Annotated in this window: 45 protein-coding genes and 1 tRNA gene (1 of these 46 cut by a window edge); 26 read left to right on the top strand and 20 right to left on the bottom strand. The window is 50.2% G+C overall.

The annotated features are described in order from the left end of the window. A protein-coding gene (locus IQ268_RS02325) for an ATP-binding protein (protein ID WP_193875155.1) crosses the window boundary here: on the bottom strand, window positions 1-579 show its 5' portion. 1146 nt of this gene lie to the left of the window's left edge; only the first 579 of its 1725 coding nucleotides appear in the window; it begins with the start codon at window positions 577-579; its stop codon lies beyond the left edge, outside the window. A 241-nt stretch (window positions 580-820) separates the two neighbouring features. On the opposite strand from IQ268_RS02325, the gene cobN reads away from it, so the two are divergent. From cobN to IQ268_RS02285, 8 genes are all read left to right on the top strand, one after another. Beyond that, window positions 821-4597: a cobaltochelatase subunit CobN gene (gene cobN, locus IQ268_RS02320; protein ID WP_193875153.1), complete on the top strand. Its 3777-nt coding sequence runs from the start codon at window positions 821-823 to the stop codon at window positions 4595-4597. Between the two features lie 1149 nt (window positions 4598-5746). Next, complete coding sequence (locus IQ268_RS02315) at window positions 5747-6028, top strand: Npun_R1517 family heterocyst differentiation transcriptional regulator (RefSeq protein ID WP_193875151.1); 282 nt, start codon at window positions 5747-5749, stop codon at window positions 6026-6028. Window positions 6029-6262: 234 nt separating this feature from the next. After that, window positions 6263-6335 (top strand) — tRNA-Glu (locus IQ268_RS02310). Window positions 6336-6494: 159 nt separating this feature from the next. Then, the gene (locus IQ268_RS02305; protein ID WP_193875149.1) at window positions 6495-7007 is read left to right on the top strand and encodes a hypothetical protein; all 513 of its coding nucleotides are present in this window, start codon (window positions 6495-6497) and stop codon (window positions 7005-7007) included. Between the two features lie 88 nt (window positions 7008-7095). Continuing rightward, window positions 7096-8166, top strand: coding sequence for a folate-binding protein YgfZ (locus IQ268_RS02300; RefSeq protein ID WP_193875147.1), 1071 nt, complete (start codon window positions 7096-7098; stop codon window positions 8164-8166). Window positions 8167-8630: 464 nt separating this feature from the next. Next, window positions 8631-9365, top strand: coding sequence for a pre-peptidase C-terminal domain-containing protein (locus IQ268_RS02295; protein ID WP_193875145.1), 735 nt, complete (start codon window positions 8631-8633; stop codon window positions 9363-9365). Between the two features lie 223 nt (window positions 9366-9588). Further along, window positions 9589-11166, top strand: a complete 1578-nt coding sequence (locus IQ268_RS02290; protein WP_193875143.1) for an NAD(P)/FAD-dependent oxidoreductase — start codon at window positions 9589-9591, stop codon at window positions 11164-11166. Window positions 11167-11282: 116 nt separating this feature from the next. Then, window positions 11283-11714: a VOC family protein gene (locus IQ268_RS02285; RefSeq protein ID WP_193875141.1), complete on the top strand. Its 432-nt coding sequence runs from the start codon at window positions 11283-11285 to the stop codon at window positions 11712-11714. Here IQ268_RS02285 and IQ268_RS02280 read toward each other — a convergent pair. The 6 genes from IQ268_RS02280 to IQ268_RS02255 form a co-directional block, all read right to left on the bottom strand. Beyond that, window positions 11656-12306 (bottom strand): triacylglycerol lipase, encoded by a 651-nt coding sequence (locus IQ268_RS02280; protein WP_193875139.1) that lies wholly within the window; start codon window positions 12304-12306, stop codon window positions 11656-11658. The genes IQ268_RS02285 and IQ268_RS02280 overlap by 59 nt on opposite strands. A gap of 147 nt (window positions 12307-12453) precedes the next feature. Continuing rightward, window positions 12454-19359 (bottom strand): response regulator, encoded by a 6906-nt coding sequence (locus tag IQ268_RS02275; protein ID WP_193875137.1) that lies wholly within the window; start codon window positions 19357-19359, stop codon window positions 12454-12456. Between the two features lie 240 nt (window positions 19360-19599). Further along, entirely contained in the window at window positions 19600-22371 is a 2772-nt protein-coding gene (locus IQ268_RS02270; protein WP_193875134.1) for a methyl-accepting chemotaxis protein, read from the bottom strand. A gap of 48 nt (window positions 22372-22419) precedes the next feature. Continuing rightward, window positions 22420-22950 carry a chemotaxis protein CheW gene (locus IQ268_RS02265; RefSeq protein ID WP_193875132.1) on the bottom strand — a complete coding sequence of 177 codons (531 nt, stop codon included), beginning with the start codon at window positions 22948-22950 and terminating at the stop codon, window positions 22420-22422. Between the two features lie 10 nt (window positions 22951-22960). Continuing rightward, window positions 22961-23326, bottom strand: a complete 366-nt coding sequence (locus IQ268_RS02260; protein ID WP_193875130.1) for a response regulator transcription factor — start codon at window positions 23324-23326, stop codon at window positions 22961-22963. Window positions 23327-23425: 99 nt separating this feature from the next. Continuing rightward, window positions 23426-24706, bottom strand: a complete 1281-nt coding sequence (locus IQ268_RS02255; protein ID WP_193875128.1) for a response regulator — start codon at window positions 24704-24706, stop codon at window positions 23426-23428. 1131 nt (window positions 24707-25837) lie between these two features. On the opposite strand from IQ268_RS02255, the gene hmpF reads away from it, so the two are divergent. Next, window positions 25838-27601, top strand: a complete 1764-nt coding sequence (gene hmpF, locus IQ268_RS02250) for a pilus motility taxis protein HmpF (protein ID WP_193875126.1) — start codon at window positions 25838-25840, stop codon at window positions 27599-27601. Between the two features lie 135 nt (window positions 27602-27736). Here hmpF and tilS read toward each other — a convergent pair whose 3' ends face one another. The 4 genes from tilS to IQ268_RS02230 form a co-directional block, all read right to left on the bottom strand. Continuing rightward, window positions 27737-28732 (bottom strand): tRNA lysidine(34) synthetase TilS, encoded by a 996-nt coding sequence (gene tilS, locus IQ268_RS02245; RefSeq protein WP_193875124.1) that lies wholly within the window; start codon window positions 28730-28732, stop codon window positions 27737-27739. A gap of 35 nt (window positions 28733-28767) precedes the next feature. After that, window positions 28768-29223 (bottom strand): KGK domain-containing protein, encoded by a 456-nt coding sequence (locus tag IQ268_RS02240; protein ID WP_193875122.1) that lies wholly within the window; start codon window positions 29221-29223, stop codon window positions 28768-28770. A gap of 146 nt (window positions 29224-29369) precedes the next feature. Beyond that, a complete protein-coding gene (gene ccsB, locus IQ268_RS02235) occupies window positions 29370-30419 on the bottom strand; it encodes a c-type cytochrome biogenesis protein CcsB (RefSeq protein WP_193875120.1) in 1050 nt (349 codons plus the stop codon). Window positions 30420-30712: 293 nt separating this feature from the next. Further along, complete coding sequence (locus IQ268_RS02230) at window positions 30713-32530, bottom strand: DUF3352 domain-containing protein (protein ID WP_193875118.1); 1818 nt, start codon at window positions 32528-32530, stop codon at window positions 30713-30715. Window positions 32531-32794: 264 nt separating this feature from the next. On the opposite strand from IQ268_RS02230, the gene IQ268_RS02225 reads away from it, so the two are divergent. Next, window positions 32795-34168 (top strand): cytochrome P450, encoded by a 1374-nt coding sequence (locus IQ268_RS02225; RefSeq protein ID WP_193875117.1) that lies wholly within the window; start codon window positions 32795-32797, stop codon window positions 34166-34168. Between the two features lie 24 nt (window positions 34169-34192). On the opposite strand, the gene IQ268_RS02220 is transcribed toward IQ268_RS02225, so the two are convergent. Both IQ268_RS02220 and yvcK read right to left on the bottom strand, forming a co-directional pair. Next, on the bottom strand, window positions 34193-34786 hold the full coding sequence (locus IQ268_RS02220) for a DUF3177 family protein (RefSeq protein ID WP_193875116.1): 594 nt from the start codon (window positions 34784-34786) through the stop codon (window positions 34193-34195). Window positions 34787-34924: 138 nt separating this feature from the next. Next, window positions 34925-36292, bottom strand: a complete 1368-nt coding sequence (gene yvcK, locus IQ268_RS02215) for a gluconeogenesis factor YvcK family protein (protein WP_193875114.1) — start codon at window positions 36290-36292, stop codon at window positions 34925-34927. Between the two features lie 301 nt (window positions 36293-36593). Between yvcK and IQ268_RS02210 the strand changes: the two genes are divergently transcribed. From IQ268_RS02210 to IQ268_RS02200, 3 genes are read left to right on the top strand one after another with little or no spacing between them, the layout of a single operon-like run. After that, window positions 36594-36746: a hypothetical protein gene (locus IQ268_RS02210; protein ID WP_193875112.1), complete on the top strand. Its 153-nt coding sequence runs from the start codon at window positions 36594-36596 to the stop codon at window positions 36744-36746. A gap of 56 nt (window positions 36747-36802) precedes the next feature. Continuing rightward, window positions 36803-37594, top strand: coding sequence for an ABC transporter ATP-binding protein (locus IQ268_RS02205; protein ID WP_193875110.1), 792 nt, complete (start codon window positions 36803-36805; stop codon window positions 37592-37594). Window positions 37595-37653: 59 nt separating this feature from the next. Further along, window positions 37654-38934: an MlaD family protein gene (locus IQ268_RS02200; RefSeq protein ID WP_193875107.1), complete on the top strand. Its 1281-nt coding sequence runs from the start codon at window positions 37654-37656 to the stop codon at window positions 38932-38934. Window positions 38935-38946: 12 nt separating this feature from the next. On the opposite strand, the gene purQ is transcribed toward IQ268_RS02200, so the two are convergent. After that, entirely contained in the window at window positions 38947-39648 is a 702-nt protein-coding gene (gene purQ / locus IQ268_RS02195; RefSeq protein ID WP_193875105.1) for a phosphoribosylformylglycinamidine synthase subunit PurQ, read from the bottom strand. Window positions 39649-39701: 53 nt separating this feature from the next. Then, entirely contained in the window at window positions 39702-39974 is a 273-nt protein-coding gene (gene purS / locus IQ268_RS02190) for a phosphoribosylformylglycinamidine synthase subunit PurS (protein WP_370584635.1), read from the bottom strand. A gap of 135 nt (window positions 39975-40109) precedes the next feature. Here purS and IQ268_RS02185 point away from each other — a divergent pair, with 135 nt between their 5' ends. Beyond that, window positions 40110-40523: a Fur family transcriptional regulator gene (locus IQ268_RS02185; protein ID WP_193875101.1), complete on the top strand. Its 414-nt coding sequence runs from the start codon at window positions 40110-40112 to the stop codon at window positions 40521-40523. A gap of 90 nt (window positions 40524-40613) precedes the next feature. Here the strand turns inward: IQ268_RS02185 and IQ268_RS02180 are convergent, their stop codons facing one another. Both IQ268_RS02180 and IQ268_RS02175 read right to left on the bottom strand, forming a co-directional pair. Further along, complete coding sequence (locus IQ268_RS02180; RefSeq protein WP_193875099.1) at window positions 40614-41588, bottom strand: SPFH domain-containing protein; 975 nt, start codon at window positions 41586-41588, stop codon at window positions 40614-40616. 44 nt (window positions 41589-41632) lie between these two features. Beyond that, window positions 41633-42073 (bottom strand): NfeD family protein, encoded by a 441-nt coding sequence (locus tag IQ268_RS02175; protein ID WP_193875097.1) that lies wholly within the window; start codon window positions 42071-42073, stop codon window positions 41633-41635. A gap of 222 nt (window positions 42074-42295) precedes the next feature. Between IQ268_RS02175 and IQ268_RS02170 the strand changes: the two genes are divergently transcribed. Both IQ268_RS02170 and IQ268_RS02165 read left to right on the top strand, forming a co-directional pair. After that, window positions 42296-44254 (top strand): PP2C family serine/threonine-protein phosphatase, encoded by a 1959-nt coding sequence (locus tag IQ268_RS02170; RefSeq protein ID WP_193875095.1) that lies wholly within the window; start codon window positions 42296-42298, stop codon window positions 44252-44254. A gap of 199 nt (window positions 44255-44453) precedes the next feature. Next, window positions 44454-44690, top strand: a complete 237-nt coding sequence (locus IQ268_RS02165) for a ferredoxin-thioredoxin reductase variable chain (protein WP_193875093.1) — start codon at window positions 44454-44456, stop codon at window positions 44688-44690. Window positions 44691-44747: 57 nt separating this feature from the next. On the opposite strand, the gene IQ268_RS02160 is transcribed toward IQ268_RS02165, so the two are convergent. Then, window positions 44748-44972, bottom strand: coding sequence for a hypothetical protein (locus IQ268_RS02160; protein ID WP_193875091.1), 225 nt, complete (start codon window positions 44970-44972; stop codon window positions 44748-44750). Between the two features lie 147 nt (window positions 44973-45119). Then, window positions 45120-45908: a YdcF family protein gene (locus tag IQ268_RS02155; protein ID WP_193875089.1), complete on the bottom strand. Its 789-nt coding sequence runs from the start codon at window positions 45906-45908 to the stop codon at window positions 45120-45122. A gap of 105 nt (window positions 45909-46013) precedes the next feature. Here IQ268_RS02155 and IQ268_RS02150 point away from each other — a divergent pair, with 105 nt between their 5' ends. The 10 genes from IQ268_RS02150 (at window position 46014) to IQ268_RS02105 (ending at window position 55455) form a co-directional block, all read left to right on the top strand. Further along, window positions 46014-47132 carry a PLP-dependent aspartate aminotransferase family protein gene (locus tag IQ268_RS02150; protein ID WP_193875087.1) on the top strand — a complete coding sequence of 373 codons (1119 nt, stop codon included), beginning with the start codon at window positions 46014-46016 and terminating at the stop codon, window positions 47130-47132. A gap of 506 nt (window positions 47133-47638) precedes the next feature. After that, the gene (locus IQ268_RS02145; protein WP_193875085.1) at window positions 47639-48055 is read left to right on the top strand and encodes a phosphomannose isomerase type II C-terminal cupin domain; all 417 of its coding nucleotides are present in this window, start codon (window positions 47639-47641) and stop codon (window positions 48053-48055) included. Window positions 48056-48276: 221 nt separating this feature from the next. Continuing rightward, on the top strand, window positions 48277-48618 hold the full coding sequence (locus IQ268_RS02140) for an iron-sulfur cluster assembly accessory protein (protein ID WP_193875084.1): 342 nt from the start codon (window positions 48277-48279) through the stop codon (window positions 48616-48618). A 215-nt stretch (window positions 48619-48833) separates the two neighbouring features. After that, complete coding sequence (rpsL, locus tag IQ268_RS02135) at window positions 48834-49208, top strand: 30S ribosomal protein S12 (RefSeq protein ID WP_193875082.1); 375 nt, start codon at window positions 48834-48836, stop codon at window positions 49206-49208. Between the two features lie 242 nt (window positions 49209-49450). Continuing rightward, window positions 49451-49921, top strand: a complete 471-nt coding sequence (gene rpsG / locus IQ268_RS02130) for a 30S ribosomal protein S7 (RefSeq protein ID WP_193875079.1) — start codon at window positions 49451-49453, stop codon at window positions 49919-49921. A gap of 89 nt (window positions 49922-50010) precedes the next feature. Beyond that, window positions 50011-52086, top strand: coding sequence for an elongation factor G (gene fusA, locus IQ268_RS02125; RefSeq protein ID WP_193875077.1), 2076 nt, complete (start codon window positions 50011-50013; stop codon window positions 52084-52086). Window positions 52087-52110: 24 nt separating this feature from the next. After that, window positions 52111-53340 carry an elongation factor Tu gene (gene tuf, locus IQ268_RS02120; RefSeq protein WP_193875075.1) on the top strand — a complete coding sequence of 410 codons (1230 nt, stop codon included), beginning with the start codon at window positions 52111-52113 and terminating at the stop codon, window positions 53338-53340. A gap of 103 nt (window positions 53341-53443) precedes the next feature. Next, window positions 53444-53761, top strand: a complete 318-nt coding sequence (rpsJ, locus tag IQ268_RS02115; RefSeq protein ID WP_018399487.1) for a 30S ribosomal protein S10 — start codon at window positions 53444-53446, stop codon at window positions 53759-53761. A gap of 152 nt (window positions 53762-53913) precedes the next feature. Continuing rightward, window positions 53914-54552 carry an LON peptidase substrate-binding domain-containing protein gene (locus IQ268_RS02110; RefSeq protein ID WP_193875072.1) on the top strand — a complete coding sequence of 213 codons (639 nt, stop codon included), beginning with the start codon at window positions 53914-53916 and terminating at the stop codon, window positions 54550-54552. 165 nt (window positions 54553-54717) lie between these two features. Then, window positions 54718-55455, top strand: coding sequence for a M15 family metallopeptidase (locus IQ268_RS02105; RefSeq protein WP_193875070.1), 738 nt, complete (start codon window positions 54718-54720; stop codon window positions 55453-55455). Between the two features lie 102 nt (window positions 55456-55557). On the opposite strand, the gene IQ268_RS02100 is transcribed toward IQ268_RS02105, so the two are convergent. Next, entirely contained in the window at window positions 55558-57324 is a 1767-nt protein-coding gene (locus tag IQ268_RS02100; protein ID WP_193875068.1) for a right-handed parallel beta-helix repeat-containing protein, read from the bottom strand. Between the last annotated feature and the right edge of the window lie 347 nt (window positions 57325-57671).

Here is a 57671-nt window from a genome sequence, read left to right as displayed (position 1 = left end):
GAGCATAGCGTCGTGCAGTTCCTCGGTGCGTTCAACCACCTGATGCTCTAAGGTTTGATTCTGTTGCTTGACCTGTGTATAGCGTTGAGATTCGGTAGGCTCGGCAGATACAGGTTCAGACGGCGTGACAGACAGAGCGGCAATTAAGTGAAGGGTGAATTCACTTTGCAGTTTGGCATCGTTAGGACGAAGAATGGCCTGCGATTGCTTCAGCGTTTTTTGCAAGGCTGATTTGGGGCTACACAAGCCAGACAGGTGGCTTAAAAAGGTAGCGATCGCCCCCGGTTCAAAGGTCAACCCCACACGGCAAACGGAATTTGCCCATTCAGTTGAGGATGAAGGCTCAGAGTGAAGCAGCGTACTTCCCACTAGAAGAGCGCTAAACGATTCAGAAATCAGCAGCGTAAATCGTTCTAAATTAAGAGGACGTGGGACGTTTGTGGCGGCTAATGTCTCTTCAGTCACGAGCAGAAGAGTATGCTCTCCCTGTTGAGCCATCTGCACCAATAACTCTCGTAGTCGTTCGAACGTAGATAGCGGCAGCGGCTGATCGAGAGTAAAAGCTGCAAAAGTAGGCATCTCAAGTAGCAGATATGCTGCGAAGTAGCTGGCAAAGAAGAAAGATGGGGTAGCATTATGTCCATTTTTCCACAGGGCAAGGGAAACGTTTCTAAACCCATTTGGAAGAATTGCTGGAGTTAAGGCTCAACCCTGCGGCAGAAAACGGGCTGATGCAAACCTGTCTGGGTCGTTCGTCAATTATGCTATCCTGCCAATCTGCTGAGCTTGGCAGACCCGACAAACGTTTGAGGAACCGCCCATGCATCGTTTAGCTGCCACTCCCGGAGGCTGGAACCCTGACGCAGAGGGGGTTGTCTTTGTTGAACAACGCCCCGCCCCTATTGTTTTGTTGACGGCTGCTGATACGGATATTCAAGTACTGGCAAAGGCGGTTTCCAGTTTACCAGAAGGCTTTCCAGCGTTACGAGTGACCAACCTGCTCCATCTTCAGCAACAGTTAACAATTGATACTTACGCTGAAGAGGTACTGGAACAGGCACAAGTGATTATTGTGCGGCTGTTGGGCGGGCGGGCGTACTGGTCGTATGGGCTAGAAGTAGTCAAGCAGGTGGCTCACGATCGCAACATTGCCCTGTTTGTGCTGCCGGGCGACGATCGCCCCGATCCAGATTTGAGCAGTCATTCCACTGTATCGCTGGCGATGGGCGATCGCCTTTGGCGTTACTTCACCGAAGGCGGCATCGACAACACGGTTAATGCCCTCAAATTTGTTGCAGATTGTTTCCTGGGGCAGGCTTACCAGCCGCAACCTCCCCAATCGGTTCCTCGAATGGGATACTATCCCTGGGTCAACCCCTGGGTCAGCCAAGATGAAGCAGCGACAGTTTCAGCCAACGCCTCTTCTGCCAAAATCGGTCTTTTGTTCTATCGAGCGCACTACCTGGCGGGTAATACGGCTCCTATTGATGCGTTGTGTCGGGCGATCGCCACACGACAATTCCAGCCTGTGCCAGTGTTTGTATCATCCTTGCGGGATGCGGAGGTTCAAGCCGATCTATTGGCGTATTTCTGCCCCAAAGACGATCAACCAATTCGGGCGTTGCTAAACACGACCAGCTTTTCCCTGGCTCGACTAGAAGCAGAAGCACCTCATTTAGACCTGTGGAAAGCATTGGATATTCCCGTACTTCAAGTCATTTTGAGTGGCGGCACGCTCGAGCAGTGGACGACGCAAACGCGAGGGCTATCCCCGCGAGACATTGCCATGAATGTGGCCTTACCGGAGGTAGACGGACGCATTATTAGCCGTGCGGTGTCGTTCAAAACAGTACAAGCGAGCCATCCTGCCCTCGAAACAGATGTGGTGGGCTACGAAGCCGTAGACGATCGCATTCAGTTTGTGGCAGATCTGGCTGCAAATTGGGTTCGGCTGGGACAAACGCCTGCATCCGAGCGGCGCATTGCCTTAATTCTGGCAAACTATCCCACTCGCGACGGTCGCCTTGCCAACGGAGTTGGGTTAGATACACCTGCAAGCTGTGTCGAAATTCTGAAAGCGCTGCGGCAGGCGGGATACACGGTCGAGAACATTCCAGAGTCAGGTGAAGAGTTAATTCGATGGCTGACCCAGGGCATCACCAACGACCCTGAAGGCCAATCTTTGCGTCGGGTGCATCAATCGCTGTCCTTAGAGGAGTATCAGCACTACTTTGCCACGGTGCCACCTGCCGTCCAGCAGGCCATGGGCGATCGCTGGGGTCTACCCGATGCAAATGGGCGATTGGCTACTGATTCCATGCCAATTGCGGGCATTCAGCTTGGCAACGTTTTTGTGGGCATTCAACCCGCCCGAGGCTATGACCTTGATCCAACCCTTAACTATCACGCTCCCGACCTGGAGCCAACCCATCACTACCTCGCTTACTATTACTGGTTGCGGCAGCACTTTGCCGTACAGGCGATCGTCCATGTGGGCAAACATGGCAACCTGGAATGGCTTCCGGGCAAAGGGGTTGCTCTGTCAGATGCGTGCTACCCCGAAGTGGCATTTGGCGCGTTGCCCCATCTCTATCCGTTTATTGTTAACGATCCGGGTGAAGGCGCTCAGGCAAAGCGACGAGCGCAAGCGGTCATTGTGGATCATTTAACGCCGCCCATGACCCGCGCCGAACTCTACGGCTCTCTCCAACAGCTAGAAAACCTGATTGATGAATACTATGAAGCGGTCAGCCTTGATCCAACCCGGCTGGTTATGATTCGCGAGCGGATTCAAACCTTGCTCAATCAAACCCAGTTGCATCAGGATTTAGGGCTTCAGCCGGATCAGTTAATGCGGCAAGATGATACCGTTCTAAATTCAATTGATGGCTATCTTTGTGAACTCAAAGAAGCGCAGATTCGCGACGGATTGCACATTTTCGGGTGCTGTCCGGCAGGGCGGCAGTTGCGTGACCTGGCTGTGGCGATCGCCCGTCACCCCGGACTGGGACGGCTGGGACTGACTCGGGCGATCGCTCAAGCCTGGGGCTGGGAATTTGACCCACTGACGGCCAATCCAACTGAACCGTTTAATGATCCTTCCTGTCGCACCGTTGGAGACGCGATCGAACAGATAGAAGAAGAAGCGGCTCGTTTGGTTGATGCCATCATTCACGCATCGCCTGTTGAGGTAGATGATGCACCTCTGCGGGCTGAACTGGCCTGGGTGCGCGATCGTCTCCTGCCTGCCCTGGCACAAACGCACCAGGAAACAACGCACCTGTTACAGGGCCTGGATGGGCGGTATGTGCCTAGCGCCCCGGCGGGTGCGCCTACGCGGGGTCGTCCGGACGTGCTGCCCACAGGACGCAATTTTTACTCGGTCGATATTCGCGCAATTCCAACTGAAAGCGCCTGGGATGTGGGGCGCAAAGCAGCGGAGGCGTTAGTGGAACGTTATACCCAGGAAAATGGCGATTATCCTAAAACGCTGGGAGTCTCCATCTGGGGCACCTCTACCATGCGAACCGGGGGAGATGATTTAGCGGAGGCGTTGGCGTTGCTTGGCGTTCGACCCGTGTGGGATGGAGCCTCTCGGCGGGTGGTCGATTTTGAAATCATGTCGCTCTCTGTTCTCGGTCGTCCTCGTGTCGATGTAACGCTACGAATTTCAGGATTCTTTCGGGATGCCTTTCCAAATTTGATTGACTTGTTCCATCAAGCGGTTACGGGGGTTGCCGCTCTGGATGAACCGGAAGATCAAAATCCCCTGGCAGCTCAAGTCCAACGCGATGTCCAAACCTGGCAAACGGCTGGATTATCCCCGGAACAGGCTCAGGCGCGATCGCACTACCGCATCTTTGGCTCTAAGCCAGGAGCCTACGGTGCTGGATTGCAGGGCATAATAGATGCCCAAAACTGGACAGATGATCATGATCTGGCACAGGCTTACATCAACTGGAGCAGCTATGCCTACACCGGGCAGGGAGATGGGCAAACGGCTCCAGAGGCGTTCGAAAAACGGTTGAGCCAGATGCAAATCGTGTTGCATAACCAGGACAATCGCGAACATGATTTGTTGGATTCAGACGACTATTACCAGTTTCAGGGGGGGTTAACCGCTGCGGTGCGATCGCTCACCGGACAAAATCCCCAAACCTACTTTGGCGACCACTCCCTGCCCGAACACCCCAAAATTCGGCACCTGCAAGACGAAATTGCCCGCGTCTATCGCTCTCGCGTCGTTAACCCAAAGTGGATTGCGGGTGCCATGCGGCACGGGTACAAAGGCGCGTTTGAGATGGCAGCTACTGTCGATTATCTCTTCGCCTACGACGCTACCGCTCGCTGTGTTGAAGACCACATGTATCAGGGGATTACAGAAGCCTATGTCTTTGATCCAGCGGTGCAGGCATTCGTGCAGCAAAACAACCCCTGGGCACTGCGTGACATGGCAGAACGCCTCCTGGAAGCGCACCAACGCGGACTATGGCAGCAGGTTAAACCCACGACTCTAGATCAATTACAGGCGATCGCCCTTGAAGCGGAAGCCACCATCGAATCAAACGTTCACCCTGGTATCCTGCCATCTCAGTAATACGGGTTTGACCCCGTTGCAATCTCTCCTGTATTTCAGCAAGGAACTCAACCGTCACAAAACGTTTGCCAGATGTTCCTGAACAGGGTATTACTCCCAACTAATTGTCGAAGTTGCAATCAATTGAAGAACCTCGCGGTTTTTACGGTTGACTATAAAGAGATACTGCAACAACCTGGCAAATATAGCGTAGAAAAATCAACAATCGATTGGACAACAGTGAAAATAAGGATAATTTGTATTCAATCTGATATGGCAAGCTACACCAAGAAATAGTAAAGAACAAAACCAGGCAAGGAACCGCTTTTTTAGATCAACCCATCTTGTAACAAACTTTAAACGGCTTTATTAGAAACTTTGTAATTGCACTCTGCTTTTTTCCGGAACGTTTATATCTTCCATTGCGGTTTTGCGCTATGAAAACACTTAGCAGTTCAGTGCCTTAGTTAAATTAGTCACATTGCAGACAAAGACGACTCGGGTTAGCGATCGCTCGGCTCTTCCCGGAGCAGCGAATGGGTCAAAAGGTGGCGTTACCAACCCTTAGAGCGTCTGACTGTACCGCCGTTTAGATCACTTTTCGATCAGAAAGCGATCGTATAGGTCTCCAGCGAGTCGTTCAACCCCAACTCATTTATTCACCCTGGTATCAAAGCAAGTATTCTTTGAAACATTGTCCCATTTATTACTAACAATTAGCCTGTACTTAGATTGTCTTAAAATCACATTGGTTAGTCAGTAAGACTGCGGGTATTTTGTGAACAAATGCTGATTTAAAGCCACCGTAAAGGCATATTCAAACTCCTCATAGAGACTTTACGGAGGGCAATTCCGAAAACCTCGAAAATAATGTTATGGTCGATTTGTTGGCTACCCAGAAGTACTAGATTTGCAGCAAGCGATTGATTTTTAAGGCTTGTGCAGTTTACTAAAGGCTTAAATCTCAGCTCACTTCAGTTCAGCTAATTAGCGGATTTAATTCAAGTTGCGGGAATGCTAACTTAGGCATCAAGTGATTAAGAATAGAAGTAACTCTTTGAGACATCTTCTATTCGACCTTGCATAAGTTTAAGGATGCTTAGTAAGGGTTTCCTGATCTGAGCTTAAAATCAACCTCTTATTGCAGCACAGTAGGTGTTGTCTTACCAGATGAAATCCAGCTCTTTAAAGTATCAATCTGTTAATTCTGAAGTCGGTGTTTACGATTGCGAAATCCACCTCAAATTTAGACTAATCGAAGAAAAGCAAGCCTTTCGCGATCGCGATCAGCTTTTAGAACTATTGCTTGATGCCTTCGCCTGTGGTGCGGATGAATACCTTGAACATATTCAAGTGGAAGTGGAAGCTCAGGAAGTTTCCGAGATGCAAGCATCTCCTCAAATGCGCCGCCAGCTCATTCGCTTGCGGAACTCCAGCAGCGATCTCACCTGAGTGTGGCTTCATAGCAACCCTTTACGTGTCGTTCTGCAACCCAATATCAGGCGATCGTGCCATCGCCAGATAATCTGCTTTCTGTTTTTTCCGTTCCGGTACGCCTAGAAAAACCTGCTGTACATTGCATCAGACATCCATCAGGCAGAAAATTTAGTCACAGGTGTTGACATACTTTGCAGCATTCGCTACCTTAGATAAGGTCAACGGAACAGACAAGGTCGAATGAAACACGCCCCCATCGTCTAGAGGCCTAGGACACCTCCCTTTCACGGAGGCGACGGGGATTCGAATTCCCCTGGGGGTATATCACAGTAGAGCGCTTGCATTGCAGGCGCTCTACTGCTTTAAACGGCTCTTTCTGGACAGGGTGTCGCATCAGGCAACCCTAAAAGATGCCTAAATCATCTGTTGGCAGGTGTGGCGTTTTATCATTGCCTATAAGAGCAGCACGTCTATGCCCATCATGATGCCCAAGTTTGCTGATTCTATTGCCTGGAAACAAGCCGAACTGCTAATGCAGCCTGCTTTCATTCGAGTGATCGATAACATTCGCAAGCAGCTAGAGCGATCGCCCTGGAAGGGTGAGTATCGCACGATTCAAACCTGGCCGGAGGGAACACCAGACGAGGTGCAGGGGAACGTGGCTAACCTCCAGCAACAGCTTACGAGCGCTACACCCGAAGAAGCGGCAAAGCTTGAACAAGAGCTGGCTCAACTACCTCAGCCGTATCAAAGATATGAGCTGTGTCTGGAACAACAGGGGCTTCAAGCCACCATCGACTTGTGGGAACTGTGCTATCAAATCTGTTTTCGCAATTATGATGCATCCACCAGCGCTACACTTAACCACCTCGTTGAAATTGATACCGCTTTGATCGATGAGACAGGGGATGTCGATTGGCAACGCCTCGACCACAAAACGAAGCAGTTGGTAGAAGGGGTGTTTGCTCATTTACCAACCATAACCGCAGAGTAACGCGGCATTCTGTAGAGTGCTGATGGATACTTCAACGAACGACTATTTCAACCAAAGTTATCAAACCAGAAATTGAGTTTTAGCCCAAATGACTCAAACATTACGAGACACGCAACAAGCCTGCGGAGCGCATTTCTCCGCTGCCTCACTGGATGAGCCAACGGCGTCTGCCCCAATTAGTTTTGGCAACGATGAAGCGGCTCTCCGTGCTGCCAAAGAAACAGTGGCGTTGTGCGATCGCACACACTGGGGGCGGATTCAGGTAAAAGGAGCCGACCGTATTCGCTTTTTACACAACCAGACAACCAATAACTTTACCCGTCTACAGCCCGGGCAGGGGTGCGACACCGTTTTTGTCACATCAACTGGACGAACCATCGATTTAGTGAGCGCTTATATTCTGGAAGATTCAGTACTGCTGTTTACATCGCCGGGGTACAGCAAACGCCTCCTGGAATGGATGGATCGGTTTATTTTCTTTGCTGACCAGGTTGAGCTGTCTGATCTGACCGATCAAACTGCCGCATTCAGCTTGGTTGGCCCTTCCAGTCGGGCTTTACTTGAGCAACTGGGAGCAGGGGATGGTTTGGCGAACTCGTCTAGCCATGTCTTGACCCACCTGGATGGTATTGAGGTTCGCATTGCGGTAGGCAGTGGACTGGCGATCGCTGGCTACACTCTGATGACCGACATGCACCATGCGGCAGATCTATGGCAGCGTCTTTTTACAGCCGGAGCAACTCCATTGGGAGAAACAGCGTGGGAGCAGCTTCGGATTCGGCAGGGTCGCCCTCGTCCAGAACATGAACTGACCGAGGACTTTAATCCGCTAGAAGCAGGACTGTGGCAAACCATTGCCTTAGATAAAGGATGCTACATCGGGCAAGAAACGATCGCTCGGCTGCATACGTATCGTGGCGTAAAACAACAGCTTTTTGGCGTTGAGTTAAGCAAGCCCGCTGAAGTCGGCAGCCTCGTCACAGCCGGAGACGAGAAAATTGGGAAGTTGACCAGTTGCATCCAGACAGAGCAAGGCAGTATTGGGCTTGCTTATATTCGCTCAAAAGCCGCTCAACCCGGTCTTGCTGTGCAAGTTGCTGGAGAACCAGGAGAACTGGTTGAACTGCCATTTGTAACGCACACGTATCCGTCGGCTTAAGCCAACGACAACGCTTCAAACGTTTAAGTTCTATTGACGCAAACTACAACGGAATTGAACCATCTGCTGCTGAGGTAATACCTAAGCCCCCCAACCAAGACAGACAGCGAGTAGTCTTGTTACTAACTGTCTTTGTCTCAAGTGCAGGATTGGTTTGACCAGTCCTGCATTTTGCCTTCTTTCTGCTTCACAAAGGCAAGGCAATGGTCAAGAAGCGACAAGGCAGGTGGGTAAGGCCATTAGAAATAAACGCTGTTGCTTGTAGTCTACAACCCTGGCACTCCGAGCGATCGCCTTGTCTGGCTATAACTAACGTTGCAAACTTTCCGTCTGGAAAGAGAGCACATACCATTGAAGTTAATTTAACTGGGCTAAATTCTGATAGAAAACGCTTAGTTTATCCCACTCTACATGTATTGCAATCGTAATTGATTGCGTTGAGCGAACCATTGCAAGGAATTTCTATGAAACTGAAAAATTTACACCCTAAAGCATTAAGTCTGGTCATTGTAACCACTCTTATTTCTACAAGCACGCTCCTATCCTTACTTCCTACTGGTGCGAACGCGCAAGAAGGACGACAAATCCTGCAAGAAGAGGGCAGACTGGAACCGGCTCAAAGCGAATATACGTTTGAGGGTCGTGAAGGTCAAACCGTGACCATTACAATGACCAGTGAGGACTTCGATACGGTTTTGTCGCTCATAGGGCCTAACGACGAAGAAATTGCCTATAACGATGACTATGGACGCACGTTGAATTCGACGATTGTCACCACTCTACCTGCCAACGGCACCTATAAGGTGATGGCTCGTTCTTTCTCGGGTGCTGGAGGTGCTTACACTGTGGCTGTCCGCCCTGCAACGCGCTACGAGCAAGCTTATAGCCGCGCGCTTCAGCAGCTTCAAGATGGCAACACAGCAGGTGCGATCGCAGCCTACACCGAAGCCATCCAGGTTGATCCCAACCAGCCGATCGCCTATTTGGAGCGAGCAGAAGCCCGATATAGTGAAGCGTACTTATCGTTGATCAATGAGGGCGAAGAGATGAGCGAGGAGATACTCACTCTGACCGCAGAGCAGCTCGACCCAATCCTTGCTGACTATCGCAAGGCGGCGGAGCTTTACGAACAGTCTGGTGAAGCGGATACAGCGCAATCCATCCGCGAGCAAATCACCTATTTGCAAACGCCACAGTAACCTCATCTCACTGCCCAATTTCGTTCATCTAGCGATCCTATTTGAGTGATTCAGTTTGGCGGCTGCAAATCCCCCGTTTTCTTGAGGAAGCGGGGGATTTTACGTTCATCGATCGCTAACTGCTACAGGGATGGAATCGCGCTGCTGTTCGTTAGCGCATTCAATGTGCGAGACTAAGCATCGTCTAGCCTGGAAAAGTGGGACGAACGGAGAGTAAAAAGGTATGCAGCAATCCTCAGCGCCAACAGACTCGTCCTTCGATCGCTCAACAGATGTAGTCGTAATTGGTAGCGGTATCGGCGGACTGAGCTGTGCTGCTCTCTTGGCTCGCTATGGTTTTAAGGTCACTGTTTGTGAAAGCCATACCATTCCGGGGGGCGCAGCTCATGCCTTTAAGCATCAGGGGTTTACGTTTGATTCTGGTCCCTCACTTTACTCAGGACTATCGTATAGCCCCTCTCCTAATCCTCTGCGGCAAGTGCTAGATGCGATCGGTGAAGACCTACCGTGGGCAACCTACAATACCTGGGGTTGCTGGCTGCCAGAAGGCCATTTCAATACTTCTGTTGGAGCAGATCAGTTCTGCGATGTGTTGCAACAGCTTCGCGGAGAATCAGCCATGGCCGAATGGCGTGAATTACAGCGTGTGATGGAACCCTACGCCCAAGCGGCGATCGCCATTCCCCCCTCGGCTCTGCGGTTTGATTTGGGCGCAGTCCTTACGGCTGGACGATTTACTCCATCTTTGATCAGGCACTTTGGCCGTGTAATCAAACTGGCAGGGCCATTTTCACGCCTGATGGATGGTGTTGTGCAAGATGCGTTTCTCCGTAACTGGCTGGATTTGCTGTGTTTTCTGCTGTCAGGGTTGCCCGCCAGTGGCACTAGCGCGGCTGAAATGGCATTTATGTTTGCCGATTGGTATCAACCGGGCGTGGTGCTAGATTATCCCATTGGTGGTAGTGGTGCGCTGGTTGATGCGATCGTTCGAGGTTTAAAGAAACACGGCGGCAAGCTAATGTTGGGAGCGCATGTGGAGCAAGTGCTGGTTGCCAATAAAAGAGCGATCGGTGTGCGGTTGCATAATGGGCAAGAGATTCGCGCCCGTCATGCGGTAATCTCGAACGCGTCACTTTGGGACACGCTAAAACTATTGCCAAAAGGCTCAGTGCCAGACCAGTTTGTCGAAAAACGGCAAGCGACACCCGAATGCCATAGCTTTATGCACCTGCACCTCGGAATTGACGCACAGGAGATTCCAGCGGATCTCGCCTGTCACCATATCGTGGTAAACGACTGGAACCAAGGCGTAACGGCTCCTCAAAATGTCATCCTCGTTTCTATTCCATCGTTGCTTGATCCGTCGTTAGCCCCTGCGGGGAAACACGCGATTCATGTCTACACACCGGGCAATGAACCCTACGAGCTATGGCAGGGGTTCGATCGCCGAAGTGATGCCTACATGCAGCAGAAGCAGGCGCGTTCAGAGGTGATGTGGCAAGCATTAGAACGCATCATCCCAAACGTTCGATCGCGCTGTGAAGTCACCCTCGTTGGCACTCCCCTCACCCACGAACGCTTTTTACGCTGTCATCGAGGCTCCTACGGGCCTGCAATTCGGGCTGGGGAAGGGCTATTTCCAAGCCCTCGGACACCGTTATCTGGATTGCTATGCTGCGGTGATTCTACCTTTCCCGGCATCGGCCTGCCTGCTGTCGCCGCAAGCGGCATGGTTACCGCAAACACGCTGGCCCCGTTACACGCTCATCTCACCCTGTTGAAAGAGCTAGACTGTTCGTAAAACTTTGTAAACCTCTACAGATGGTCGGTAGATAGCAATATGCAAAATCTTCTCGCTATGTTGAAAAGGGCGCGAGAGAAATTGAACCATTTGCAAATCGTTTGAGGAGAATCGCCATGAGTCAAGTCTTATTTCATTTAGCCTTTCCGGTGGCTGACATTGCTCAGGCCAAGTCATTTTATGCGGATGGACTGGGTTGTGATATCGGCAGAGAAAACGCCAGTTCGGTCATCATGAATTTGTATGGACATCAAATTGTGGCCCATCTGAGCAAAGAACCCCTGACTCCACAACGCGGAATTTATCCCAGGCATTTTGGCCTGGTATTCACCGATGAAGCAGACTGGGAGGCGTTGTTGCAGCGATCGCAACAAAAAGGACTTCAGTTCTATCAATCTCCTAAGCATCGCTTTGCCGGTTCTCCGCTGGAACACCGTACGTTCTTCCTGGAAGACCCGTTTCACAACTTGCTAGAGTTTAAGTTCTACGCTAACTCGGCTGCAATTTTTGGGGAAGCAGAGTTTGCTCAGGTGGGCGAGACGGCCTGAGCGGTTCCGACAAAGCAGTCACAACAGCCTTCCAGCAGTTGGCATTGCTAACCATCCACGAGTGAAGCGGCACCTGCACGATAATTTCCTGACCTACGGGCATCCGAGAACTGTGCGCTGGGAAAATCATCAAATCCATTGGTGTCCAAATGGATGTGAAGTTGATTTGCTCCAACATGGAGACATCTCGGTTTAAATCGTTGAGGAAAGCACTGCCACACCGCATCTGGTTGCAACCGACGTTAAACCGAAAATACGCCAGCCAGGTGCCCTGATGTGGAGAAGAGATCGTGATAAATCGCTGGACGCGATCGATTCCACCCAACCGCTGGACGTAATAGCGGCTCACGAGTCCTCCCATACTGAAACCAACCAGATCAATGGGTTGCTCGGCAGCAAAGGTGCGATCGACATACTCGGCAATCTGGCCTGCCATTTCATCAATGCCAATAGCCCCATCGTTGGGGAATAAATCCAGGTGATAAACGGGCCAGCCTAATGCCTTCAGGTGCAACGACATATTGCAGAAGATGGCGTTTGTATCGTCTATGCCATGAATCAGCAGAACCGGATTGCGGGAAGCAGCGCTCATACAGATTGATCGTGTGGAATACCTCTAGCGTAGATCGGAGCGATCGCGCTTTTGGCCTACGATAGGCCACCTTTCCAAATGTCTAAATACACCAGGAGGCAAGCTATAGCTTGCCTCTGCATTGAAGTGCAACCGTTATGCTCTAGTTTAGGAGTTGCTAACCACTAGAACTTCCCCTTTCAACATCCGCTGTGCAGCATCCAACAGCGCTTCTTCCAGATAAGGCTTGGTGAAATATCCTTTTGCTCCTAGCTGAATTGCCATTTGACGGTGCCGATCGGCTCCTCTAGACGTCAACATGGCAATCGGTAAATGGCCGAGATGAGGATCTTTTTGAATGCGCGAAAGCAGCTCCAAACCATCCATACGAGGCATTTCAATGTCACAGAAGACTAAATCACACGGTAAGCCAGACCGGAGTTTTTCCCATGCCTCTTGTCCATCGCGGGCTTGCTCTACACGATAGCCCACCTTGTTAAAGGTCATTGACAACAGCTCACGCACCGTAATGGAGTCATCAACGATCAATACCGTTGGCTCAGATTTAGTGGGTGGTGCTTCTACAGGGATCTGATCGTCGCCTTTCTCCCAGAGAGAACTGCCTGCTTCTCGACGAATCCGACCCATCGACAGGTCGATCAGTTCAAGCACGTCGGCGATCGGCATAATTCGGCCATCCCCCAGCACCGTAGCACCTGCAACTCCAATTGGTTTCGGTACTGGCCCTTCTAACTGCTTGATTACAATTTCTTGCTCTCCCAACACCTGATCGATTTGGAGCGCCAAGAAGTTGCCCGCATTACTGCGAAGAACCACGACAGAAACAATGTCATCTTCTTGGTTGCCACCGTAAACGCTGCCCCGTCCTAAAATCCGGTTGTACTTCAACAAATCAGACAGCGGTTGGAAAGGTAACAGCGTGTCGCGCCATTGAATGCAGGTGCGTCCCTGGTCGTCAATTTGAATTCGGTCTTTGGGGACGTCCAACATGTCCTCTACCCCATCCATGGGGAAGGCAATCCGAGCGCGATTACTAATGCAGCAAAGAGCTTTGGAAATACTGAGTGTCAGAGGGAGACGAATGGTGAATGTTGTTCCTTTGCCAACAGTAGAGTCAATGTTGATCACACCACGGATCTCGTTCAAACTGGTACGCACCACGTCCATACCAACACCGCGACCAGCGAAGTTGTCGGCTTTGTCTTTCGTGCTGAACCCATGATGGAAGAGAAGATCGTAGACATCAAGTCGAGTCATCTGCTGCGCCTCTGCTGAGGTGATTAAACTTTTTTCAACAGCCTTCGACTTAACCTTCTCTGGATCAATCCCAGCCCCATCATCAGTAACCGAAATAACGGTTTGGTTTCCTTGATGGAAGGCTCGAACCGTGATTCGACCAATAATTGATTTTCCTGCTCTCTGACGTTCTTCAGGCAGTTCTATACCGTGAGCGATCGCGTTGTTAACTAGATGAGTCATTGGATCGTAAAGCTGTTCCAAGATCATCTTGTCAATCAAAGTATCTCGCCCTTCTATAACCAGCTCGGCTTGCTTGCCGTTTTGCAACGAGATATCGCGTACTGCTCTAGGCAAGCGCTCGGCAATTTGGGCAAAGGGCACCATGCGCGAACGGGTTAACCCCTCTTGCAGTTGTGTAGTGACCTGTCGAAATGTGCGAGTGATCTGGTCGGTCTCATCTACAACGAAGTCAATATCCGATGCCGACTCTCGAACTCGCACAATCAGTTCGATCATCTCTTGAGAAAGCGTATGGAAGCCAGTAAAGCGATCCATCTCTAATGCATCAAAGCTCATGCCAGTGGCATGATCGGTTTGAGCTGGGGGGATACTGCTTTGAGACGACAGTTGATAGCTTTTACGGTTAGACAACAACGAACTCTCAAGGAGCGATCGCTCATACAAATCGCGCATCCGTTGCCCTACATCGCTCAACTGCTGCACCTGATACAGCAAGTTGTCTAGGAATTGGCGCAAGCGCTCTTCCGCCTGCTCTAAGCTATTGCGGTTAACAACTAATTCACCAACGAGGTTGTTTAAGTTATCAAGGTGTTTCACCGTTACCCGCATAGTCTGATCGCTCAGACTGCTACCCCGACGGTTGGTTCGTCTGTTGGTAGCCGCTACAGAGCTTCGCCCCCCCCGACTACCAGGAGAACCTCCTAGCGACTGGTCTGCGTCTTTTAGCAGTTTCTCTAAATCATCAAATTCATCTCCTGCCTCCGATGATGTGAGCGACTCCGATAGGGGTGGAAGACTCAAAGCCCCGGATGCACTGGGTGTCGTCGTGGATGGTTCATCTCCGAGGAGCGCTTCCAGGTCAGAGAAATCCTCTGAATCGGTAGCATTGTCAACCAACTCAGGTTCAGCGACGACGGACTCCCCTTGCAGAAATGCTTCCAGCCCAGCGAAATCAACCGACTCCTCGCTTGAGCTATCCAAGGCTGAAGTATCTAAGCCTGCCGCTTCAGCACCGCCTAACAGATCATCCAAATCTGTCAGGCTATTGTTTGAATCCGTAGTAGGGCTTAGCTCTTCTATCGTTTCATCGAACGAAACCGATGAGAAATCATCCAAACCCGATATCAGTTCAACCGTCTCGTCAGTCTCTGCGATCGCATTGGTGTCATTACTGTCACCCAAATCAGTCATCAGATCAAAATCGATAGGGTTCAGATTATCGATCATGTCTTCAGATTCGGTCAAACTCAACCCTTCCGAATCAAACGCAGTTTCGTCGAAGGCTTCGGCTTCAGCGGGCTCAGATGCCAAAAAAGGCTGATCCAGGCTAAAACTTGATAACTCCTCTGAAAACGTTTCATCAACGCTAGAGACAGCATCCAAACCAAAATCAAAGACTGGGAAGTCTTCTGCAAGTGAAGCATCATTCGAACCAGGAGAATCATCCAGGTTGTTAAGATTGGCTTCCTCTAATTCAGATAATTCAATCGACTGGTCAATCTCTACGCTGTCGATAGTGAAAGAGCCATCAGAAGTCAGGGCTGCATCTAGCGTCTCAACCGAATCTTCGACACGATCGGTAGACTCTCCCTCTTCAAAACCAAGCGTTACATCATCGAACCAACTGGTTAAGTCGGCCTCGTTCTGTAACGGCTGCTCAACATCTGCCCAGTCTAGTAATGGATCGGAGTTTTCTCCTTCATCGAATAGCTGATCTAAATCAAAGGTTCGTTCAGCGTCGTTCGGCGGCTCCTCAGGGAAGCCGCTTATTTCTGCCAGATCTGTTTCTGCCAGGTCTGTTTCCAGGTCAGCCACTGCATCAGCTTCAAACACATGATCGAAGTCAACTTCAGCATGGTTTTCTACTGGGTCATTGAGTAAGGCAGCATCTTCAGAACGTTCTTCACCCGTCCCAGAACTGGTTGCAGGCGTTACATCCGCCAGCGAGGCATTGAGTTCGGTGCCCCCAACCAACCAACTACCTAACTCTGTTTCAGAGAACTCCATTGCGGAAAGGGAGTCAACGTCTGGCTCTCCTATGAATGGATCGATCGCCAGTTCTGCTTGCGTTTCTACCGAGTCCTCTGAAAGCAACTCGCCTAACTCTGCTTCAAACTCTTCAAAGCCTTCATCTGTAGCCGAAACGTTCTCGTCAAATGTAAGATCTCCGCCAAACAAATCGTCTAGATCCGTATCGCTGTCGATACTGCTTAGGTTAGTTTCGATCGCGTCTATTGAGCGCAGGTCGTGCTCAGAAGTATCCTCGATCACAATCTCAAACTGCCGTTCTTCCACCCTTACATCAGCGATCAACTCATCTTCATCACCTGCTGAGCCGAACTCGGATGCAATGGTACTCTCAAACAAATCGCCTAACTCGGAGTCCCTCGAACTGGATTCAGCAAACGCATCTGCATCCAGGCTCAGATCCATGTAATCACTTGAAGGGTTAGATTCCGCTTCCAACCAATCATCCCCGGAGGCAGCGGCTAAGTCAGTTGGAGGCTGCTCATCCACCGCAAAGTCGAACCCGTCCGCAGCACTAGCACTGTCTTCAGCATCAAAGACGTTGGCTAAATTTTCATCTGTAAACAGATCATCAAATGCTGCCTCTGTATCCTCTGAAATTAGAGCGCTATCTTCTGGCGATTCTGTTGCAGAGGCATCCCAATCTGTAGCAGAGGATGATGCAGTGTCTGTAGGTAGCCACTGGTCGGCGGGTGTGTCGTCTAACGCTACAGATTCCTCTTCTAGGCTCATCTGGCTATCAACAGCAGTAAAGCCAGCGATCGCCTGATCGTCCAACTCATCGCGGGTGGAGTTTGCTGGGATGGTTTCTGAAAAGACAGTTTCAGTTGAGTGGTCTTCCTCATCTTCAAGGCTAAACCCTAGCAGCTCAAACTCTGGAGATGTTTCTGCTCCAAAATCAAATTGGGCATCGTCCTCAAGCGGCGCTTCATTGAAGGGGAGTTCAAAGCTCAGGTCAAACGACTCCAAATCAGCTAGCTCTGCGAACGGATTGTCGGATGATGGAGTATCCGAGTTGGCGGTCAAGAAATCAACCACTTCGGGATCTTCGGTGTCTGTGGTTAACTGGTCTGGTTGAACACTGGGCGCGCTATTGTCCGCCGCCAGTTCATCCCACAAATCGGAAGTCACTTCCGACTCTTCCCAAGCCAGCCTGTTACTAGAGCTATTACTAGAACTAGGTTCAACCTCATGATTCGCTTCGAAATGGAACGCGCTGAACTCAGAATTGAGTGGGTCAGCAAGCTCATCTTCTGCCGCACCAGGATCAGCCTGCCCTGCTGTAAAGGAGTCAGACTGGAAGGACTCGCCTGTCAAGAAGGAGAATTCATCGCCTGTGTCTGGGGCGATCGCCCAATCACGGCTTCCAACCTCAGTCGGATCGACTGATTCAAGGTTGCTATCCAAATTGAACGTTGGAAAATCTTCGTCTGCTGCCGCCTCACTCAGAGTGCTGTTCTCAGCAACGATCTCAAGTTCATCAGCCTGCTCACTCAACTCAGCATCACTGTCTAAGCTGAACTCGTCTAAATCAAATTCTGGAAAATCGTCTTCACTCGTTTCCAGGGCATCCAACCAGTCACCGTCACGGGCGGAATCCGCTACAGGAGTGATAGGGCGATCAACCGTCTCAGCGTCAGCGTCTAAATCGAAGTCTGGAGAAACCTCTTGATTCCAGTCGTCTATTGCTGGCGATAGATTAGAGTCAGCGTCTAGATCTAATTCCGCCATTTCTGGACTAAACGCATCAGGCTCTGCCAGTTCATCGTCGTCTAAACCACCAAATAGGTCATTCAGATCGCCAAACGCGTCAACCGATTCGACCGGCTCATCGGCGATCGCTGGAGTTGACGTTACTACATCTTCGCCCAAAGAAAATACAGAGAAATCCTCCGGGTTGGGTTGGTCAGAATCACCAGATAGAGTAGTCCAGTCAAAGTCCTCAGTGGAGCTATCGGTAGGAGTAGCTATCTCAGGCGAAACAGCAGAAAGATGATTCGCCATTCGCTCACTGTGGTTCAGTAGCCCCGATAAATCGTCGTCCTCTTCCAGGTCTAACGCTAAATCTTCTGAACTATCTTGCTCAAACAACAAATCAGCAAAGTCACTGGAGGTCTCTATCTCCGGTGCTGATAACGACCCGGCTGAGTCGTGAACAACTTCCTCTTCCTGCCAGGTCATTCCCAGTTCAGGAACTTCGCCTTCAAATAGATCAGCCAAAGAATTCAGTTCAGCCACGCCAACTTCAGGGCCATTTCGTTCGGAAGGTGGAGCGGGTAAGTCTACTTCATCCAGCAGGTCGGCAAAGTTGAGGTTGGCGATATCTGCATCAGTAAGCTCCTGGTCAAAGCCCAAGGACTGGCCAGAGTCAAAGTCTAAGGACTGGTCAGAATCAAAGTCTAAGGACTGGTCTGCTTGAACTGTATTTTGACTTTCTGAAGCGAGGTTGTCGAACCAATCAGCTTCGCTGTCCAGATCCTCTGTAGTGAAGACTTCAGACGCATCAAACGAACTCTCATCGAAGGCATCAACTGCAAAAATAGGATCAGCAGCCTCTAGTGGAGTAACCGATGGGTCAACGTCCAAGGTGAAGTCAGAGAACTCTTCAGGCTCTTCTGCTTCAAAGCCCATGCCTGCCAACAAATCAGCAAAATCTGGTTCCTCAGGCTCGGATTCAAGCGGTTGAGGCACTAGTGCCAGGAGACTTTCACTCGCTTCAATTGCCGCAGAGTTTCCTGTTAACACTAATTCCTGAGCCTGTTTGATATCTCTAATCACTACAGGTGCCAGAGCACGATAGGTGTTGCTGGCACTGGCGATCGCCTGTTGTGTCGAGTCTATTAAGGCACACCACTCTGGCAAGTCAAACTGCTCTCCAGCCATGCTCAACGTGCGGCAGATATTTTGTAACTGCTGCCGTCCATCCGAGGTATCTGACTGCTTGAATAGTTGCAGCATTTCCCGCAAACGAGCGGGCACATCACTTTGAAAAATAAGTTGTAGCGCACTCTCTTCTCGAACTGCTGGCTGCACTTCGGCTCTGGCTCTAGCCGGTGTTGCAGGAGTCATGGCAACAGCAGGTTCAGAGGTTAGCTCCACGTCCTCTGGTGGAACACTGCCACACGCACTGACCAGACCATGAAGATGCTGATTTAGCTCATTGAATACGGGTTCAACATCTGACATGACCTCAGTCGCTTTGTCATCCGTTAAACCAAACGGCCCTTGCAACTGTTCGAGTAGTTCCTGCAATGTGTCGAATACTCGCAGCAAAAGCGTTTCTAACCGCTGATCAACTTTGATCGGGCATTCTTTGAGAACCTTGAAGTAATCTTCTAATCGGTGGGAGGCTTGCTGAATGCTGTTTAGCCCTAGCATTGCTGCTCCACCCTTAACCGAGTGAGCTGCCCGGAACATCTCACTTGCCATCTCCGGGTCTTCAATCGTATTTTGCAGATTTAACAAGCCTTGCTCAATGGTATTGAGGTGGTCTTTTGCCTCCTCAATGAAGTAGCCCATGATCCGCTGTTGTTGTTCCGATGACATAGCAAAGTTCCTCCGGATGCGGTGGGCGATGCTTATGGAAAACCCGCTGACGCCCGTGACTAAAGTTGGATAACCAACAGGATCAAAGCCTGTCAGCCGATGAACGAGAATGCCCCCTTCTGCAAGTTCAGTGCTGACTGGTGCTCAACCAGCTTGCTTTAATGTACCCAATCCCTCCATTTACGACATCAATTGGTCTTCTCTACTCTAAGCCAGCTATAAGTCAGCGAGTAATGACATCTATAGTTTCTCGACTCGGAACCGTTCAACGGATGTTAGCAGGTCTCGAGCAACCCCCACCAAGTTTTGCAGGGAACCAGAGACTCGTTGAGCTTCTTGAGATGTTTCTTGTGCGGTTAGTTCAACAGACTGCATGACCTGTGCGACTGCACGGGACGTTTCAGTTTGTTCAACAGTATCTGCCGTGATAGAGCGCACCAGGACATCAATGCGGTTAGACACCTGAATGATGTCTTCGAGCGATCGCTTTGCTTGTTCTGCCAAACGAGTTCCCTCAATCACCTGCTGAGTACCTTCTTCCATCGCCGTCATGACTGACCCGGTCTCACTTTGAATTTGCAACACAATTTGCTCAATCTCTTTTGACGCTTTTGCAGCCCGGTCAGCAAGTTGCCGCACCTCATCGGCCACGATTGCAAATCCTCGACCCGCTTCTCCAGCTCTAGCAGCTTCAATGCTGGCATTCAGCGCCAACAGATTGGTGCGAGAGGCAATCTGAGAGATTAATGCCACAATCTTAGAGATTTCCTGAGACGATTCAGCCAATCGCTTGACTTTTCGCGTTGTTTCAGCAACCGTTTCTCGAATCTCCAGAATCCCTGATACTGTTCGCTCTACCGCTTCACCACCCTTCAAAGCCGTTGCAGAAGCAGAACGAGCGACCTCTTCTGCTTCACGAGCGCTTTCGGCCACCCGCTGAATTGAATCGGTCATGACCTGAACAGAGTTCAATGTGACGGCCAGTTCTTCAGCCTGACGCAGCGCGTCGGACGAGAGCGATCGCGCAAATATCTCATTCTCTGAAGACCCCTTGGCAACTTGACGAGCCGCTAGCTTCACCTGTTGCACAATTTCACGCAAATTTTGAATCGTCAGGTTAAAGGAATCAGCCACGGCTCCTAGCACATCAGCAGTGACCTCTGCCTGCACCGTTAAATCGCCTCGAGCCGCACCTTCTACATCATCCAGCAAGCGAATGACCTGACGCTGTAAATCTTCTTTTGCCTGCTCTTGCTCCTCTGCTTTGCGCTGAGCTTCGCTAGTCGTGGTCAAAATCACTCGAGCCATCTGGTTGAACTCGGTAGCCAACTGACCCAGTTCATCTTGCGAATAAACTGTAGCCCGAGCGTTCAGGTTGCCCTGAGACACCGCTTCAAATTGACTCTGCAAATCGAAAGCTGTCTGCTTGATGCGTTTGGTAGTGATGTTGCTGAGCGCCAAGGCAGTTCCGCCACCAACCACACCAGCAACCAGGCTCATCAGCAACCCGGTTCCGCGCAGCCGACCAATTACCTCAGCTTTTGTTTGATCAGAAATCGTCCCGTCTCGAATGACCGTGAAACTAGAGGCATAGCTAACAAATGCGACTGCCGCCAGTGATACTAAACCAGTAATTCCTGCAATCCATATTTTCTTTTTAGCTAAAGGAGCGTTTTCTATGAAACCTAACGCGCCTTGATCGACACCAACGTCTGGTTCGACATTACGACTGTCTGTCTGCGTAAATGAGGGAAGTGGTTCGGCGGCTCCAGAAATACTGAAGATCTCATCTTCTCGGATCACTGATTGGTCGTTGCTGTCGCCAAAGTCGAAGCCAATGTCACTCGTATTAATGGAGCTACTAGCCGATGAGTTGAGTTCTGAAGCAACAGATGGGCTAGTAAAACCAACCGAGTTATCCGACAAGTCAAAATCAGGAATGCTGCCTAGATCATCAAACTCGTCAAATTCGTCCAGAAAATCAATATTACTGGTGCTGTCAGCAGACGAACTCTCTGGGAATGAAGAATCGTCATGCGTCGAGAAGTCGTTTTCGTCAAATTCATCTAAATCGAAGCCAGTATCATCCGTAGCAAAAATGCCTTCAGTTTGGTTGTACGGATCGCTGTAATTAGAGTTTGAATAGGAGTAGCTCTGATCCAGCTCAGCATGGTTTTGATTGACATCTATCTCTGAATTCTCCGGCCCCATGAAAAAAGTTTCATCATCGCTAGGATGACGACTGGAGCCAGAATTACCTTGTTCAACATCGTTCAGGTAAGGCTGATGATTTGAGTTGAACAGTTCGTTTGACGGAGCAAAGTCCTCGTCAAAGTCACCCAAATCATCAGGGAATGTTTCGTCAAAATTGCTGTATCCAGCCAGGGAGTCCGTTTCAGTAGAATTCGGGCTGTTGAGAGGTGGATCGATCGCAAACGGATCGTCAAATTGATCAAGAGGATCTTGGTAATCTTCGTTACCGACAGCAAACGGATCGTCAAAGGTAGAAGGCTGAGGATTAGGAGCTGAGTGACTATCCTGATCGGGAACAGCAATTGAGTTGTCTATGCTTTCCAGTTCAATTTCGTCGAAATCAAAATCATCATCAATCGATGGAGTAACATCCTCTTCCCAGCGGTTTTGGTCAGTGTAGCCAGAAGAGGAGTCAACTGTACTTACAAAATCTGAATCGATGTCTTGATAGGTTAAATCTCTCTCGGCTGACTCTTCGGCACTGCTGAATTGACTGGCATAAGCTAAACCGTTGTTGGCATAGTCAACGTATTCGGCATCCGATGTCAGCCCTAAAACGGATTCGTATTGTTCTTTGGCGATGTCGTATTGCTGAAGTCCATAGCAGTAGATATGACCTCGCAATAACCGCACATTTGGGTCATCTGGATAGCTTTCAACCAGCCGATCGATAATCTCTGCCGCCTCTTCGTAGCTGCCTAACATGTAGGCTTTTTCGGCTTGCTGATACTCCTGTGCATATTCAATGCCTGATCCCATCTGCCTTCTCCTACCCGTGCAAGTGTCCGATTTTGCTTAAACGTTCGTTCATGCTGCCCACCGTGCCGATCGCAGTATCGCTACTTGATCTAGCAGCCGAAGAAATCGATCGCTTTCCTTGCTCAGCGACCACTCACCTCGAAGGAAAGGAGCCATTCCGTCTGGAACATTCGTTGGCATCTGCACCTCATCTATGCTAAGCCAATCCATGCCAACAATCCGGTCAACCGCCAAGCCTAGCATAGCGTCCTGATCTTCAACAGCAATCACCGAAATTTCTGGTCGATCGGTGCTTAAAGGAGCAGGATCTCCCAAAAACTGACCCAGGTCAGCAACCCAAATCACTCTTCCTCGCACATTGAGAGTACCCAGAAGCAGGGGCGAAACATTAGGAATAGGAGTGATTCGGTCTGGAGGTGGGGAAATCACCTCGCGGATGCCAGTTGCGGGAAGGGCAAATTCATCACCTGATGTGACGTAAAACCGAAGATGTAACTCACCTTCAGGGCTTTCCAACTCCTGAAATTCTGGAGCTTGATCTTGCCCTCTGCCCGTTAAAAAGTCTGGAGTCCCAATCATTTCGCTCGACCTATCCTCGCAGTAGTTGTTTGACGGTGCCTACCAGTTCTGTCGGCTGAAACGGTTTGGCAATGTATGCATCTGCTCCTTGTTTCATGCCCCAGTAGCGATCGAACTCTTCGCCTTTCGAAGAACACATTACCACCGGAACATGCTGGGTTTTGGGGTCAGCCTTTAACCGTCGGCACACTTCATAACCGTTCATGCGCGGCATTACAATATCTAAAACGACCAAATCGGGGGGGTGCCCCTGAATCTGTTCCAATGCTTCAATTCCATCACTTGCAACTGTGACACTCAACCCACTTCCCTCTAATAGGTCGGTGATCATCTCCCGTTGGGCAACGCTGTCTTCTACCACTAAAACTGTATTCATTCCTCTCTACCTGCTAACCGCGAATTCTAACGGGAAAGATTCACCTCGACTCAACTTTGTAGCTTAAAAATTTAACGAACTGTAAAGAATTGTCTATCCTCAATATCGTGGCAAGGGGAGTGAAGCAGACGTTGCTTCAGGAATATTAATATCTAACTCATCTTGTAGTGCATCTGCTAGTAGTTTGCCTGGAGTTGGTCGATCGGGGTAGCCCAAACCTACGTACTTTTCCACCAACATTAACAGCTCACTTTCTCCAAAGGGTTTGGTTAGGTAGTCTGTAGCCCCGACCATCCGTGCTTTGACGCGATCGATAAACCCGTCCTTTCCCGTGAGCATAACAATTGGCGTTTGGCGGAACGCCGTAGATTTGCGAAGCATGGCACAAATTTCGTAGCCGTCTAGTTCGGGCATTGCAATATCGCACAGGATTAAATCGGGCTTGAGTTGAAAGACCAGACTTAACGCCTTGAGCGGATTACTGATCGCGGTAGCTTCATAGCCATGCTGGCTCAATATATATTCCACGGCTTTGCGAATCGTTGTGCCGTCATCGATACAAACCACTCGCGGAATTTTGTCGGGTTGAAACAAACCAAACGACTGTTTGCGCTTTCCCTCTGGCGAGACTAGCGGTAATAGCTGAACAGCACCTTGCTGAACACAAGGATAAAGTGCTTTAGCAACGGTGAGAATATCCCGATTGAGGTAGCGTGCCATCTGCCGAATTGACGTCTTCCCGTCAACCCAGCGTCTTAATGTTCTAAGCGTATTGGCTGTTAACGTCTCTTTCAGTTGCACTTCATCTGTAATGATTGGGCATTGACTCGGCGACTGAATCAGCGGATGAAATTGCTTCCACTCTTGAATCTGTTTCATGATTTTGGCAATCAGAGGAGGAATTTCCAGAGTGGTGAGCTGAGGAGAGAGGGCTGGACTCGTTTCGAAGATAAATGAGCCTTGGTGCAAGCTCAGCAAATCAAACAAGGTTTCATGCACCATGCTTTGAATGATGCTGCGTCCTTGAGCGGGTGTCAGGACATGGTTTTCTAGTAACGCCCACAGATGACCGTATTCTGGAGCGTTGGTCGTAGCGATCGCCGGAACACTCGTTTGATTCAGCCTGTCGTCTAGTTTGAAGCGTTTGAGATGGTCTCGTAAGCGCGATAGGGTGTGGTTACTATCACTGGCATAAATGATTTGGCCGTTGAGAAAGAACACAAACCACGATTGCTCAATGGAGGTCTTGAAGGGGCGATCGCTTCCATCTGTACCTATAGCCGAACCGTAGGACTCGACGAACAATTCACCTGTTCGCTGACCTAGCTCAATGAGCTGTAGGATGCTGCGAATATCGATCTCGCTCAACTTTCCCTGCATGTAGTCAAAACGCTCTCCCAAAAACAGCCTGATTCAAGCCCAATTGTCCCATTACCCGGCCAGCCGCTTGCAGCTTGCAAGTCAGCCATAGCGCCTGTTAGCGCTCTAGTCTATATTCAATCAGTCAGAAACCTGCACATGTCATATAAATATATCTCTCCTTACGTTTTCACGGGAAAAATCTGATGTTTATGGCTTTTGGCCTGTAGTCTCAAACGCGATTGCATCTACTTTGCAACCGTAATTTTGCCAGGCAATACCTTTTAGACACCAGGCACTCAGCATTTCGCGTCGAATTTCAACATCAGCTACCTTATCTTTCCCTAGATTGAGCCTGAGTAATGCAGGTTGCCCCCAACAAGCTACATATCGGTTGTGTAGCTGTTCTTCAAGTCCCATCAGGCAACTGTTGATTGATAGTGAATTATGGCGGAATCGAGGGAAAGCTGATCAGTGAGACCGACATTTTCTGGGACTATACTCGCTACAAAGCAAGTTCACAACAGATGCGCTGTTCTCCACCAGGTGAGTTTGACAAAGGTCATCAGGGGCTAATTTCAGATCTATATTCCGTGGAGATGTATTTCGCTGATCGTCAACATTTGCCTGGTATAACGAAAGAACTATAACGATACGAGTCATTCGGCTGGTTTGAGGAGAGCGGCGACAACATTAATATTGGTCAATGGCTCGTACACCTGAACCCCGTGGTGCCCAACCAACGGCAGCACTCAATCTGAGTGATAGAGTTGACTGGTTCCTTCGAACTAGCTTTGATTTAAGTCCTTATACCTCCCATTTGTCTGTAGGAGTCCAGTACGAACGATGCGATTATTTTTTGAAGGCAAAAACAAAACCCTTCCCAACCTGCAAATGAATCTGCTAAGTTCTCAACGAATCATGGTTATGGGATCACCTCAGGCGGTGGTTCAGTAAGAATTAGCTCCAATCTTTGATTGAATCAGCAATATCGTTGTGATGGCCGATGCGATCGAGTCGGGTTGTTGGACTAGAATCACTAAAACAGGTTGTTTTGCCAACGCTGCTTCCTTAAACTGGACTCAATTTAGCTAAATAACTGATCAAAAAGCCGTTGCAGGTCGAGCATAGACACTAAAGAGGATTATCGGCGTGCTGTATCTAGCAGAAGTACTGAAAAAGACTAGAGTGATTGGAAGTGGCAAGGCTGAGCTAAAGTTGCTCGCCTGTCAGCGCTCAGAACAGTGTTGGAGCGTCGTATCAGGGGAAGAAATTATCCCCGCACCTGATGATGCGTCTAGTTACAACGCTGGAACATTAGTGATGCTTGATTTGACGGCCAATCGTCAAGTGCAGCGCCACTCTGAGGCCAGTCGCCAGCTCATCAGTATTCTGCAAAACTTTTCACGGCTACAGGAAAAAGCGAAGACTCAGGAAGAAGAAATTGAGCAGTGGAAGCAATCGCTGACTTACCAGAGTCAGGAGTTGAACCGTCGGGAAATGGAAATGGAAGCCCGACAGGAACAATTGCAGCAGATGGAGGAAGACTTTGAGCGCCTGGAACAGCAGCGTCAAGAAATTAATACGGCTCAACTGGATGTTGATCGGCTGCGTGAAGAATTCGACCGGAAGAATCAAGAATTGGAAGGTGCATGGGCTCAGTTGCACGGTGAGTTAAGCCGTTTAGACGAGCGGCAGGCTGAGTTGCAACAGTCTAATGCACTGGATGACGAGCAAGCTCGTTATTTGAACGAGTTGTTGAATCGCCTCGCTGGGGTGGTCACACCGACAACCTTCGTCCGGGAGCAGCTTGATTTGTCGTTTTCGTTGTTTGGGCAACAGAACGAAAGGCTGAACCATTGCTGGCAGGACTTAGAGCAAAAGCAATCGACTGTGTATCAGCTTCAAGCAGATATCGATCGCCAAGGGCAAGATCTGCAAAATCGCTGGCAGGAATGGCAACAAGCTCAAGATGCCCTGGAACAAGCTCGGGCAGAACTCAAAGCCGAGCAACGGGCGCTTGAGTCAAAGCAGAACCATGCTCTTGTTCTAACACAGCATATTCAGCATCAAGACACGCTCTATCAACGGGTTTACGGGTTAGCGGATGTGTCCGATCGCGTTAGAATTGGAGCAAAAGTTGACCTTGGTGCTTTAGAGCAAATGCCGTTGGATGAACTGCAAAAACTGGCTCAAGATTTAGAAAACGATCTGGAGAAAATGTCTCGCTTTGTTGCTAGCCAGGAAGAAGAATTATCGCTGCAACAAGACGCAATTGATGAGCTAAACCAGCAGATTCAACAGGCAAGTGAATACGATCGCCTGCGTCTGGAAACAGAGAGAGCGGATGAGCAAGATCGGTATCAGATGTTGAATCAGACGTTAGTGGGGCAACGCCGCAATTTGCAGGAAAGAGAAGCCATCTTAAGGCAGCATCAAGCGGTACTGGCTCGTCGTCAAGGATTTCCGCGAAGTGATGCTGTGGAAAGCGACATTGATTTAGAGCCAGTTTTGAGCCAGATCGAGACGCTGAAACAGCAGTACGCTCAGGAGCTACAGCGGGCCGAAGCAGAAATCCAGCAACTGAAAGACACGATCGAGCAAATGGCTTCATTGGTGGAGCGGCAACACCAGGAACAGGACGAAAAACGCAATGAAATTAAGCAGATAGAGCAGGAATGGCAGTCTCAAAAGGCAGCTACGTCAGAAATGTGGGGCAGAGTCAATACCTATCAAGAAATGCTGCAACCCACGCAGGACGGCCTTAACGAACTAAAACTAAAGTCGGAAGCGATCGCCAGCGTCATGACTCAGTTTCAGGAAGCAATTGACTATCAGCAGGAAACCATTGCCGAAATGCAGCAAGCGATTCAGCGGTTGGTTGGCGAACCCATGCCTGAGTTAGCCGCTTCCTGAACAAACGGTGACACGGCGCTTAATTACAGCAGTTCTCAATCGAGTCAGCCACAGTCTTGCCAAGATGGGTGTGGGGTGTGGGGTGTAGGATGTGGTGAATGTAAATGAACATGGCTGTAAGCTGGCGTTGATCGGTCAACGATTGTTGTTTGATCGCAATACAATCCAATCTCCCTCAACCTGGGCGATCGCATCACCTGGAAACGGATCGGTCTGAGTTCGGTTGGGGGCAGTGATCAGCGCTGCTAGCTTTTCAATGTGTTCAAAGCGGGGAGCCGATGGCAAAATGGTTTGCAGAAACCGTCGCAACACTCGCCGTTGCAGGGCTAGCGGTGCCTGTTGCAGCACTGGACGGTTTAGTTGTTCTGCGTGGGATGCTGTTCCAACTGCTTGCTGCCACAGCAGATCAACCGCCATTTCGAGATATTCTACATCTGCCCTCAGCAGTTCTGCGGTTTGAGCCAGTGCTTGTTCGGCTTGAGGGTTAAAGTGCGTTTGCAGATAAGGCAACAGTTCTTGCCGAATGCGGTTACGGGCAAAGCGTTGATCGTGATTGGTCGAGTCTTCCCAAATAGGCAGATGAGCCGTTTGGCAGAACTGCGCCGTTTCGGTTCTCGTGATTTCTAACAGCGGACGAACAAGCTGAACGCCGGGTACCAGCAGTCGGTTCCATGTCAGGGCTTGCAGCCCGTCTGCACCGCTACCGCGAATTAAATTGTAAAGTAGAGTTTCGGCGCGATCGCTAGCCGTATGCCCTGTAACGACGGCTGAATAACCCTGGCTTTGGGCAAGGGTGGCTAGCACCTCATAGCGCCAGTGACGGGCTTCTGCTTCAGTTGTAACCGCTTCAGCCGCAACAGCTCGATGACACTTCACATTCCAGGCTTGGGCAAGCGATTCAACATAATCTGCGTTTGCGAGGGAGTCAGACCGCCAACGGTGGTCACAGTGAGCGATCGCTAATTCCCATTCCCATTTTGGCTGTAAATCAAGCAATAGCCGAACCAAACAGAGGGAATCTTGCCCACCGGAAACGGCAACCAGTAGTCGCTGCTGCTGTTGCAATAGCTGCCGTTGTCGAACGGTACGATGCACTCGTGCGTGAAGCAGCGTCCAACGAGATGACACCATCAAACTTCTGCTCAATCCCTGTGATGGAGGTGAGTTTAGTAGTCTTCTTCAATATCGCCGTAGAAGTCACCCCGGTTAGGATAAATTTCTTCCCGGTTGCTGCGTCGATAGGTATCCTCACGAGAATAGGGTTCGTCTCGTGGGTAGGGTTCTTCCCGTGGACGAACCACCTCACGTTGATACGGCTCTTCCCGTTGACTGACTGGATTTTTCAGTAGTTTAGGCTTGTCTTCTGCGGGGCAAAATTCCAGACGGATTCTCACCTTGCCACGCTGCCATCCTTGGTTTCCAACTCGCAGCGCTTCGCATTCTAACCCATCGCCAAACCAACCCTCGGTTTCCTCTGACCAGTCAACTTCTCGTTCGCTGACGAGCTGAGCTAGCGCATCTAGCAGTTCACTGACTTTGAAGGTGGGGTTTGCCATAAGAATGCGGCCAAAGTTGACGTATAAAACTTCGTCATCACCAAGCAAGCCATATCCTTTATCCATTAATCTCTCTCCCAGTCTTCCTCGAAAAACGGTCAGTTGCAAGGCTGCAATCTGACCGTGCTGTCTCTATATGTCTCAACTGTATAACCGAACGCTCAAAAGCCGATTTGGCATAAGTGAATGGTCGGCTGCTCGGCAATGCCACTTTAGAAAAACCAACCGTAGCTGTGAAGCCCTTTGCCTAATAGATTGACTCCCAGATAGCAAATCCAGACGACAACAAACCCAGACGCAGCTAAGAGTGCTGGCCGCCGTCCCTGCCAGCCACGAGTAATGCGGGCGTGTAGATAAGCTGCAAAGACTAGCCAGGTGATTAAAGCCCAGGTTTCTTTCGGGTCCCAACTCCAGTATGATCCCCAGGCTTCGTTTGCCCAAACGGCTCCAGCGATGATGCCAATGGTTAACAGCGGAAAACCTAGTCCAATGATGCGGTAACTGATGTTGTCCAGGGTGTCTGCTAAGTTTAAGCGTTGAGGTGACAGTAGTTCTGCCTTGGCTTGAGTTGAGACCTTTTCAACAGTCGCAACTGCAACAGGGTCGAGAACAGCCGTTTTGCCAGTCCCTGAATGGTCTATGAGGGGTTCAGTGGCTGCCGCCAGTTCTATGGGAGTTGAAGGTTCCTCAGCCTGAAGCGGACGGTAGCGCCCATTTCGGAATCCGCCTGTGCCAACAGAACTGCCCTTCAATTCAATGTTTTGCCCACGTGTGACTATTAAAAAGGCGATCGCTAGCAAAGAGCCAACCATCAACGCAGCATAGCTAAGCAGCATGACACTAACATGCATCATGAGCCAATTTGATTTGAGTGCAGGCACTAGAGGTTCGGCAGACTGCATCTCGGTGGGGAGAGACAGGGCTGCAAAAGCCGCAATTGCCATTGTTACTGGGGCGGTAAATACTCCGACCAAGCGGCTGCGGCTCATATTTTCCGCCAGGAAATGGATAGCGGTAATGCCCCACGCAATGAAGAATAGCGATTCATACAGGTTGCTGAGTGGGAAATACCCCGCTTCTATCCAACGGGCGCTCAGTAAGGCTGCAATGCAGAGGTTGGCGATCGCCATTCCGGTCGTTCCCAAAGTAGAGAGATACGGAATGGTTGGAAAAGCCGCACTTCCCCAGTAAATCAGCATCGTCGTAAACAGAACGGCAAACGAGGCATTGTCTAACCAGCTCTGTAGTGCTACTAGATCCATGCAGTGTCTCTCCGATGATTTCGTCAGGATCGATACTCAGTTCTCATCTCTATCCTATCGAGTCTTGTTCCGCTATGATGTGTCCGATCGCGATTCTCCAACGTAGTTTTATTAGATCCGACACAGGCCAGCGACGAATACGTCAGGTTTTAAGCAGGCGCAGATGGGGTAGCTAAATCTGGTTGCAGCTAGCCTAGTAATGCTGAGGCAGTGAGCATACTATTCCTGCTCCGTCATGAGATTAACTAACTAACTAACGATCGATATGGATTCCGCCTGAGCCAACCAGCCAGCTAGTTGGAAGACGGCTCAGGCGTAGCGTCGGGGCTTGCCGGACTTTTTTCAGCATTGGGGGCTACATCCGGCGGCGAGCTACCTCCAGGCGACGGAGCGGCTAGAGGGGCAGGACTGCCCGATGACTGGAGTAAAACATTGATGTCGTAACGAGTGCTGCGTTCGTTGGCAATGGCTGTGGTCACACCAATCGAGCGGATGGCGCTGATGAAAATTTGCTGCTGTGGTGCCAGAATCGGCAACGGCAAACCATTGCCCGATTGGGTCAAGCGCTCGATATCGACGTAAAAGTTCCCGTTATTGGAATTTAGCTCAGTCACCGTGGCTTCCTGGAACAGGGGTTGATCGGCTAGACGGCTATCTGGGGCTGGTAAAATAGCGTTGGGTACACCCGTGCCAAAAGCCAGAAACAGTACGTTGCCATCCATCCAGCCGCGCGTCACCGTCATTGCAGCAAAGGGTGAAATCCAGTTCACCACCGATTGCCCTTCAATATCCGCCTCGTTCACCTGGAAGTTGTAGCGATCGCGCATGGTGCCATCCAGTTGCTCCAGGGTTTGTTCAGCCGCACGGCGATCGCTAGCTCGCACCATAAACACCACACCCGTTCCAGGACTAACAGCCGCTTCAGAATGGGACAGCAGAGACAGGGAAAACTCCCCGCTCATCCACGGCATTAAGTCATCATCCAGATTCAATCCGGTAAAGTTTTGGACCCCTTGCCGCAGAGAGTTGGGGTTCAGGATACTACTGGTGGTCACCGTGGTGCGCTGGCTGTAATCTTCCCAGAGGCGTTGTAAGTTCCCGCCTGAAGCCATCAGTGAGGTTTCTGCCGGTAACAAACTGGGCATTCTCACCGCTTCATTGGTGACTCGATAGCGCTGCTCGCTCTCTGGATTGAGCCAGGTTACGCCCTCAATATGGACACCATTGGGCTGGAGCGTCATGGCGGCGGCCAAGCCCTGATTGTCTTGCAGCGGTGCCAAATTCTGAGATGGAACAGGCTGAACTGAGTTTTCTGCCGCTAACGCTTTTGCTGCTGGCACGTTGACGTAGACTTGCATAAACGGTTGAGGAGCCGCAATGGTTCGAAATGCATCGACGAAGCCAGGAGCATTGGTTACAGACTCCTCGCCTTTATAGGTGTCGATCACTTGCTCTAGAGCCTTGCCTTCAGAGCTAACGACCAAAAACCGCCCGTCTAAAACCGTCGCCGCATAAGGCTGGGCTTCTTGATTAAATTCTTGTATTTTTAGGCCTTTGTAATCTCGCTCAACGGCTGCTTCCTTGTCGCCAGTCCGGCGAGCCAGCGTTTGCTGGGCCTGAACTGGGTCAGCGATCGGCAGCACCATAACAGCCGTCTGCTGCCCTGCCAGGGGTGGTACCTGAGGAGCTAACGGAGCCGATTCCGAGCTGGCTTCAGTCCCGCCAATCGACTCAGCGCTGGCATTGGCTGAACTGGACTCGGCAGATAAGAAAGCGATCGTCATCTCACGCCCAATCCAGGGTCTAATATCTTGCTGGTAGTTGTAACCATTATCAGTTAAGAGGCGATCGCGCCACTGAATCAAGTTTTGATCCAACACCGCTCGACTTTCAGGGGTGCCAAAGGTTCTAAGCTGCCGCCACTGCCCTTCATCCGTTGAGAAAGAGAGCGTCACAAGAGCATCTTGGGGAATAACAGTAATGCCAGCCGGTAACTCTCCGGCCTGGGGGCGTTTAGTCGTCAACCAATAACCGACGGCTCCACCAGAGATCAGGGCGATCGCCGCGCCTAACGTTAACAATAAAGCAGGTTTTTTTGGCTTGAGCATCATAAGCTTTAACAGGTAAACAGCCCAGATAAAGCGCTGCCTTGCCAATTTAGCAAACGATAGCGGTGTCTGAGGCGCAACATGTGTCAGCTACACATGAGCTTCGGAAATATCGACACGGATCAGACGACCGCTCAACGATAGCCAACCAACACAAGAGTAAATTCACCGAACCCACCTTGCACTTTCGACCCTTAATCACGAACGCTCCACCCGTAATCTTCCAGAAATGTGTACCCTCGGAGAAGAGATAGTACGAAACAAAACATGACTAGTCTTAGCCAACACGCCCCAACAAAACGTCCTGATGGTCCTCAAAATCCGCCAGCGATGCAACTGTTGCGGTGGATTGCTCAGCCTATTGAGTTTATGGAAGACTGTACAGAGCGGTATGGCGACACCTTTACCGTCTGCCTGAGTCGGTTAGGTGATGCTGTTTTTTTCAGTCAGCCGGAAGCAATTCAAGCCATCTTTAAAGCCAATCCTAAACAGTTTAAGGTTGGCTCTGCCAACGGCATCTTGAGTCCGCTGATCGGCCATGAATCATTAATTTCGCTGGATGGCGATCGCCATCAGCGGCAACGGCAACTGCTCATGCCCTCCTTCCACGGAGAGCGAATGCAGACTTACGGTAGTTTGATGCGGGAGATCACGCAGCGGGTAGCAGAAGAGTGGGTCATCAACCTACCCTTTTCCGTACGACCCGCCATGCAGGAGATTTCCCTGCGGGTGATTTTGCAAGCGGTGTTTGGCCTGGGGCAGGGCGATCGCTTTGAGCAGCTTCGGCAACTGTTGCGTTCTGTGCTGGATCTGATTGGCTCTCCGCTCAGTTCAAGCTTGCTGTTTATGCCGTCCTTACAGCGAGACTGGGGAGCCTGGAGTCCCTGGGGAACTTTTTTGCGGCAGCGTGCCAGGATTGACGAACTCCTCTATAGCGAGATTCGTCAACGGCGCAAGAATTTTGATCCAACTCGGCAGGACATCTTAACGTTACTGTTAGCGGCACGGGATGAGGCCGGACAGCCGATGAGCGATGTGGAACTGCGCGATGAACTGATGACGCTGCTACTAGCAGGGCATGAAACCACCGCGTCGGCGTTGACCTGGGCACTCTATTGGGTGCATCGAGTACCGCATGTGCGAACCAGGCTGTTGCAGGAGCTAAGAACTGCCGGACGAGACGCTGATCCAGCGGCGATCGCCCGCCTGCCTTACCTGAGTGCGGTTTGCCAGGAGACGCTGCGTATTTTTCCGGTCACCCCCATTGCCTTTCCCCGGATTACAACAACACGGTTTGAGGTCATGGGGCATCGGTTTGCGCCTGACACCGTTTTAATTCCCTGCGTTTACCTGGCGCACCATCGGCCAGATACGTATCCTGACTCCAAACAGTTCAAACCCGAACGGTTCTTAGAACGCCAGTTTTCACCCTACGAGTATTTGCCGTTTGGCGGCAGCAACCGCCGCTGCATTGGCATGGCCTTTGCTTTGTTTGAAATGAAACTGGTGTTAGCTGAGGTGCTGTCTTGCCACCAGCTTCAATTGCTCAACAATCGGGATATTAAACCCATTCGCCGAGGAGTGACGCTAGCCCCACCCAGCCATCTCAAAATGATTAAGGTAGGCCAGCGGTGGGCTTAAGCGATGTCGGGTCTTAACAAACCGCTAGTTGTGCGCGGCTGAGCGGCCTTGCTTGCCCAAGCGAACCAGAACAAAATACCCCAGATAGAGGACGTAAATAACCAGGCCGACAATGCCTAAAAACCCTAAAAACTGAGGGGTATATCCTGCATGAAAATACTCTTTGAAGAGTAGAGATGGCTCTCGCCAAACCTGGCAAAAGGGAGTAGCGTAGGCTGTGGTTGAGACCGAACATTGCAGAAACGGCAGACTGGTTAACACCCCTACCACGCTGTAAACGCTGATGGCCCAGCGCCAGGCCGTAAACGACAGCTTCATCGAAGACGGGGACAGATCATCAATTTCTTCATTGAGGTCAACCCAAAACCAGAGGCTAATTGGAATTAGAATGCTCGCCAGGATACCGGCAACAAAGCTAATCGGAAGATTTCCGATAAAAAGATAGACCGTGACAGCCAACAGGCTAGAAACACGCCAGTAGATAATTAACAGTCGCTGTATCGCCTCTGATTTCTTCATGAATGCCCAAATAAGCAGGACGAGCGGGATAAAGACGGCAAACAGTAGAGCCAGGCGAAAATCTGTCCAAACAAGCGATCGCAGCAACTCCGGTGACATATGTTCAGTTCAACCCCGTAACAATCGTAGTAGCCATCATGATGATGCCCAACTTATCATTCTAGAGCGTGCTGTCTATACTCGGGGTGGGTCAATTAGAGGCAATGCCCAGCGTCAAACACTTCAAACGCAGCACCGTTATACACCCTGACTTTTGCTATACCAGCGCAGCAAAACCCGAGCCAGGCGATCGCTGTCATGCCGCACCAGGCCGCTGTGTTCATCTTCATAAATCACATTGGCAATCAAGATACGGCGACCCAACTGCATCACCGCTTCTCGGTCAAAGTACACCGGATGCGACCCTTCTTGAGCATAGCGAATGAGTGATTGTGCCGATGGCGTCTTCTTTTGCACCAACACCACATCAAACAACTGATAGCCACAAGCCGCATCGATCATGCGAATGTGGTCTGAAACCGTATACCCTTGAGTTTCACCGGGCTGGGTCATCACATTGCAAACGTAAAGGCGTGGTACCTTGCGGTTGGCGATCGCCTCGGCAATCTCAGGCACCAGCAGGTTGGGAATTACGCTGGTATAGAGACTACCCGGCCCGATGATAATATAGTCTGCCTCGCGAATGGCTCGTAGCGCCCTGGGAAGAGCCGGAGGGTTGGCAGGCGTGCAGCCAATCTTAACAATGCTGCCGTTGGCATCTGTAATCTGAGATTCACCTTCAATTCGCCGACCGTCTGACAGTTCTGCCCAGAGCTGCACATCGCTTAATGTGGCTGGCAGCACCTGCCCGCGGATGGCTAATACCTTGGAACTCGCCGCGATCGCCTGCTCTAAGTCGCCAGTGATGTCACTCATGGCGGTTAGAAACAAATTGCCAAAGCTATGCCCTGTTAAGCCGCTCCCTGCTCGAAACCGATACTGAAACAGTTCCGTAATCAGCTTTTCTTCATCGGCCAGAGCTGCCAAACAGTTGCGAATATCGCCGGGGGGTAGCACTCCAAAATCGCGCCGCAGACGACCAGATGAGCCGCCATCGTCAGCCACAGTAACGATCGCTGTAATGTTGGCACTGTAGGCTTTTAAGCCCCGCAGCAAGGTCGATAACCCTGTCCCGCCACCGACGACTACAATTTTTGGCCCCCGATTCAAACGGCGATGTGTAATCAGCATGTCAATCAGCTCTTCATTGCCTTCAGGCATGAGAACTTCAGTGATGGCACCCAGGCTACGAGTTTGCCCCCAGAAAATAAAGAGGATGCCAATGATGACCGCCAGTGGCCCGCTGATGTAGTACGGAAGAATTTCTGTAATGGTTTCTAGAACTTCACCAATGAATTGAGTAAAGTAGTAGATCGGCGTTTGTCTCGTCCAAATGGCTAACCCCAGTCCTGCTAACATCACCCCACCGGCACTGAGGAGCAACCAGCGCTTTACCAATATCCCCGGAGCCAACCACAAAAACCATCGATTACCGCGATGCGAGGGACGATGGCGAGACTTCTGCTTAAACAGGTGCAGGGCTTGCTTGAATAGACCAAAAAACATAGCGGGGTAGGAGCAAGAGAATGACAAAATTAAACCGTAAACTCGCACCCAATTCTGGACGGGCTGCCTCAACCAACAGCATTCATGAGGTCGTATCGTTGAATAGCCGTTCAAGCCGATGGCAAGGCTCGAATTCTAACGACTCAAACTGAAAAAAAGCACAGGATCAGGTCAATTGCCCTCGTATTCATCAGTATCAGCAGGGATTTGATCTGAGCCAAACTGCTAGTCCAGAGTACATGGCTAGAGCAAATTTAGGGCACTCAGTTTAAAGAATCAGCATAAAGTTCATAAATCTGGAATGTATTTTGAATCTGGTGGGGCGGAAGCTCACAGCGTCGCTCAGTTTTTGAGAGAAACGATTCTCCATCCAACTCAAGCCAGCATGGTGGATTCGTTTTTGCCACCCGGCAGACGGAGTTATAAACTGGACGATCGCTCCCTCCAGGATTAGGGTCGTCCCGCAAGATTCACGCTAAATTGGCTCTCAACCACTCACGTCATAACCTTATGTCTGAGCCGCTCATTCAACTTAAAGGGATTTGTAAGTCCTTTGGTGGTAATGTTGTTCTCGATCATGTTGACTTCACCCTTGACCGAGGTGAGGCGGTTGCCATCATTGGCCCTTCTGGAACCGGAAAATCAACCATCTTACGGATCATTGCTGGGTTACTAGCCCCGGATGCTGGGGAAATTTACGTTCAAGGGCAACTGCGAGAAGGGCTGGCAGAGGATGCACAAGACCCAATCGGCATTGGGATGGTATTTCAGCAGGCGGCGCTGTTTGACTCGCTGACGGTTGATGAAAACGTTGGCTTTTTTCTGTATCAGCATTCCAGGCTATCTCAACGACGAATTCGAGAATTAGTCGATCGCAAATTAGAGATGGTAGGGCTACCCGGAATCGGCAATCGCTACCCGGCGGAGCTATCGGGAGGAATGCGGAAACGGGTCAGCTTTGCTCGCGCCGTCATGGCTAATCCCGACAATCCCAGGGATGTGCCCGAAGTGCTGCTCTACGATGAACCGACGGCTGGTCTTGACCCTATTGCTTCAACGGTGATTGAAGATTTGATTCGCCAACTGCAACACAACCAGGAGGGATGCGGTACCTACGTCATTGTCACCCACCAGGACAGCACCATCCGGCGAACAGCCGATCGCATCATCTTTTTATACCAGGGCAAAGTGCAGTGGGAAGGCACCGTCAACGACATTGATGCAACGGATGACCCTATCATCCGGCAGTTTTTCAGTGGTAGTGTACAAGGGCCAATTCAGGTGGCGAACCTGAATGCTTGAGGAATAGGCCATGAACGATTCATTGATGTTTTGAGCGCAGACGGCTAGAAGGAGAGATCATGCGATCGCGAACGATTCGAGAAGGGTCTGTCGGCCTGTTAATTTTGGTAGGGCTGGGGTTACTTGGATTCCTAATTCTCTGGATTCGAGGACTTAATCTTGGTTCTAGAAGCTACCGAGCTGTTGTTGAATTTGACAACGTTGCTCGGATGCAGTCTGGTGCAGCAGTGCGCTACCGAGGGGTCAGCGTAGGTAAGATTACTGAAATCCGACCCGGCACAAACGTGGTTGAAGTTGAAATTGAGATTGCCTCTGCCAGCGTACTGATTCCCAAACCCAACTTGGTGGTTGAAGCGAACCAGTCGGGGTTAATTGGCGAAACATCGATTGAAATTACACCAACGGTTCAGTTGCCGCCAGGAGAGATTGACACCAATCCGATTGCCGCTGACTGCAATGCGGCCCTGATTGTGTGTAATGGCGATCGCCTTCAGGGGCAAATCGGTGTCAGTTTCGATGCATTAATTCGCTCGTCGATTGAGTTCACCAATTTGTTTGCTGATCCGGATTTCTTTTCGGATATCCAGGAACTCACCCGAAATACATCTAACGCGGCGGCTGGTGTCGCAACATTAACGCAGGAAGTGACCGGCTTAACCAGCACCGTTGAACGGGAACTCACCAGTCTCTCGGCATCAGCATCGGCATCAGCTACGTCGGTAGGGCAGGCGGCTGACCAGTTTGGTTTAACAGCGGCTCAACTGAATAGTTTGTTAACGACTAATCGGGCGACGTTAATCAGCACGTTGAATAATCTCAACCTAGCGAGCAACCGCTTACGCTTAACCGTGGATCAGCTGGCACCAATGGTTGAAGAAGGCGAGTTCATTCAAAATCTGGAAACCCTATCAGCGAATGCGGCTGAAGCCTCTGGCAACTTACGAAACTTAACTGAAGCGGTTGGCAGTAGTGAAAATGTCTTGCTGCTTCAGCAAACGCTTGATTCTGCTCGTTCTACATTCCAGAATGCTCAAAAGATTACAGCCGATCTGGACGAGCTAACGGGTGATCCAGCGTTTCGCCGCAATTTACGCGATTTGGTGGATGGCTTAAGCGGCCTGGTGTCTTCAACACAACAGTTGCAGCAGCAGACGGCGATCGCCCAAACCCTCACGCCGATGGTAGTTAGCCTGGATGAGGTAGAAGGTAGCCCATTGAACGACCTGAATGACCCGGCTGAGATGGTGCAGCCCCAGGTGCCTGCCCGCCTGACTCGCCTGAATACAGAGGGACAGTTTGGCTCGGATTCGGAGTTCTCGTCACCCTCTGAGCCAAACTAAGCCAAATATCCCCTAGCCCACTGTTGCCATTGCCCCCTGCAACAGTCCCTCAAACAGCTTAAGCCCCTCTGTATTGCCCAACATCGAATCCGAAGCTCGTTCAGGATGAGGCATCATGCCAACGACGTTACCACGACGGTTACAGAGTCCGGCAATGTTGTGTAGCGACCCGTTGGGGTTACTGTCCTCTGTGATCTCTCCGGTTGTTGTGCAGTATCGAAACAGAATTTGGTTATGCTCTTCTAATTCGGCTAGCGTCCGATCATCTGCGTAATAGCACCCCTCTCCATGAGCGATAGGCAAAGAGATGACTTGTCCGGGTTGATAGCATTGCGTCCAGGGTAAGTCGGCACGCTCAACTTTTAAGGGAACGCGATCGCAAATAAAATGCAAATCGCGATTGCGGATCAACGCTCCCGGCAACAGCCCGGTTTCCGTCAACACCTGGAATCCATTGCAGACTCCCAACACGTACTTTCCTTGTTCTGCGTGTTTGACCGTGGCCTGCATGACTGGCGAGAACCGCGCGATCGCACCACAGCGCAGATAATCGCCATAACTAAAGCCACCGGGAATCACAATCACATCCAGGTCGGACAGATCGCTCTCTTCGTGCCAAACCATACGAGTTGGTTGCTGAAGCAAATCGCGCACGACCATGGCAATATCGCGATCGCAGTTGGAGCCAGGGAAGACAATAACACCAAATTTCATGGGTAGAGTGCGAAGTAGTGGAACAAAAAAGTTAGACTGTAGCGCATAGCAATTTAGGCACTGGCTTCAGCCAGTTCGGTCAGCTCAAACCGATAGTTTTCAATCACCGGGTTAGCAAGAAGCTGGTCACACACCCGATCGAGCTGCTCTCTGGCGATCGCTTCGCTGGCTGCCGTTAACGTTAATTCAACGTATTTCCCAATCCGCACATGTGCGACGTTATCGTAGCCAAGGTGCCTTAACCCAGATTCCACAGCCGTACCAGCCGGATCGAGCACCGACGGACGAAGCGTTACATAAATACGAGCTTGATAAGTTTGCATCACAGGAACCAGAGGAAATCTACAACGCCACAGCACTCATTCTAGAATGGGACTCAGGGGTATGGAGCATGAGATAGCGTAGAAACTAGACATCTGGCTCTATTCAGGGCAGATTGAGGGTTAGGTATAACACGACTTATGAAAACTCAACGCACTCGCAGTCAAGAGCGTATCTTGATATTGCTCAAGACGCTCAACCGAGCAATTTCTGCTCAAGATATTTACATTGAGCTGCGAAATCAGAATCAAACGATGGGTTTAGCGACCGTTTATCGCTCTCTTGATGCGTTGAAATTAGAGGGATCGGTTCAGGTACGCACCCTGGCCAGCGGGGAGTCTCTTTACAGCTCGGTGCAGGAAGATCGACACCATTTAACCTGTTTGCAGTGCGGTGCTTCAATTCCAATCAACGAATGCCCCGTGCACGAGCTAGAAGACCAACTGCATCAGTCTTATCAATTTAAGATTTACTACCACACACTAGAGTTTTTTGGCATTTGCACCACCTGCCAGCCCACCCATGCCGCAACCAGCCATACCTCTGAAGGGTAAAACGTGTGAAGGGTAAGATGGTGGGCGATCGCCCACGCAACAGATGCTCTAGATCCATTGCAACTGCATCGAAGCGATCGCCCACTCGTATTAGCTTGGCTTTGCGGATTTAGGAACGCTATCCCCGATGATGGAACGCATTCCTTCAACCGTAGCAGGGATATTGCGTGGGTCCATAAACATCACCTTGCTGCTGTCGCTGCTGCCGATCTTGGTGCCCATCTCAATGTAATGTTGCGCCATCAAGAACTGAAGCGCCTCTCGAGCATTTGGATCGGTTCGCAGGGTGTTAGCAATCACCTGTAACGCCTCTGCCGTCGCCTGCGCTTTCAGGACTTGCTCTTGCCGTTCGGCTTGCGCCCTCAGCACAATACTCTTTTGCTGCGCTTCAGCATCTAAAATGGCCGATTTTTGGCGTGCTTCAGCATCTAGCACTCTGGCTTCAGCGCTACCTCTAGCACTGTTTACGGCAGATTCTCGTTCTCCTTCAGAGGTCAAAATAGCCGCTCGTTTTCGCCGTTCTGCCGACATTTGCAGCTCCATCGAATCTTGAACCGCTTTGGACGGTACGATATCTCGCAGTTCAACGCGCGTTACCTTCACGCCCCACGGATCGGTAGAGATATCCAGCTCTCGCAGCAGGAGTTCGTTAATTTCGGAGCGGGCAGTAAAGGTTTCATCTAGCTCCAGTTTGCCCATTTCAGAGCGAATTTGGGTTAGCACCAGGTTCACCATCGCCGTTTGCAGATTTTCTACACGATAGTAGGCCTTCTCCAAATCCATAATGCGCCAGTAAACCACTGCATCCACGGAAATAGAAACGTTGTCCCGAGTGATGCACTGTTGCGGCGGAATATCGATCACCTTTTCCCGGATGGTTTGCAGGGTCACCACCTTGTCAACAAAGGGCACCATCATGTTCAGTCCTGGTGTCAGCTTTCTCCCCGTGTATCGTCCTAGTCGCTCGACGAGGGCTTCGTTCCCCTGGTTCACAATCCGAACGGAACCGGCCAGAGCAGAACCACCTAGAACTAAGAATGCTAAAAAACCGACTAGCTCGCCCATTTCAATTCTCCTAAAGTTTAATTATTTTATGTGGCAGCCAATGCTTAAAAATGAGCTTGGATTGAACTTGCTGGCATCACAATTAAAGTATTCCCCTGTCGTTCAACCACATAAACCTTCTGGTTAGGTGCGATCGCCACCGCTTCATCACCGCATCGAGCCTGCCAGGAGTTGCCCTCGTACAAAACGCGTCCGTTTTCCCCTGGCAAAATCTCCGTCAGGGTTTTGGCCTCGGTTGCATCTTCTAACAGACGTGATTTAACCTGAGGCACAAAGCGGCGTGAGGCGATCGTTAACCCCACCGATAACACTAACCAGAAAACAACCTGGAGGCCAAAGGACATTTGAGGAAGCACCCATACCAGCAACGCAACCAGAATGGCGCTCACTCCCATCGTGAACTCGATAAATGCGGTGGGCAACGCAAATTCCATTACGCAGAGAATAACGCCCGCGATCAGCCAAATTAGCCAAGGACTTAACATATTGAAACTTAAATTGGTGTTTTAACGGACAAACTCAATACTTGAAAGCACGAAGTTTCGGAGGGTTCATGCCATAAAACTCCTGCTTTCATGCCTCTCACCAACATGTCGCAGCAGGGGGAAACGAATGCGGTACACTTGAACCCAATTTAGCCTGACCTCAGCCTCATTTCACGACCTGATCAGCTTATCTTTAGGGTAACTCTTACACCGCATCGGCACATGAGCAGTCCCCCACCATCCTATATTCAGTGCCCTAACCCCGCCTGCCTGCATCCCGAGAACCTGTTGGGACAGTTGGTATGCGATCGTTGCCAAGCTCCGTTGCTGTATCGCTACCTTTGGGCGGTTGGTGCCGATCTCCGTCAGGTACCCATTGGTACGCATGTCGAAAATCGATACCGAGTGCTGGCTCCCCAGATTTGGCTGGACTTGCAGCCAGGGCAAGCGCCCGAAATTCCAACCGAATGGGCCAGCACCGAACTAGCGAATTGGGTGATGCCCTATTTACGCCTTTATCCATACCGACTGCATCTTCCAGTCGTACACGGGTTTTGCAAGGCAGACACCCGAACGGTTGCGCTACTGGACAACGTTCCTCTCAGCCGAGCCGGAAAGCCGTATCCCAGTTTGCGATCGCAATGGCCGCACGCCTCTGCTGTGCGCCAAACCTATTGGCTTTGGCAACTCTTGCAACTCTGGGTACCGCTGCAAGACGCGGGGGTAGCATCCAGTTTGTTGATTGATGAAAATATTCGGGTTGAAGGCTGGCGCGTTCGTTTGCTGCAACTGCGGGCAGGAAAACCAAAACCGAGCGGAAAGCCCGAGGGAGATACTCCCCTTAAACTAGCGTCTTTACAAGATTTAGCAACGGTTTGGCAGCCGCTGGTTAATCAGGCTAATCCTCAAATAGCGCCAGCGTTACAGGCACTATGCCAGCAGATGGTCGCTGAGAACACCGACAACGTGTTAGATGCGATCGCAGCACAACTGAACCAGATTCTTTTAGAGCAAGCCGCTCAACTGCCGCTTTACGTGCAGATTGCTGGAGCCACTAGCACGGGGCCACAACGCGCTCACAATGAGGATGCCTGTTATCCTGCGAATACCCAGGGTCAGGCCGACCCAGCGCTGCCGTATTTGGGAATTGTATGTGATGGCATTGGTGGTCATGCTGGCGGTGAAGTGGCAAGCCATCTGGCCTTAAAGTCTCTAGAATTGCAGGTGCGCGCCCTGCTGGTTGAAGTTGAAGAACAGGCGGAACTCCTTCCCCCCGATGTTGTGGCACAACAGCTTGAGGCCGTTGTGCGAGTGGTGAACAATATGATCTCCAACCAGAATGATACGCAAGGACGAGCCGCCCGCCAGCGTATGGGCACGACTTTAGCGATGGCATTACAGTTGCCCCAAACTGTAACAACGGCAAGCGGAAGGCGCAACGCTCATGAATTGTATCTGGCTCACGTGGGTGACAGCCGAGCTTATTGGATTACACCTCACTACTGTCAACTTTTGACCGTTGATGATGATGTGGCAACGCGCGACGTGCGAACGGGACGAAGCCTATATCAGGAGGCGGTTCGCCGACCCGACAGCGGCGCTTTAACTCAGGCGCTAGGTACTCGTGATGCTGATTCAATTCACACTACGATTCAACGGTTGATTGTGGAAGAAGACGGAATTCTGCTGTTGTGCTCAGATGGGTTGAGCGACAATGGCCTGGTTGAGCGATCGTGGGAAACGATCGCCGAATCGGTGTTTGAACATAAAACCGCGTTGGAGACAGCCGTTCAGTCGTGGATTGAGTTCGCCAATCAGCACAATGGTCATGACAATGTTTCGCTAGTCATGCTCTATTGCCAGGTATCTAAAGACCCTGCTCAGTTAGTGAAGCCTACAACATCTGCGCCCCCAGCCACCGCCACCCCAAATTCTGAACTATCAGAAGCATCAAAAGCATTGCTGTACGATGATGCTGACGAACAAGCACCAGAGGCGATCGCAACAGAGCCAGCACCAGAGCCGCAAGAGCGCTATAGCCGTTGGGCAATGGGGTTTGGCGCGATCGTTCTGGCGATCGCCCTTGGGGTTGCTGGGCTATTGATCTGGCAGCGAGTCGATCCCACAGGGTTTCAACGCACCCAAGACAATCTATTGGAAATATTTGAATCTGAGAATTAAGCAAAGCCTCGCATCATTGATTGGTAGGGCACTTCTGCCACTCGTCTGGAGCGAACTCCAGTTTTTTAGCGCCTAATTCCTACAACAACGGTGGGAAAGGAATCATCGTATGCAAAGATATCTAAGGGTGTTTAACTCAGACATTCATAGAACTTTGTCGATACTATTCAGACGTTGACAAAAAATACTAGAAACGTATATGAAGGTTGGCGATCGCATTCGTGTCAAAGAGTCAGTTATTGTTTATCACCATCCCGCTCATCGAAATGAGCCGTTTGACATCAAAGGACAGGAGGGTGAAGTAATTGCCATTCTCCAAGAGTGGCGAGGTAAGCCTGTCAGTGCCAATCTTCCGGTACACGTCAAATTCGATGGCAAATTCAAAGCGCATTTTCGTGAAGATGAACTGGAAGTTTCAGTGGCATCAGACTCCTAGCTGCCAGGAAGCAACCGCCAGAAACAGCGAAGCGAGTTGAACATTAAACGGGTGAAATCATCCTCGTCCTCGATAAAACCAGCCTAAAAAATTGATATCTTTCTGCATACTCTCAAGCTCTTTCTGATGCTGTGCCGCTACAGTTTTGTAACGTTGGCAATCCTGCTCGTGGTCTTGTCGCAACTGTACTTCGCGGTAGAACGATTGGCTCACAGAGTACGCCTCTAAAATTTCAATTTCAGGCTTGGGAGTTTGGATAATAATGTGGTGAATATCTGCCATCACAGTCTGCTATTACAGTTAGGGCTAAGCCGTTGAACTTAGAACGAGGTGACTGGCTCCAGGAGTAAGCCGCCTTTTTCAGAGTAGCGCAAGCCCTCTGACGCACAAAATTTTCACCAAACCAACCGCCTGCTGGTAGCAACAGACCTATAACCAACCTCGTAAGCGGTAGATGAACGTACCCACATACTCCTTCAAAGCACGGGTCAACTGCTGTAAGCTGTCTGCATCCGGAATAAGGTTAAGGGCGATCGCCTGGGGGCTGCCATCCAGTTCACGCACTTCTTGCTCTGTCACGATAAAATCCGTCGGTGCCGCAATTGCTTCAATTCCCTGTTTTTGAAAAATTCGGAGCGATCGCGGCATGTGCATCGCAGACGTGACGAGCAATATCCGGCGAATGCCCCGTTCTTGCAGAATGCGTTGGACATTCACTGCATTCTCGTACGTGTTCAAAGAGGTTTGATCTTGCAGAATCGCCGCTGCTGGCACACCCAACGCCTCAGCCAGTTTAGCCATATCGGCTGATTCAGGCGGGCCACCGCCTTTCCAACCAATACGTCCTCCGCTGAGAATAACGACAGGGGCTTTTCCCTCACGGAATAGCCTTGCCCCATAAATGACGCGATCGCCTGCTTCCGCTAAATCGATCCAGGGACGAGGCGAAAATTCAGGTTTAATTCCACCTCCCAACACCACGATCGCTTCCGCAGAAGGCACTTCGGTCGGAATGTGTTGCCACTCTAGCGATCGCACAACCCAGGTCGAGATTTGGCTGTTACCACCCAGCAGCAGAGCCGCCAGCGCTAACGCGACAAAAACGGCGGACAATCGAGGGCGGTGCCACACCGTTAATAGCGAAATCAACAGCAATACACAGGCCAGTCCTAACGGATAAATGAACAACGGCAGCAATTTCGACAGAAATAAGAACATCAGCGATGTCATCCTTAACCAAAGCAATTGAGCTGTTTGACCTTTGCGCCCTAGTATCTTGTGTCTTAATATCTACAGTCCACAGTCTACTCATCCAGATTTGCCATGAGGATTGAAACCCTGGCTATCCATGCCGGACGTAACCCCGACCCAGCCACAGGAGCGATCGCTCCTCCCATCTACCTGTCTACCACCTTTGAGCGAGAAGCAGACGGTAGCTATCCCCACGATTACTTATACACTCGCACCAACAACCCCAACCGAGCATCCCTGGAACAGTGCCTTACCGCCTTGGAAGGGGGAGTTGCGGCAGCCGCTTTTGCCTCCGGATCGGCAGCCACAGCCGCCGTTTTTCAAGCGCTCGCGCCAGGGGATCACGTAATTGCGCCCAACGAAGCCTACTCCGGCACGCCATTACTGCTGAACAGCGTTTTTGCGACCTGGGGGTTAGAGGTCACTTTTGTAGACATGACCTGTGTTGCTGAGGTGCAACAGGCCATCCAGCCCAACACACGCTTACTTTGGATCGAAACTCCCTCAAATCCCATGCTCAAGATAACCAACCTGAGCGAAATCACCGCACTGGCGCACCAAACCGGAGCCATCTGCGTTTGTGACAACACCTGGGCAACTCCACTCTTACAGCAGCCATTTCAACATGGAGTTGATCTGGTCGTTCATTCCACTACTAAGTATCTGAGCGGACATAGCGATGTTTTGGGTGGAGCAGTGATTGCTCGTACCGATTCAGAACGCTTTCAAACTATCCGGCATTTGCAGACAACAGGAGGTGCTGTTCCCTCCCCATTTGACTGCTGGCTAACACTGCGTGGCATTCAAACCTTACCCTACAGGGTCAAAGCCCATGCCGATCACGCCTACAGCGTGGCTAAGTTTCTGCACCAGCATCCAGCGGTCGAAGCCGTTCATTACCCCGGTCTGCCTCATCACCCTGGACACAGTGTTGCCGTTGAGCAAATGCGCGGTTTTGGTGGAATGCTGTCGGTGCAAATTAAGGGTGGACGCGATCGCGCCTTTGCCGTTGCTGCAAACGTCAAGCTATTTTCCCGAGCCACCAGTCTTGGCAGTGTTGAGAGTCTGATTGAACATCGTGCGTCCATTGAAGGAGCAGGAACCAGAACACCCGACAATCTACTGCGACTATCCATTGGTTTAGAACATCCAGATGATCTAATAGCAGATCTAGAGCAAGCGTTGAACTGACCCCTCAACGGTTGAACTAGAGACTGCCTTGCTGACTGCCTTGCTGATTACCTGCTCGATAACTATTGGGCTTGAAATAGCGGCTAAGGTGCAATATCAAAGAAATAGGGACTACCCTGCTTGGTTCTGAAACACCTGCTAGAACACCAAAAACAGCGATTGCACCCTGTTTCGCTGGAGCAGGGGGAGTTGAAGTAGAGGGGTTGACTAAACACCACGGGTTGAGGGCTTCCGAAACCACGAAGTTGTACTTTTGGGTTGGAAAAACTTGAAGCAGGCTTAAAGGACACCTCTTACTGATGAAGAATCGATATAAATGCCTCAAATTAAGGGGGATATAGGTGACAACAGCTAGAAGACATTTGTTATGTTTATCTCGGTTTCACCGGCGTATCGGTTGTGTCCGTGGGCAAAAGCATGGCCCTTCACATTAAGTAATGCCTGAGTGAACTCTAGATATCTGATGGATTAGCTCAAGCTCACAACGAACCTAAGGAGAATAGGTCATGGCTAAAACTCAAGAAGCAACTCAAGCGACAGCAATGCCCCTGCCCAATTCTGTTGCACCTAAGGCAGTTGCTGCTACTGAACTTCGCCCGTGGGGGTCGTTTACTGTTCTAGAAGAAGGGCGTGGGTATAAAATCAAGCGAATCGAGGTTAAGCCAGGGCATCGCCTTAGCCTGCAAATGCACCACCACCGCAGCGAGCACTGGATCGTTGTTGCAGGAACCGCCAGAGTAACCTGTGCAGAGAACGAAATGTTGCTCTTCAGCAATCAGTCAACCTATGTGCCGCCCTGCACAGCCCACCGCCTGGAAAATCCTGGCGTAATTCCTCTCATCCTAATTGAAGTTCAAAATGGTGAGTATCTGGGCGAAGACGATATTGTTCGCTATCAGGATGACTACGCCCGCGCCAAATAGCACTAGCTCCAAATGAAAGAGGGTCAGGCGAGGATGCATTGACAGCCCCCTCGATCAAGTGAATTTTGAAACAACAAATCCACCAACACAAGGATAGGGGCTAGCTCTTATCCTTGTAGTTTTTAGGATGGTTTTTAGGGTGTAGTAGTAGATCGTCTAACCGCTGTAAGATCGGCAAGCCGTTAGTTCTTGTTGATTAGAATTTTCGAATTCTTGAAGTCATGATTCATTTAAGTCAAGCCGCTATCACCGAGATTAACCGTATAAAGTCCAGGCAACACCATCCAGATGCGCTATTCCAGGTGGGTGTACAAGTGGGTGGCTGTTCTGACTTTTTCTATGTGCTGGCTTTGGTCGAGTGTCCCGGTGCTGAAGATATGGTTCTGGAACGGGGCGAAGTTAAACTGGCGATCGCGCCTCAAACCGTTCCCTACCTGAACGGCTTAACCATCGATTATTCTGAAGACCTGATGGGGGGTGGATTCCGGTTCCATAACCCCAACGCAGCTCAAACCTGTGGTTGCGGGAACTCTTTCTCGATCGCCGAAAAACAACTCGTCTGAGCAACAAACAGGCATCGATCGGCAAAGATTGGGAGCCGTCTTTAACCAGACTACAACCCAGCCGACTCGACCAGTCAGCCAACATCAGCTAATACAGGTAAACTACGAAATAGTCAAAACAAAATTGACAGTATCCCGCTAGAATCGATATAGTTAGAGACTGTTGAAAACTTCAGCCAGTTAAATTTTGTAAGAGGCAAGATCCGCTTTAGCCCATGCCCACTATCCAGCAACTCATTCGTGACGAACGCCGCAAGGCCAAGAAAAAAACTAAATCGCCTGCATTAAAGAGCTGCCCTCAGCGTCGTGGTGTTTGTACCAGGGTTTATACAACTACACCCAAAAAGCCAAACTCTGCTCTCCGTAAGGTTGCGCGTGTTCGTTTGACATCCGGCTTCGAGGTAACTGCCTACATTCCGGGGATCGGGCACAACCTGCAAGAGCATTCTGTTGTCATGATCCGGGGTGGTCGGGTTAAGGACTTGCCGGGGGTTCGCTATCACATCATTCGCGGAACGCTTGACACGGCTGGTGTGAAGGATCGCCGTCAAGGACGTTCCAAATATGGTGCCAAGCGTCCAAAGCAATAGCCAAAGTATTTCTAGCTGCTAGGTTGCCTTCAAAACCAATTGCTCAGTTGAAAAACAAACACATTTGTAACACAAACACATTTTCTGATGGTCGTTTGATGCTGTTTGGAACCGTTTAACAACCTGAGCGGTTTGGGGTGGGCAAATCAAGATCTCTTGTAACTGCTTCTTTCAAAGTTGGAGTCTAGCAATTCTGTCCGTTCAACTACGTTCAATCCAAAAATAGTGCTTTAGGGATCATTATGTCTCGTCGTACAGTTATTCAAAAGCGCCCGGTTCAGCCTGACCCGGTTCATAATAGCCGCCTCGTCAGCATGATGGTGCGTCGCTTAATGCACAGCGGCAAAAAATCTGTAGCCTACAACATCATTTACGATGCGTTCAAACTCATTGAAGAGCGGACAGGCTCAGATCCTCTGGAAACCTTCGAAAGAGCCGTGCGAAATGCAACCCCCCTCGTGGAGGTGAAGGCACGCCGGGTTGGTGGTGCGACCTATCAGGTTCCCATGGAAGTGCGGTCAGATAGAGGCATTGCTTTGGCGCTTCGCTGGCTGACTCAGTTCTCTCGGCAGCGTTCTGGACGGACAATGGCAGGTCGGTTAGCCAACGAGCTGATGGATGCCGCTAATGAAACCGGAAGCGCTATCCGCAAACGGGAAGAAACCCACAGAATGGCCGAAGCAAACAAGGCATTTGCCCATTACCGCTACTAAATTTGAGAAGAACACATCCTTGCTGGGAAAAAGTATAAAATCTTAACAGATGCAGTTTATGAAAAGCTGCAAAGAACAAGGAGGTAGCTGTGGCACGTAATATCCCGCTTGAGCGGATACGTAATATTGGAATTGCCGCCCATATTGATGCGGGGAAAACGACGACGACAGAACGAATTCTGTTCTATTCGGGCGTAATCCACAAGATCGGCGAGGTGCACGAAGGCACGGCTGTTACCGATTGGATGGATCAAGAGCGGGAGCGGGGTATTACAATCACTGCTGCTGCTATCACCACAAGTTGGAAAGACCACCGCATCAATATTATTGATACCCCCGGACATGTTGACTTCACGATTGAAGTCGAGCGTTCGATGCGAGTACTGGACGGTGTAATTACTGTGCTTTGCTCTGTTGGTGGGGTTCAGCCACAGACCGAAACCGTTTGGCGTCAGGCCGATCGCTACAAAGTTCCTCGTATCGTATTCATCAATAAGATGGATCGGACAGGTGCAGACTTTTATAAGGTCTATAACCAGGTGCGCGATCGCCTCCGAGCTAATGCCGTTCCTGTGCAGATCCCCATTGGTAGCGAGGACGTGTTCCGAGGAATCATTGACCTGGTGAAGATGCGCGCACGCATCTACAACAACGACCTCGGCACCGACATGGACGACACCGAAATCCCCGAAGATATGAGGGGGTTGGCGGATGAGTACCGTACAAAGCTGATAGAATCCGTTGCCGAGACAGACGATGCTCTGACTGCAAAGTATCTGGAAGGAGAGGAGCTGACGGAGAACGAAATTCGAGCCGCGCTTCGCAAAGGAACCATTGATGGAACGATCGTTCCAGTGTTTTGTGGCTCTGCTTTCAAAAACAAAGGGGTTCAGCTTCTGTTAGATGCAGTCGTTGACTATCTACCGTCTCCTTTAGATGTTCCTCCGATTCAAGGGACGCTCGCCAACGGTGAAACAGCGGCTCGCCGTGCCGACGACAATGAACCGTTGTCAGCTTTGGCCTTTAAGATCATGTCTGATCCCTATGGTCGGCTGACGTTCGTTCGGGTTTACTCTGGAGTGTTGAGCAAAGGTAGTTACGTCTACAACTCCACAAAGGGCAAGAAAGAGCGTATTTCTCGGTTAATTGTCTTGAAGGCGGACGAACGCACTGAGGTTGACGAATTGCGGGCGGGAGATTTGGGTGCCGCTTTGGGTCTAAAAGATACGTTCACTGGTGATACTATCTGTGACGAAAGCTCCCCCATCGTTCTAGAATCCCTGTACATTCCAGAGCCTGTAATTTCGGTGGCAGTAGAGCCAAAAACCAAACAGGATATGGAGAAGCTTTCGAAAGCCCTACAGTCACTTTCGGAAGAAGATCCTACATTCCGTGTCAGTATTGACTCAGAAACCAACCAAACTGTAATTGCAGGGATGGGTGAACTTCATCTAGAAATTTTGGTTGACCGGATGCTACGAGAGTTTAAGGTAGAGGCTAACGTGGGCGCTCCCCAAGTTGCTTACCGTGAAACGGTTCGTAAGTCGGTTCGCCAAGAGGGTAAGTTTATTCGCCAGAGTGGCGGTAAGGGTCAATATGGTCACGTTGTAATCGAGCTGGAACCTGGCGATCCGGGCAGCGGCTTCGAATTTGTCTCCAAAATTGTTGGAGGTTCTGTTCCTAGGGAATACATTGCCCCTGCGGAGCAGGGCATGAAAGAAGCTTGCGAGTCTGGTATTCTGGCTGGATATCCGGTCATCGATCTCAAAGCGACTCTGGTTGATGGGTCTTATCATGAGGTGGACTCTTCTGAAATGGCTTTCAAAATTGCAGGTTCAATGGCAATTAAGGAGGCAGTCATGAAGGCTTCTCCGGTATTGCTCGAACCGATGATGAAAGTCGAGGTCGAAGCACCCGAAGACTTCTTAGGTGATGTCATGGGAGACTTAAACTCCCGCCGGGGGCAGATTGAAGGAATGGGCTCCGATAGTGGCATCGCCAAGGTTACTGCTAAGGTACCCTTGGCCGAGATGTTCGGATATGCTACTGATATCCGGTCTAAGACCCAGGGTCGGGGCATATTCTCGATGGAGTTTAGCCACTACGATGAGGTGCCTCGCAACGTGGCTGAAACAATCATTGCAAAGAGTAAAGGGAACGCATAATCAGAGAGAGGAAGAAGTAGATTCATGGCACGCGCAAAGTTTGAAAGGACCAAACCTCACGTCAATATCGGTACCATCGGTCACGTTGACCACGGTAAAACAACCCTGACAGCCGCAATCACGATGACTTTGGCTGCTCTGGGGCAGGCTCAAGCTAGAAAATATGATGAGATTGACGCGGCTCCTGAGGAAAAAGCCAGAGGGATTACGATCAATACGGCTCACGTGGAGTACGAGACAACCAATCGCCACTATGCCCACGTAGACTGTCCAGGCCACGCTGACTATGTGAAGAACATGATCACGGGTGCGGCTCAAATGGATGGTGCGATCCTGGTGGTTTCTGCGGCTGACGGTCCCATGCCCCAGACGCGTGAGCATATCCTTCTAGCGAAGCAGGTTGGAGTTCCTAACATTGTTGTCTTCCTGAACAAGCAAGACCAGGTTGATGACGATGAACTGCTTGAACTGGTTGAGCTGGAAGTCCGTGAACTGCTCAGTTCCTATGATTTCCCAGGAGACGACATTCCTGTTGTCTCTGGTTCCGCTCTTCAGGCGCTAGAAGCTCTCGCTTCCAGTCCCAAAATTGTGAAGGGCGAAAACGAGTGGGTTGATAAGATTTACAAGCTCATGGATGAGGTTGATGCTTACATTCCAACTCCTGAGCGGGATGTAGATAAGCCCTTCCTGATGGCGGTAGAGGACGTGTTCTCCATTACAGGTCGAGGAACGGTTGCTACTGGCCGGATTGAGCGGGGTAAGGTCAAAGTTGGCGAGACGGTTGAACTGGTTGGCCTTCGCGATACTCGCAGCACGACGGTTACCGGAATCGAGATGTTCAAAAAGAGTCTTGAGGAAGGAATGGCTGGTGATAATGCGGGTCTGTTGCTTCGCGGAATGCAGAAGGCCGACATTGAACGGGGTATGGTCATTGCTAAACCTGGTTCAATCACTCCCCATACTCAGTTTGAGAGCGAAGTTTACGTTCTCAAGCAAGAAGAAGGTGGACGCAAGACGCCTTTCTTCCCCGGTTATCGTCCCCAGTTTTACGTTCGAACCACCGATGTGACTGGTACCATCAAAGCGTTTACGGCAGATGACGGCAGTGATGCTGAGATGGTGATGCCCGGTGACCGTGTGAAAATGACGGTTGAGCTGATTAGCCCGATCGCCATTGAGCAGGGAATGCGCTTTGCTATCCGTGAAGGTGGCCGTACCATTGGGGCGGGCGTTGTCTCCAAAATCCTAAAATAGTTAGTTACTAACTGTTGATGGTCAGCAGTCATCGTCTATGATGACTGCTGATTCTTATGAATCCTCTCTTCAACTGAACCTGGACAATTTGAGTTAGTTTCTTATGGCAACGATTCAGCAACAAAAAATCCGCATTCGTCTGAAGGCATTTGACCGCCGACTTCTAGATACGTCCTGTGAAAAGATCGTTGATACAGCCAATCGAACAAATGCTACGGCGATCGGCCCGATTCCACTCCCAACGAAGCGGCGAATTTATTGTGTCTTGCGATCGCCCCACGTGGATAAAGACTCGCGCGAACACTTTGAAACTCGTACCCACCGCCGCATTATTGATATTTATCAACCATCATCCAAAACCATTGATGCATTGATGAAGCTGGATCTCCCTGCCGGTGTGGATATCGAAGTAAAGCTTTAACAAAATCCTGATGGTACCCGCTTAAGCAATCGATACAATACGATACACTTAGAGTGTAACAATTTGCTGTAGATAGTTTTCTGGCCTATCACGAAAGCGATCGATAGAGCCGGGTTCAGACGTGTTGTATCCCCGTAGGGATCAAGGTAGTAATGACATCTTCATCGGTTGCTGTTCGAGAGCTTCCTCTTTTTCCATTACCTGAAGTGGTTTTGTTTCCGGGAAAGCGGTTGCCACTGCATATCTTTGAATTCCGCTACCGGATTATGATGAACACCATCCTTCAAAGCGATGGGCGGTTTGGGGTGTTGATGTTCGATCCAGTTGAAGGCAAGGCAGCAGCGATTGGTTGTTGTGCAGAAATCGTTCATCATCAGCGGTTGCCCGATGACCGTATGAAGGTCATGACGGTTGGGCAACAACGATTCCGTGTTCTGGAGTATGTTCGAGAACGTCCTTATTACGTTGGTTTGGTTGAATGGATTGAAGATGCCCCCACGGAGCAAGACTTAAGTGGGTTAGCTGTCGATGTTGATCAGTTGCTTCGAGATGTTGTACGGTTATCGGCAAAGCTGACCGGGCAGGAGATCGAACTGCCAGACGATATTCCCGATCTACCAGTTGAGTTGTCTTATTGGGTTGCGGGTAATCTCTATGGTGCTGCACCGGAACAACAGTCTTTACTGGAGATGCAGGATACATCGGCGAGGTTAGAGCGCGAGGCAGAAATTTTGACCTCCACTCGCAACCATTTAGCTGCTCGTACCGCGCTCAAGGATGCACTGAAGTAGGTTGGGCGTTTCACAACGTCACCTCCAAACATGATATAAGCGGGAGTAAGAGTAACGGAGCCTGTGTGGTTCTTTAACCTTCCTTCCGCTTTTGCGTTGAATGGAAGCGGCGATCCTGGGTTGGGTTCTACCGACCTCACCGTTCCACCCCCGCATTGACCCTGTATGAAACCTTATCAGGCTATACCGATTGTAGAATGTGGCGAACCGCTGGTTCCGATTCCGCTCAATGTATTTGCGGCACAGCAGCCCCATCCTTACGTCAAATTAGCGGCACCTTATGGGGCGCGATCGCCCTATTTCCTGCGCGAGGGTGTACTCCACTCGTTGATGACCGCCCAGGCACAATTGCAGGAGTGGTATCCCGGTTGGCGAATTCAAATCTTTGATGCTTATCGCCCCATTGCAGTGCAGCAGTTCATGGTGGACCATACCTTTCAAGAAACGGTTCGAACCTGTGGGCTGGAGCCAGATCAATTAACCACTGCTCAGCGTTCCGAGATTCTAGATCGGGTTTATCAATTTTGGGCCGTTCCAAGTAACAACCCGGCAACACCGCCACCTCACAGCACGGGTGCCGCGATCGATATCACTTTAGTAGACGCAGTCGGTATCCCGATTGATATGGGATCTCCCATAGATGAACTGTCCGAGCGCTCCTATCCCAATCACTTTGCAGCGGCTCAATGGGCGAAAGCAGAACCTCACTGCACTATAGAAGCAGCGCAGCGATCGTACTTTGATCACAATCGTCAAATTTTGTACCGCATCATGACTGCGGCAGGATTTCAGCAGCATCCCAATGAATGGTGGCACTTTTCGCAGGGCGATCAGATGTGGGTCTGGCTCGTCCAGCAGGAATCTCTTGATAAAGCATCGGTTGCCCGCTACGGCATGGTATGAAACGCAGCACCCTTTTGAGATAGAAGTTTGAGATCAAAGGAGTGCTGCGTTATGGTCTTAGATTGGCCTCAGTGGAGGCTTAACGGTGATGGAGTCTGAACCTTAAACGTACTTAACGTAGTTTGCAGTCAGGCTCAATACATTCAATGGAGCGTTTTCAATGAAGGCTACGAGGTTGCCATTTTGCTCGTTGAAAACACCGACACCAGATGCCCCATTTTTAGTGGTTGCAGACAGGTTATAGTTAGCCGCCGTTCCCGGTAGTTGAAGGATATCGTTTACTCGCTTAAAGTCCTTCAGGATGGCATAGCCGTCTGTATTATTGATGACGAAGGTATCCTTTCCGGCTCCGCCAGTGAGGCTATCTTGTCCTGAGGTGCTGACCAACACATCATTTCCATCTTGACCCATCAGAATATCATTGCCTTTACCGCCGATTAGCACATCATCGCCACCGCCGCCGAACAGTGAATCGTTGCCATCACCGCCATGCAAGCGATCGCTACCGCCTCCACCTTTGAGTTCGTTACTCAAGTTGTCGCCTTGAATCAGCGTTTTGTTGGGCGATCGCAGATAATTATTTGCTGCACCGCCAAACACATCCATATTGGATTGCTGATTTAGAGAGCCATTGCCAGCCGTGTTGCCATCAAAGATAGAGTTCTTGATACTGGCTGATTTGCGATGCAGCGTAAAAATAGCACCTGCATCACTGCCGGCAAAGTTCCCATTAAAGTTGGTATTGCTGACGTTAATTTGGGAATTCCACAGACCGTTGTAGATGGCACCACCAGACCCGTTGCCGTCCGAGCCAGCCGCCTTGTTGCCAGAAAATTGGCTGTCGGTAACGTTAATGGGTACGCCTCCGTCAAACCACAAGCCACCGCCTTCTGACTGCGATGTGTTGTTGGAAATGACGGTATTTTTGATGTTGGTAAAACCAGACAGTCGAATTCCACCGCCTTTCGAGGTGCCATTAGGTGCCTTGCTGACCTCATTTTTCACAATCGTACTGTCTTCGATCGTGACGTAGTCATGGTCATATCCCCAGATAGCAATACCGCCCCCAAAAGCAACGGCACTATTGCCCTCAAATCGGCTATTGCGAACTACAATGTTGCGACCTGGAGTATTTTGGGATTTCCCTTCTGCCATGTACTTGTCTTTTGTCGGCACACTGGCTCCATCAACATAGAGTCCGCCTCCAAACCCGGTGCCGATGTTGTTGAGGAACGTCGAGTTTTCCACCAGGGTTTCGGTAAACAGGGCACCAACGGCTCCACCATGATTTCCTTTGTTGTTGGTGAACTCGCTGTTTTTGACCGTTAGTTTGCTTTCATGCAAGACGCTGATAGCACCACTGGTCGGCGATACACCGCCGACCAAACCAGTATTTAAAGTAGCGCCATCGTTGCCATCAAATTTGCTATTAAGGACGGTAACAGTTGTATTTTTCCGTGCCGAAATAGCCCCAGCCTTAGACACATTGTTGTAGAACTGAACGTTGTCTACTGTTAAGGTGCCACCGTCTCTAACGTCGATCGCCCCACCCCGATCATTGGCGATAAAACCATCAGAAACGGTTAAGTTCTTGAGTGTGAACCTTCCACCTTTTGCGCCATTTGTGCCAGCCTGACTAACAAAAAAAACTCGATTGCGTTGGTTACCACTGATTTTTAGATTGGGAGCATTGGCACCATCAATTGTGAGGTCTTTATCGATGTGAAGTTGACGCCCTGTAACAGCAATTGTCTGATTGGCAAGGCTAGGAGCAAACCTAATAGTGTCCCCTGCCTGAGCTTGACTAATTGCATCTCGTAGTGATCCTTGCCCGAAATCCGCAGTGTTTGTAACTGTGATAACGCTCATTATTCATCCTTCTGAGTAACTTCAGTTGGTAGAACACCCTGAGTTACTCGCTGTTGAAATGATTTACTTTTCAGCACACTGAATCAGACCCAGCTACAGAATGGCTGAATCAAACACACAACAAATGTTGCTATTTAGGTTGGTAGAATTGTTGTCTCTGGTTAACAGCTAGCTATCAATAGGATGCCCAATCTGGAGAACAACTTTACCTTCCGAACACATTTAGGTGAGGTTTTGATGAATTCTTGGTGCTGACAACACCACACTATGCCAATTAACTCAACGTCTAGCCAGGTTGGGATACAGCTTGAATGACTTGCCATTCAAGCCCAACACCAAAAAGATGG

The organism is Oculatella sp. LEGE 06141 (assembly GCF_015207605.1).
Taxonomy (GTDB): domain Bacteria; phylum Cyanobacteriota; class Cyanobacteriia; order Elainellales; family Elainellaceae; genus Oculatella.
The sequence above is the reverse complement of the archived record's forward strand: the minus strand, read 5'-3'. Positions and strand labels throughout refer to the sequence as shown.

Bases quoted from the DNA above. Each gene is read 5' to 3' on its own strand.
- tuf (WP_193875075.1), top strand. From the start codon at position 52,111: ATGGCACGCGCAAAGTTTGAAAGGACCAAACCTCACGTCAATATCGGT.
- IQ268_RS02100 (WP_193875068.1), bottom strand. From the start codon at position 57,324: ATGAGCGTTATCACAGTTACAAACACTGCGGATTTCGGGCAAGGATCA.
- IQ268_RS02265 (WP_193875132.1), bottom strand. From the start codon at position 22,950: ATGATTGGGACTCCAGACTTTTTAACGGGCAGAGGGCAAGATCAAGCT.
- IQ268_RS02230 (WP_193875118.1), bottom strand. From the start codon at position 32,530: ATGATGCTCAAGCCAAAAAAACCTGCTTTATTGTTAACGTTAGGCGCG.
- IQ268_RS02165 (WP_193875093.1), top strand. From the start codon at position 44,454: ATGAAGGTTGGCGATCGCATTCGTGTCAAAGAGTCAGTTATTGTTTAT.
- IQ268_RS02200 (WP_193875107.1), top strand. From the start codon at position 37,654: ATGCGATCGCGAACGATTCGAGAAGGGTCTGTCGGCCTGTTAATTTTG.
- purQ (WP_193875105.1), bottom strand. From the start codon at position 39,648: ATGAAATTTGGTGTTATTGTCTTCCCTGGCTCCAACTGCGATCGCGAT.
- IQ268_RS02160 (WP_193875091.1), bottom strand. From the start codon at position 44,972: ATGGCAGATATTCACCACATTATTATCCAAACTCCCAAGCCTGAAATT.
- IQ268_RS02185 (WP_193875101.1), top strand. From the start codon at position 40,110: ATGAAAACTCAACGCACTCGCAGTCAAGAGCGTATCTTGATATTGCTC.
- IQ268_RS02170 (WP_193875095.1), top strand. From the start codon at position 42,296: ATGAGCAGTCCCCCACCATCCTATATTCAGTGCCCTAACCCCGCCTGC.
- IQ268_RS02110 (WP_193875072.1), top strand. From the start codon at position 53,914: ATGACATCTTCATCGGTTGCTGTTCGAGAGCTTCCTCTTTTTCCATTA.
- IQ268_RS02150 (WP_193875087.1), top strand. From the start codon at position 46,014: ATGAGGATTGAAACCCTGGCTATCCATGCCGGACGTAACCCCGACCCA.
- IQ268_RS02285 (WP_193875141.1), top strand. From the start codon at position 11,283: ATGAGTCAAGTCTTATTTCATTTAGCCTTTCCGGTGGCTGACATTGCT.
- IQ268_RS02275 (WP_193875137.1), bottom strand. From the start codon at position 19,359: ATGTCATCGGAACAACAACAGCGGATCATGGGCTACTTCATTGAGGAG.
- IQ268_RS02205 (WP_193875110.1), top strand. From the start codon at position 36,803: ATGTCTGAGCCGCTCATTCAACTTAAAGGGATTTGTAAGTCCTTTGGT.
- IQ268_RS02180 (WP_193875099.1), bottom strand. From the start codon at position 41,588: ATGGGCGAGCTAGTCGGTTTTTTAGCATTCTTAGTTCTAGGTGGTTCT.
- IQ268_RS02220 (WP_193875116.1), bottom strand. From the start codon at position 34,786: ATGTCACCGGAGTTGCTGCGATCGCTTGTTTGGACAGATTTTCGCCTG.
- yvcK (WP_193875114.1), bottom strand. From the start codon at position 36,292: ATGTTTTTTGGTCTATTCAAGCAAGCCCTGCACCTGTTTAAGCAGAAG.
- IQ268_RS02145 (WP_193875085.1), top strand. From the start codon at position 47,639: ATGGCTAAAACTCAAGAAGCAACTCAAGCGACAGCAATGCCCCTGCCC.
- ccsB (WP_193875120.1), bottom strand. From the start codon at position 30,419: ATGGATCTAGTAGCACTACAGAGCTGGTTAGACAATGCCTCGTTTGCC.
- IQ268_RS02155 (WP_193875089.1), bottom strand. From the start codon at position 45,908: ATGTTCTTATTTCTGTCGAAATTGCTGCCGTTGTTCATTTATCCGTTA.
- IQ268_RS02280 (WP_193875139.1), bottom strand. From the start codon at position 12,306: ATGAGCGCTGCTTCCCGCAATCCGGTTCTGCTGATTCATGGCATAGAC.
- tilS (WP_193875124.1), bottom strand. From the start codon at position 28,732: ATGGTGTCATCTCGTTGGACGCTGCTTCACGCACGAGTGCATCGTACC.
- IQ268_RS02140 (WP_193875084.1), top strand. From the start codon at position 48,277: ATGATTCATTTAAGTCAAGCCGCTATCACCGAGATTAACCGTATAAAG.
- IQ268_RS02290 (WP_193875143.1), top strand. From the start codon at position 9,589: ATGCAGCAATCCTCAGCGCCAACAGACTCGTCCTTCGATCGCTCAACA.
- IQ268_RS02225 (WP_193875117.1), top strand. From the start codon at position 32,795: ATGACTAGTCTTAGCCAACACGCCCCAACAAAACGTCCTGATGGTCCT.
- IQ268_RS02260 (WP_193875130.1), bottom strand. From the start codon at position 23,326: ATGAATACAGTTTTAGTGGTAGAAGACAGCGTTGCCCAACGGGAGATG.
- rpsG (WP_193875079.1), top strand. From the start codon at position 49,451: ATGTCTCGTCGTACAGTTATTCAAAAGCGCCCGGTTCAGCCTGACCCG.
- IQ268_RS02315 (WP_193875151.1), top strand. From the start codon at position 5,747: ATGAAATCCAGCTCTTTAAAGTATCAATCTGTTAATTCTGAAGTCGGT.
- IQ268_RS02270 (WP_193875134.1), bottom strand. From the start codon at position 22,371: ATGGGATCAGGCATTGAATATGCACAGGAGTATCAGCAAGCCGAAAAA.
- rpsJ (WP_018399487.1), top strand. From the start codon at position 53,444: ATGGCAACGATTCAGCAACAAAAAATCCGCATTCGTCTGAAGGCATTT.
- IQ268_RS02255 (WP_193875128.1), bottom strand. From the start codon at position 24,706: ATGCAGGGAAAGTTGAGCGAGATCGATATTCGCAGCATCCTACAGCTC.
- IQ268_RS02300 (WP_193875147.1), top strand. From the start codon at position 7,096: ATGACTCAAACATTACGAGACACGCAACAAGCCTGCGGAGCGCATTTC.
- IQ268_RS02240 (WP_193875122.1), bottom strand. From the start codon at position 29,223: ATGGATAAAGGATATGGCTTGCTTGGTGATGACGAAGTTTTATACGTC.
- rpsL (WP_193875082.1), top strand. From the start codon at position 48,834: ATGCCCACTATCCAGCAACTCATTCGTGACGAACGCCGCAAGGCCAAG.
- IQ268_RS02305 (WP_193875149.1), top strand. From the start codon at position 6,495: ATGATGCCCAAGTTTGCTGATTCTATTGCCTGGAAACAAGCCGAACTG.
- cobN (WP_193875153.1), top strand. From the start codon at position 821: ATGCATCGTTTAGCTGCCACTCCCGGAGGCTGGAACCCTGACGCAGAG.
- IQ268_RS02105 (WP_193875070.1), top strand. From the start codon at position 54,718: ATGAAACCTTATCAGGCTATACCGATTGTAGAATGTGGCGAACCGCTG.
- IQ268_RS02295 (WP_193875145.1), top strand. From the start codon at position 8,631: ATGAAACTGAAAAATTTACACCCTAAAGCATTAAGTCTGGTCATTGTA.
- IQ268_RS02210 (WP_193875112.1), top strand. From the start codon at position 36,594: ATGTATTTTGAATCTGGTGGGGCGGAAGCTCACAGCGTCGCTCAGTTT.
- IQ268_RS02175 (WP_193875097.1), bottom strand. From the start codon at position 42,073: ATGTTAAGTCCTTGGCTAATTTGGCTGATCGCGGGCGTTATTCTCTGC.